General features: G+C 41.4%; 64 protein-coding genes and 1 riboswitch. Of the genes, 6 read left to right on the top strand and 58 right to left on the bottom strand.

The genetic code is table 11. The features are described from left to right. Positions 1–114 precede the first annotated feature (114 nt). The 5 genes from rluB to ABEV15_RS12570 form a co-directional block, all read right to left on the bottom strand. On the bottom strand, positions 115–852 hold the full coding sequence (rluB, locus tag ABEV15_RS12590; RefSeq protein ID WP_498853407.1) for a 23S rRNA pseudouridine(2605) synthase RluB: 738 nt from the start codon (positions 850–852) through the stop codon (positions 115–117). A 571-nt stretch (positions 853–1423) separates the two neighbouring features. Further along, entirely contained in the window at positions 1424–1957 is a 534-nt protein-coding gene (locus tag ABEV15_RS12585) for a spore maturation protein (RefSeq protein ID WP_088223242.1), read from the bottom strand. Further along, positions 1957–2550: a nucleoside recognition domain-containing protein gene (locus ABEV15_RS12580; RefSeq protein WP_498853406.1), complete on the bottom strand. Its 594-nt coding sequence runs from the start codon at positions 2548–2550 to the stop codon at positions 1957–1959. Before ABEV15_RS12580 ends, ABEV15_RS12585 begins: the two co-directional genes overlap by 1 nt. After that, complete coding sequence (locus tag ABEV15_RS12575; RefSeq protein WP_498853405.1) at positions 2543–3655, bottom strand: D-alanyl-D-alanine carboxypeptidase family protein; 1113 nt, start codon at positions 3653–3655, stop codon at positions 2543–2545. Before ABEV15_RS12575 ends, ABEV15_RS12580 begins: the two co-directional genes overlap by 8 nt. Positions 3656–3724: 69 nt before the next feature. After that, positions 3725–3871: a hypothetical protein gene (locus ABEV15_RS12570; protein ID WP_004889746.1), complete on the bottom strand. Its 147-nt coding sequence runs from the start codon at positions 3869–3871 to the stop codon at positions 3725–3727. Positions 3872–3966: 95 nt separating this feature from the next. Between ABEV15_RS12570 and ABEV15_RS12565 the strand changes: the two genes are divergently transcribed. Both ABEV15_RS12565 and ABEV15_RS12560 read left to right on the top strand, forming a co-directional pair. Then, complete coding sequence (locus ABEV15_RS12565; protein WP_498853404.1) at positions 3967–4314, top strand: hypothetical protein; 348 nt, start codon at positions 3967–3969, stop codon at positions 4312–4314. Between the two features lie 141 nt (positions 4315–4455). After that, the gene (locus ABEV15_RS12560) at positions 4456–4728 is read left to right on the top strand and encodes a hypothetical protein (RefSeq protein ID WP_035018403.1); all 273 of its coding nucleotides are present in this window, start codon (positions 4456–4458) and stop codon (positions 4726–4728) included. Between the two features lie 50 nt (positions 4729–4778). On the opposite strand, the gene ABEV15_RS12555 is transcribed toward ABEV15_RS12560, so the two are convergent. The 5 genes from ABEV15_RS12555 to ABEV15_RS12535 all read right to left on the bottom strand — a co-directional run bounded on the left by ABEV15_RS12555 (position 4779) and on the right by ABEV15_RS12535 (position 8568). After that, entirely contained in the window at positions 4779–5489 is a 711-nt protein-coding gene (locus ABEV15_RS12555; RefSeq protein ID WP_498853403.1) for a hypothetical protein, read from the bottom strand. A 716-nt stretch (positions 5490–6205) separates the two neighbouring features. Beyond that, on the bottom strand, positions 6206–6694 hold the full coding sequence (locus tag ABEV15_RS12550) for a YpuI family protein (protein ID WP_035047266.1): 489 nt from the start codon (positions 6692–6694) through the stop codon (positions 6206–6208). Positions 6695–6706: 12 nt separating this feature from the next. Continuing rightward, positions 6707–7126 carry a hypothetical protein gene (locus ABEV15_RS12545; protein WP_498853402.1) on the bottom strand — a complete coding sequence of 140 codons (420 nt, stop codon included), beginning with the start codon at positions 7124–7126 and terminating at the stop codon, positions 6707–6709. Between the two features lie 115 nt (positions 7127–7241). Continuing rightward, complete coding sequence (gene scpB, locus ABEV15_RS12540) at positions 7242–7829, bottom strand: SMC-Scp complex subunit ScpB (RefSeq protein ID WP_498853401.1); 588 nt, start codon at positions 7827–7829, stop codon at positions 7242–7244. Next, positions 7822–8568 carry a segregation/condensation protein A gene (locus tag ABEV15_RS12535; RefSeq protein ID WP_498853400.1) on the bottom strand — a complete coding sequence of 249 codons (747 nt, stop codon included), beginning with the start codon at positions 8566–8568 and terminating at the stop codon, positions 7822–7824. The genes scpB and ABEV15_RS12535 overlap by 8 nt, the downstream gene beginning before the upstream one ends. A gap of 63 nt (positions 8569–8631) precedes the next feature. Here ABEV15_RS12535 and ABEV15_RS12530 point away from each other — a divergent pair, with 63 nt between their 5' ends. Further along, positions 8632–9138, top strand: coding sequence for a DUF309 domain-containing protein (locus ABEV15_RS12530; RefSeq protein WP_240468780.1), 507 nt, complete (start codon positions 8632–8634; stop codon positions 9136–9138). A 6-nt stretch (positions 9139–9144) separates the two neighbouring features. Here ABEV15_RS12530 and ABEV15_RS12525 read toward each other — a convergent pair whose 3' ends face one another. The 6 genes from ABEV15_RS12525 to ABEV15_RS12500 all read right to left on the bottom strand — a co-directional run bounded on the left by ABEV15_RS12525 (position 9145) and on the right by ABEV15_RS12500 (position 13837). Next, the gene (locus ABEV15_RS12525; protein ID WP_429630949.1) at positions 9145–9489 is read right to left on the bottom strand and encodes a GNAT family N-acetyltransferase; all 345 of its coding nucleotides are present in this window, start codon (positions 9487–9489) and stop codon (positions 9145–9147) included. A gap of 82 nt (positions 9490–9571) precedes the next feature. Further along, a complete protein-coding gene (gene ribH, locus ABEV15_RS12520; RefSeq protein WP_498853399.1) occupies positions 9572–10036 on the bottom strand; it encodes a 6,7-dimethyl-8-ribityllumazine synthase in 465 nt (154 codons plus the stop codon). 13 nt (positions 10037–10049) lie between these two features. Further along, a complete protein-coding gene (locus ABEV15_RS12515) occupies positions 10050–11243 on the bottom strand; it encodes a bifunctional 3,4-dihydroxy-2-butanone-4-phosphate synthase/GTP cyclohydrolase II (RefSeq protein ID WP_055440705.1) in 1194 nt (397 codons plus the stop codon). Positions 11244–11248: 5 nt separating this feature from the next. Then, a complete protein-coding gene (ribE, locus tag ABEV15_RS12510; RefSeq protein WP_163149800.1) occupies positions 11249–11887 on the bottom strand; it encodes a riboflavin synthase in 639 nt (212 codons plus the stop codon). A 5-nt stretch (positions 11888–11892) separates the two neighbouring features. Then, positions 11893–12969, bottom strand: a complete 1077-nt coding sequence (gene ribD / locus ABEV15_RS12505; RefSeq protein WP_498853398.1) for a bifunctional diaminohydroxyphosphoribosylaminopyrimidine deaminase/5-amino-6-(5-phosphoribosylamino)uracil reductase RibD — start codon at positions 12967–12969, stop codon at positions 11893–11895. A gap of 145 nt (positions 12970–13114) precedes the next feature. After that, a riboswitch (FMN riboswitch) is annotated at positions 13115–13247 on the bottom strand. Between the two features lie 149 nt (positions 13248–13396). Next, a complete protein-coding gene (locus ABEV15_RS12500) occupies positions 13397–13837 on the bottom strand; it encodes a peptidylprolyl isomerase (protein ID WP_009373790.1) in 441 nt (146 codons plus the stop codon). Positions 13838–13955: 118 nt separating this feature from the next. Between ABEV15_RS12500 and ABEV15_RS12495 the strand changes: the two genes are divergently transcribed. Next, complete coding sequence (locus ABEV15_RS12495; protein ID WP_498853397.1) at positions 13956–14819, top strand: DUF1002 domain-containing protein; 864 nt, start codon at positions 13956–13958, stop codon at positions 14817–14819. A 24-nt stretch (positions 14820–14843) separates the two neighbouring features. Here ABEV15_RS12495 and lysA read toward each other — a convergent pair whose 3' ends face one another. From lysA to ABEV15_RS12395, 20 genes are all read right to left on the bottom strand, one after another. Continuing rightward, on the bottom strand, positions 14844–16157 hold the full coding sequence (gene lysA, locus ABEV15_RS12490; protein WP_498853396.1) for a diaminopimelate decarboxylase: 1314 nt from the start codon (positions 16155–16157) through the stop codon (positions 14844–14846). 75 nt (positions 16158–16232) lie between these two features. After that, positions 16233–17702 carry a spore germination protein gene (locus ABEV15_RS12485; protein WP_498853395.1) on the bottom strand — a complete coding sequence of 490 codons (1470 nt, stop codon included), beginning with the start codon at positions 17700–17702 and terminating at the stop codon, positions 16233–16235. Then, entirely contained in the window at positions 17659–18261 is a 603-nt protein-coding gene (spoVAEA, locus tag ABEV15_RS12480; protein WP_498853394.1) for a stage V sporulation protein SpoVABEA, read from the bottom strand. Before spoVAEA ends, ABEV15_RS12485 begins: the two co-directional genes overlap by 44 nt. Beyond that, a complete protein-coding gene (locus ABEV15_RS12475) occupies positions 18258–18578 on the bottom strand; it encodes a SpoVA/SpoVAEb family sporulation membrane protein (protein WP_429630967.1) in 321 nt (106 codons plus the stop codon). The genes spoVAEA and ABEV15_RS12475 overlap by 4 nt, the downstream gene beginning before the upstream one ends. Positions 18579–18580: 2 nt before the next feature. Then, positions 18581–19588 (bottom strand): stage V sporulation protein AD, encoded by a 1008-nt coding sequence (gene spoVAD, locus ABEV15_RS12470; protein WP_429630969.1) that lies wholly within the window; start codon positions 19586–19588, stop codon positions 18581–18583. A gap of 12 nt (positions 19589–19600) precedes the next feature. Then, positions 19601–19945, bottom strand: a complete 345-nt coding sequence (locus tag ABEV15_RS12465) for a SpoVA/SpoVAEb family sporulation membrane protein (RefSeq protein ID WP_429630971.1) — start codon at positions 19943–19945, stop codon at positions 19601–19603. A gap of 10 nt (positions 19946–19955) precedes the next feature. After that, complete coding sequence (locus tag ABEV15_RS12460) at positions 19956–20375, bottom strand: stage V sporulation protein AB (RefSeq protein WP_498853393.1); 420 nt, start codon at positions 20373–20375, stop codon at positions 19956–19958. Next, on the bottom strand, positions 20365–20985 hold the full coding sequence (locus ABEV15_RS12455) for a stage V sporulation protein AA (protein WP_498853392.1): 621 nt from the start codon (positions 20983–20985) through the stop codon (positions 20365–20367). The genes ABEV15_RS12460 and ABEV15_RS12455 overlap by 11 nt, the downstream gene beginning before the upstream one ends. A gap of 80 nt (positions 20986–21065) precedes the next feature. Next, a complete protein-coding gene (sigF, locus tag ABEV15_RS12450; RefSeq protein WP_429630975.1) occupies positions 21066–21803 on the bottom strand; it encodes an RNA polymerase sporulation sigma factor SigF in 738 nt (245 codons plus the stop codon). Between the two features lie 13 nt (positions 21804–21816). Beyond that, on the bottom strand, positions 21817–22257 hold the full coding sequence (spoIIAB, locus tag ABEV15_RS12445) for an anti-sigma F factor (RefSeq protein WP_004889709.1): 441 nt from the start codon (positions 22255–22257) through the stop codon (positions 21817–21819). Beyond that, a complete protein-coding gene (gene spoIIAA, locus ABEV15_RS12440) occupies positions 22258–22608 on the bottom strand; it encodes an anti-sigma F factor antagonist (RefSeq protein WP_429630978.1) in 351 nt (116 codons plus the stop codon). Between the two features lie 100 nt (positions 22609–22708). After that, positions 22709–23866, bottom strand: a complete 1158-nt coding sequence (locus ABEV15_RS12435) for a D-alanyl-D-alanine carboxypeptidase family protein (RefSeq protein ID WP_498853391.1) — start codon at positions 23864–23866, stop codon at positions 22709–22711. 89 nt (positions 23867–23955) lie between these two features. Next, entirely contained in the window at positions 23956–25257 is a 1302-nt protein-coding gene (locus ABEV15_RS12430; protein ID WP_429630982.1) for a pyrimidine-nucleoside phosphorylase, read from the bottom strand. An 18-nt stretch (positions 25258–25275) separates the two neighbouring features. Continuing rightward, the gene (locus ABEV15_RS12425) at positions 25276–26100 is read right to left on the bottom strand and encodes a purine-nucleoside phosphorylase (protein WP_498853390.1); all 825 of its coding nucleotides are present in this window, start codon (positions 26098–26100) and stop codon (positions 25276–25278) included. A 13-nt stretch (positions 26101–26113) separates the two neighbouring features. Beyond that, positions 26114–27295 (bottom strand): phosphopentomutase, encoded by a 1182-nt coding sequence (deoB, locus tag ABEV15_RS12420; protein WP_498853389.1) that lies wholly within the window; start codon positions 27293–27295, stop codon positions 26114–26116. A 155-nt stretch (positions 27296–27450) separates the two neighbouring features. Next, positions 27451–28347, bottom strand: a complete 897-nt coding sequence (gene xerD / locus ABEV15_RS12415; protein ID WP_429630988.1) for a site-specific tyrosine recombinase XerD — start codon at positions 28345–28347, stop codon at positions 27451–27453. Between the two features lie 7 nt (positions 28348–28354). Beyond that, the gene (locus ABEV15_RS12410; RefSeq protein ID WP_429630990.1) at positions 28355–28567 is read right to left on the bottom strand and encodes a YqzK family protein; all 213 of its coding nucleotides are present in this window, start codon (positions 28565–28567) and stop codon (positions 28355–28357) included. 95 nt (positions 28568–28662) lie between these two features. Further along, a complete protein-coding gene (gene fur, locus ABEV15_RS12405; protein WP_429630992.1) occupies positions 28663–29115 on the bottom strand; it encodes a ferric iron uptake transcriptional regulator in 453 nt (150 codons plus the stop codon). A gap of 105 nt (positions 29116–29220) precedes the next feature. Then, on the bottom strand, positions 29221–29865 hold the full coding sequence (gene spoIIM / locus ABEV15_RS12400; protein ID WP_429630994.1) for a stage II sporulation protein M: 645 nt from the start codon (positions 29863–29865) through the stop codon (positions 29221–29223). A gap of 84 nt (positions 29866–29949) precedes the next feature. After that, positions 29950–30489 carry an NUDIX hydrolase gene (locus tag ABEV15_RS12395; protein WP_429630996.1) on the bottom strand — a complete coding sequence of 180 codons (540 nt, stop codon included), beginning with the start codon at positions 30487–30489 and terminating at the stop codon, positions 29950–29952. Between the two features lie 203 nt (positions 30490–30692). Between ABEV15_RS12395 and ABEV15_RS12390 the strand changes: the two genes are divergently transcribed. Next, complete coding sequence (locus ABEV15_RS12390; protein ID WP_498853388.1) at positions 30693–31577, top strand: sulfite exporter TauE/SafE family protein; 885 nt, start codon at positions 30693–30695, stop codon at positions 31575–31577. Positions 31578–31711: 134 nt separating this feature from the next. Next, positions 31712–32626: an aldo/keto reductase gene (locus ABEV15_RS12385; protein ID WP_297989983.1), complete on the top strand. Its 915-nt coding sequence runs from the start codon at positions 31712–31714 to the stop codon at positions 32624–32626. A gap of 18 nt (positions 32627–32644) precedes the next feature. On the opposite strand, the gene ABEV15_RS12380 is transcribed toward ABEV15_RS12385, so the two are convergent. The 22 genes from ABEV15_RS12380 to ABEV15_RS12275 all read right to left on the bottom strand — a co-directional run. Further along, positions 32645–32845, bottom strand: coding sequence for a DUF3886 domain-containing protein (locus tag ABEV15_RS12380; protein ID WP_006318172.1), 201 nt, complete (start codon positions 32843–32845; stop codon positions 32645–32647). A 193-nt stretch (positions 32846–33038) separates the two neighbouring features. Next, positions 33039–33278: a DUF2552 family protein gene (locus ABEV15_RS12375; protein ID WP_498853387.1), complete on the bottom strand. Its 240-nt coding sequence runs from the start codon at positions 33276–33278 to the stop codon at positions 33039–33041. 94 nt (positions 33279–33372) lie between these two features. After that, positions 33373–34056, bottom strand: a complete 684-nt coding sequence (gene narI, locus ABEV15_RS12370; RefSeq protein ID WP_498853386.1) for a respiratory nitrate reductase subunit gamma — start codon at positions 34054–34056, stop codon at positions 33373–33375. Further along, positions 34057–34608: a nitrate reductase molybdenum cofactor assembly chaperone gene (narJ, locus tag ABEV15_RS12365; RefSeq protein ID WP_498853385.1), complete on the bottom strand. Its 552-nt coding sequence runs from the start codon at positions 34606–34608 to the stop codon at positions 34057–34059. Between the two features lie 14 nt (positions 34609–34622). Further along, positions 34623–36098 carry a nitrate reductase subunit beta gene (gene narH / locus ABEV15_RS12360; RefSeq protein ID WP_498853384.1) on the bottom strand — a complete coding sequence of 492 codons (1476 nt, stop codon included), beginning with the start codon at positions 36096–36098 and terminating at the stop codon, positions 34623–34625. After that, positions 36088–39771 carry a nitrate reductase subunit alpha gene (locus ABEV15_RS12355; RefSeq protein ID WP_498853383.1) on the bottom strand — a complete coding sequence of 1228 codons (3684 nt, stop codon included), beginning with the start codon at positions 39769–39771 and terminating at the stop codon, positions 36088–36090. The genes narH and ABEV15_RS12355 overlap by 11 nt, the downstream gene beginning before the upstream one ends. A gap of 143 nt (positions 39772–39914) precedes the next feature. Further along, the gene (locus ABEV15_RS12350) at positions 39915–40442 is read right to left on the bottom strand and encodes a hemerythrin domain-containing protein (protein ID WP_498853382.1); all 528 of its coding nucleotides are present in this window, start codon (positions 40440–40442) and stop codon (positions 39915–39917) included. Positions 40443–40550: 108 nt separating this feature from the next. Next, complete coding sequence (locus tag ABEV15_RS12345) at positions 40551–41240, bottom strand: Crp/Fnr family transcriptional regulator (protein ID WP_498853381.1); 690 nt, start codon at positions 41238–41240, stop codon at positions 40551–40553. 15 nt (positions 41241–41255) lie between these two features. After that, complete coding sequence (locus tag ABEV15_RS12340) at positions 41256–42269, bottom strand: ThiF family adenylyltransferase (protein ID WP_498853409.1); 1014 nt, start codon at positions 42267–42269, stop codon at positions 41256–41258. Continuing rightward, a complete protein-coding gene (gene moaC / locus ABEV15_RS12335) occupies positions 42269–42757 on the bottom strand; it encodes a cyclic pyranopterin monophosphate synthase MoaC (protein ID WP_429631015.1) in 489 nt (162 codons plus the stop codon). The genes ABEV15_RS12340 and moaC overlap by 1 nt, the downstream gene beginning before the upstream one ends. A 4-nt stretch (positions 42758–42761) precedes the next feature. After that, complete coding sequence (moaD, locus tag ABEV15_RS12330) at positions 42762–42995, bottom strand: molybdopterin converting factor subunit 1 (RefSeq protein ID WP_429631017.1); 234 nt, start codon at positions 42993–42995, stop codon at positions 42762–42764. Next, positions 42992–43447 (bottom strand): molybdenum cofactor biosynthesis protein MoaE, encoded by a 456-nt coding sequence (locus ABEV15_RS12325; protein ID WP_429631019.1) that lies wholly within the window; start codon positions 43445–43447, stop codon positions 42992–42994. The genes moaD and ABEV15_RS12325 overlap by 4 nt, the downstream gene beginning before the upstream one ends. Continuing rightward, positions 43428–43934 carry a molybdopterin-guanine dinucleotide biosynthesis protein B gene (gene mobB, locus ABEV15_RS12320; RefSeq protein WP_498853380.1) on the bottom strand — a complete coding sequence of 169 codons (507 nt, stop codon included), beginning with the start codon at positions 43932–43934 and terminating at the stop codon, positions 43428–43430. The genes ABEV15_RS12325 and mobB overlap by 20 nt, the downstream gene beginning before the upstream one ends. Beyond that, positions 43925–45178, bottom strand: coding sequence for a molybdopterin molybdotransferase MoeA (locus ABEV15_RS12315; protein WP_498853379.1), 1254 nt, complete (start codon positions 45176–45178; stop codon positions 43925–43927). The genes mobB and ABEV15_RS12315 overlap by 10 nt, the downstream gene beginning before the upstream one ends. A gap of 152 nt (positions 45179–45330) precedes the next feature. Further along, positions 45331–45900 carry a molybdenum cofactor guanylyltransferase gene (locus ABEV15_RS12310; protein ID WP_498853378.1) on the bottom strand — a complete coding sequence of 190 codons (570 nt, stop codon included), beginning with the start codon at positions 45898–45900 and terminating at the stop codon, positions 45331–45333. Further along, positions 45897–46394: a MogA/MoaB family molybdenum cofactor biosynthesis protein gene (locus ABEV15_RS12305; protein WP_498853377.1), complete on the bottom strand. Its 498-nt coding sequence runs from the start codon at positions 46392–46394 to the stop codon at positions 45897–45899. Before ABEV15_RS12305 ends, ABEV15_RS12310 begins: the two co-directional genes overlap by 4 nt. Positions 46395–46398: 4 nt before the next feature. Further along, positions 46399–47400, bottom strand: a complete 1002-nt coding sequence (gene moaA / locus ABEV15_RS12300; RefSeq protein WP_498853376.1) for a GTP 3',8-cyclase MoaA — start codon at positions 47398–47400, stop codon at positions 46399–46401. 100 nt (positions 47401–47500) lie between these two features. Continuing rightward, positions 47501–48538, bottom strand: coding sequence for a sulfate/molybdate ABC transporter ATP-binding protein (locus tag ABEV15_RS12295; protein ID WP_498853375.1), 1038 nt, complete (start codon positions 48536–48538; stop codon positions 47501–47503). Next, complete coding sequence (gene modB / locus ABEV15_RS12290; protein WP_429631033.1) at positions 48519–49214, bottom strand: molybdate ABC transporter permease subunit; 696 nt, start codon at positions 49212–49214, stop codon at positions 48519–48521. The genes ABEV15_RS12295 and modB overlap by 20 nt, the downstream gene beginning before the upstream one ends. Positions 49215–49216: 2 nt before the next feature. Continuing rightward, entirely contained in the window at positions 49217–49969 is a 753-nt protein-coding gene (gene modA / locus ABEV15_RS12285; protein WP_498853408.1) for a molybdate ABC transporter substrate-binding protein, read from the bottom strand. 71 nt (positions 49970–50040) lie between these two features. Beyond that, the gene (locus ABEV15_RS12280; RefSeq protein WP_498853374.1) at positions 50041–51372 is read right to left on the bottom strand and encodes a NarK family nitrate/nitrite MFS transporter; all 1332 of its coding nucleotides are present in this window, start codon (positions 51370–51372) and stop codon (positions 50041–50043) included. Positions 51373–51642: 270 nt separating this feature from the next. Next, on the bottom strand, positions 51643–52135 hold a 493-nt coding region (locus ABEV15_RS12275), incomplete at its 5' end, for a transposase (protein ID WP_498853373.1).

Genomic DNA, 52135 nt, shown 5'->3' with positions numbered 1-52135 from the left:
AGCTAAGTGGGGGTAGTTGACCGCCAACTCTCCTATAAACCGTTTTCATCAATCTCATTATACAAGTTACTACTATACAAATAATGAAAATGATTTGAACAAATTGTGACAAAATTATAATGGAAAAGGCGAACCAGCTAGCGCTAACGTGCGCAATCGTTTCACTTCATGTGGCGATAGCTCGCGATAGTCTCCAGGATTGAGCCCTTTTAAATCTAAAAAAGCGTAGCGTTCTCGTTTTAATTTCAATACAGGATGACCGATGGCTTCAAACATGCGACGCACTTGGCGATTTCGTCCTTCATGAATGTGCAGTTCAACAATCGCTGTTTGTTTTCGTTTATCGATCGATAACACTTTCGCTTTCGCCGGTGCCGTCATACCGTCTTGTAACGCTACTCCTTTTTCCAGCTGTTTTATTTTTTCACGCGCTGGAATACCTTTTACTTTTGCGATGTACACTTTTTCAATTTCATAACGCGGATGCATTAATAAATTTGCAAACTCCCCATCATTTGTTAACAGCAGCAATCCTGACGTATCGTAATCTAACCGTCCAATCGGATAAATACGTTTGTTTACATGTTTAAAAAAGTCAGTCACTACTTTTCTTCCTTTTTCATCTTTTACGCTCGAAATAACACCGCGCGGCTTGTACAACAAATAATATACCGGCTCTTCGCGCTCAAGCGGAATACCGTCTACTTCAATGCGATCTTGCGGGCTTACTTTCACCCCAAGTTCAGTCACTACTTTTCCATTCACTTTTACTTTTCCTTCGACGATCAATTGCTCTGCTTTTCTTCGCGATGCAACACCTGCACGAGCAATCACCTTTTGTAATCGTTCCATTTCATTCACCTCACTATATAGTTTTACCACATTCGGTAAAGGAGTTCAAAAATAAGAAAGGAGAAAATCGCATAGAACGCGACTTTCTCCTAGCAACGCTTGTATGAAGGAAAAGAAACAATAACAAAAGAAATAAGCAGTAACCAAACGATTTTCACTTGAAAAAACATATATAAAAAGAACAATAAAACAAGACCAACCAAATAGAAAGCAATAGCTTTCCTTCTCATCGAACCCACTGTTTTGTTTACAAACATGTAATGTAGCCATGAAATAAACAGATGAAACATATATAAAATCAAAAATATAGCTGTAAAAACAACAATACTTCCCGGACTACTCATCTCGTTAGAAAAAAGAGGGTGTTCAATCATCAGAAGTACCAAGCTATATACAAAACTTAAAATAAAGGATAAAACAGTAATATTTAGAATCAATCTCTTGTTTTCAGTCATTCCCCACACTCACACCAATCTAAACATCGTATTTTATTATTCAAACCAGTCGATCCCGTATACTCTGATCATGTTACCAATATATCTGTCATCGGGCAACAAGCATATCGACCGCTTCATTTCCCAAACATCCATAATACAATAATAAATGATACGATAAAGCTAATGAGATCTGCAAGTAAGCCGACTTTTAGGGCATCGCCCATTTTGCGAATGCCGACGGCACCAAAATAAACGGTGAGCACGTATAACGTCGTTTCTGTACTTCCTTGAATCGTGGAGGCTAACCGCCCGATAAATGAATCTGGTCCGTATGTTGCGATTAAGTCCGTCACAATGCCGAGCGATGCCGTTCCTGAAATCGGACGGATGATCGCAAGCGGAACGACTTCAGACGGCAGTCCGAGCGGGACGATGAACGGTTTTATATATGAAATAAAAAAATCAAGCGCACCGGAAGCGCGAAAAACGGAGACAGCAACGAGCATACCAACTAAATACGGAATGAGAGAAAAAGCGATTTGAATTCCCTCTTTTCCCCCTTCAACAAACGCCTCATACGTCGGCACACGCTTGTACGTTCCATGCAACAAAATGCAAGCGATTAAAATAGGAATGAGCCAAAGCGATAAAAATTGAATAACCTGCATCACAGTCCTCCTTTTTTCCGCCTCCGTATGTAAAACGCGCGGTCAATCATAATCGCTGATATTGTCGAAATAAGGGAAGCGACAAATGTCGTGCCAATAATTTCTCCAGGTGAAGCTGATTGATATGTCATGCGAATCGATATGACCGTCGCGGGAATAAGCGTAACGCTTGCGGTATTTAAAGCGACAAACGTAACCATCGAACGGCTCGGTTCGTCTGTTTGACCGTTTAATTGCTTCAATTGCTCCATCGCTTTAATGCCAAGGGGAGTCGCAGCATTGCCGAGCCCAAACATATTTGCAATCATGTTCGATAATATATACCCGAGCGCAGGGTGGTCAGGCGGCACTTCCGGAAAAATTTTTTTCGCAATTGGTCGAAACAAATGAGCAAAAAACGAAAGTAGCCCAGACTGTTCGGCAATTTTCATTAAACCGAGCCAAAAAACGAGCACGCTAATAAGCCCAATGCTAATTGTCACCGCTTCTTTCGCCCCTTGAAACATCGCCTCATTGACGTCTTTCATCGTTCCGTTTATCGCAGCAAACACAAGCCCAATAAGTAAAAGCGCAACCCAAATGAGATTAACCATCGCTGCCCACCCCTAACAGCCGATCAAAAAAAGAACGCTTTTTCTTTTTCTGCTTATAAAAAATAGGGGTGTCGTCAACTTTTTCGTTTCCGATGTATAGCTCAGCCCTTCCAACGACAGACGGCACGCCTGTCTCTTTCCAGCGCTCTTGTGGACGAAGCAATTTTCGCTCTAAACGAATTAACGACTCTTCTTTTTTTGTGACCGGATATATAAAATCGCGTGCAACAAACAAATGATGATCATAAAAAGGATCGTCTATATCTTTCACAATCGTATCTGCTTTAATCTTTACAAGTTCATAATTCGCAAATCCATGCTCATACATCGCGATATGATCGTTCCAATCGTCCCCTGCGTTAATGGTGACCGCAATCAGTTCAAGACCATCTTTTGAAGCGGTTGTCACTAATGTACGCTTCGCTCGCTTTGTATACCCTGTTTTTCCACCTGTACAATATTCATACAAATGCGTCAACAGTTTATTTTTATTGGGCCAAACACGGTCCCAATCTTCTGTCGGATTTGGGGCACGATACAATTTCGTTCCTGACACTTCGCGAAATTGTTCATTTTGCATCGCATACCGCATAAGTAGCGCCATATCATACGCAGTGGAATAATGGTTTTCGGCATCATCTAACCCGTGCGGATTCGCAAATTGTGTATTTGTCATCCCGATTTCCGCTGCTTTTTCATTCATTAAAAAGACAAACCCTTCAACGCTGCCACCCACGTGCTCAGCGATCGCCACCGCTGCATCATTTCCAGAACGAAGCATAAGCCCATACACTAAATGCTTTAATGCAATTTTTTCTCCTGGCTTCAAGTAAATCGAAGATCCTTCTGTGCGAACTGCCCGTTCACTTACCGTCACAAGCTCTTCCCATTTTCCCGATTCGATTGCTAAAATGGCTGTCATAATTTTTGTAATGCTCGCAATGCGTCGTTTCGTATGGGCATCTTTTTCAAATAGCACTCGTCCTGTCGTTTGTTCCATTAAAATCGCGCTTTTCGCACTAACCGACATCGCTTTTGCTTCATTCGGAAAAAGCGAACCAAAAAAACAAAGCACGATCATCCATATGAACCATTGCCGTCGCATACACTCTCATCCCTTTGTCCGTTTTGTACAAGTGTATGCGCCAGTCAATGATGTATGACAAAAAGACCGCTACATGACGCGGTCTTTTGCTTTTACAAATCGTCGCGCGACATCTCCACGTTCAAGCTCCATCTTTAATCGCTCAAGCGCCTCTTCATCTACAAATGGCTTTACACGCTCAAGCCACGTTTGCACGTGATGAATATATTGTCGCATACAAACACACCTCCTTCGGCATCATATGCAATAAAGACACACGCAGCTTCTTAGAGCTTGGTGAAATAAATTATACTCAACAGGACTTAATACAATTGCTGGTGAATGATTTTATACGAAATGTGCGTCGAATTTCGGACCCAAATCATATTTATCATAAATTATTGTTGCGCGATCGCAGGCCAGTTAAGGTTAATTCCAAACGTATAAAACCGAATACTGGGGAAATGTCAATAGTTGAAATTGAGTTTAGAATTAAGAGAAGTTTAGTGCTACGTTTAGAAGTTTTGTTGGCCGATATAGCTGAACTGTATCCTGATAGTAAATTTTCGATTGAGAATGTTTTAGAGATCATTTATTGTGACTTTATTGAGGCGTATAAAAATGGAAATTTGAAAAATGTTGTTGAGAAAATTATTGAAAACGCTCAAAGGTCAATATGAATAAAATTTGACACTTCAGTTATTTAGTTCTTCTCTTAGGGTTTTATGATAAGAAAAACTCTTTAAAACTTTTCTCTTTTTTATTAAAATTATACAAAAGAGTTTGTTTAATCTAGTTTCCAGAAAAAGGTGGGAATGTAAATGAAGAAAATAATTCTTCCTGTAATTTTATTTGTCAATCTTGTTTTTATAGTGGGTTACCTCATAGATACTGGGTTCCCCTTCGGTTCTTTATGGCTGGTATGGCTACCCTTTTTCGTTGCTGGTATCATCCTGTCCATTATGTTTCTGGTTCGTTATAGAAAGGAATCCAATGCTAGCCTGTTTTTATCGCTTGCTGTCTTGTTAAGTAGCCTTAGTTCTTTAGGTCTTTGGAGTTTTTATTATTATTTAGCTCGTGTTATGGGAGGATAAGAGCACGAAAAGAGAAGGTTGGAATAGACCTTCTCTTTTCATAAAAACATTTAGCAAATGCTTCCTAGTTTTCCTTGAGAGCACAATAATCCAAACTCGGCAACCATCCACCAGCCCGGATCATAAGTAGCGTTTGCACAGAGATATAATTCGTAATCGCAACCATCGTCTCCTTTACCAAAATTAGCCCAACAACGATCGTGAGCTTGGCAGCATCGGTCTAATGCGTTAATTGGTGTTCCACTTCCACACTTGGCTCCACAGTACTTGTAGTAATAATATTTTCCACTACCAGAATCATAGAAAACTAAGCATCCCTCATACCAGGCTTCAGGTGCGATTTCACCTTCAGTTATTTTGTCAGCCCCCATTGGGTTTTTAAGTTCTTCTACAAACAAGAAGTAAGAAGCTTCAAAAGGAATTTCAAATTCAATTTCAACTGAATTATCTTTGACAATGGTTTTTCTGATTACTTTTTTTCTGTTTTTTAGAGCAGAGAAATGAGCTTTAATTCTAAACTCGTCCTCATCCTTCAAAGCCTGAATAATCGCCTCATCATTTAACTTTACAAATATAGCATCTATTGTTTTTCCGGTACCAAAAGTAAGTTTTAAAGCATCTGTTTCCTTTACATCTTCTACTGTATGGTGTCTTGAAATTTCGGAAACTAATAAAGCAAATTCATCACTGTTATTAAGCTCTTCAAGTAAAGCATTCTTACTTTCAGTTTCTAATTCCTGGCTTTTAATTAGTACGGCCATTCTAATATCCTCCTTTTTCATTTTTATGGACAATCACAATATTGAAAAGCTAGAGCTCCACTAGGTAGCACTTTAAAAGTTGCAGGACAGCTCTCCCCATAATGGCAGCAACTACGATGTGGCGCACAAATCAATGGGGCAGAAGGAAGAATTATTTTTTTTCATCCTGCCTTTTCATTATTCGTGTTCACCTCTCTTTCTCTCTATTAATAAAGGTGTATTTTCTTTTGAAAAACTCTAAAAAAGACAAAAAATTTTTTTGAGTTTTTTCTAGTTGTTTTCACCTATAAAGATAGAGAAAAAATGAGGGAGGTAATAAAAATGAGCTACTCAATTACGGTTTATACCAACCCGTTTTGTGGGGATTGATGAGAAAATTAAAAAATATAATCAAATCAAAATTGATCTTCTTAAAATAGTTAAGTGTATTGATTGTTGTGCGGAAGATGAAAAAGAACTTTACCAGAATATTGCCATAGAATACTCAAAGGAACTAAAACGTTTGAAGAAATCCATTGAGTCTGCATATGATGTAAAGATATGTGGTTGCTGTTTCTATTTAGACGAAAAGGAATAATACCAACAAAAAGTAGAGGACATACTATAAGACAATTTTGGGATGAAAAAAGCCGATTTTTCCTACGCTAAGGAATCATCGGCTTTTTTATTTATTGGCAATAACTAAAAAGAGAGCTGCTAAGCTTGTTAGCAGCTTCTTATTGTGATTGAATCATTTTTGTTCGGTAGTCTGTTTCGTAAAACTCGAGCTCTTCACGCATCGTTTGAAAATCAGCCTCAATCGCATGGAGCAATTGTTGTAACGATGGAGGAGCAGGTTGTCTCAATTTAATTGAATGTCTTCCTGTATACGCTGAACGGCTATCTTCATACCATAAATCGCGTTTTGGCGTAAAAAATTCTGCCACACATGAATGATAAATTTTGTATAACGCTTGTTCCGCGGCAGCTTTTCGAAACGGCTCTTCTTGAAGGACGATGCGACATGCGTCAATTCCCTCTTCACCATATACGGCTAAACGGCGTAAATCCGCAAGCACCCCTTCATAATAATGGCGGTCGCCCGCACATTCCGCCTGCATTTGTTCAATCGTCGTTTCGTTTAAATAACGAGTAATTTGTTCTACAATGCCACTTAGCAACTGCTCGACTTGCTTCGTTTGGTTAAAAACAACAGTATTACCCATCTCCATCCTCCTTTACGGTTGCGCAATAAATAAAAGCGGTGATTTCACATCGTACGCTCGTTGTTTTGCAAGCGACTCAAATACTTCAGGCAATTTCGCAAAGTCGATCGATGAAAAATAGCGACGAAGCTCTTCTTCCTCACTTACATATACACGTTTTCGCGTCCGAAGTGATGGATCGGCGAGCAAACAAACGAGCGCGACAATATCTTTAAAATATACGTCTTTCCCACCTGCTTGAAATACAGGATCTTGTTCATACGGCGTCCATTGTGAAAAACGCTCATCGAAATATCGAACATATAACACACGCAACGTTCGCTCTGTTCCATCGTCGTCAACAAACGTTACTTCCGAACGGTTAAAAAAATCTTCCGACGTATTCGGCTGTGCTTTTTGTAATTCGTATCCATAACAAGAAATAATTTTCACAAACGATACACCCCTTTTTCCAACAACGAAGCTACATTTATTTTACCATAAATTATGAATCATGCGAAAAATTTTATCATTCCCATAAAAAGAAGCCCAAAGAAAAAACGAAAACTCATTGTTGCTCGCTCGCTTCTTGCAGTTGTTCGTTTAGACGTTCGAAAAATAAGTCGGCTTCGCGTTCTTCTTCTTGTTCGTCCCATTCTGGAAGAGGCGGAAGTTCGTCTAACGTCTTTAAGCCAAAGTAGTCTAAAAACTCTTTCGTCGTTCCATATAAAATCGGGCGACCTGTTCCTTCTGCGCGACCTACTTCTTTAATTAACGCTTTTCCTAATAGAGTTTGAAGCGGTTTATCGCTTTTCACGCCACGAATATGTTCAATTTCCGCGCGCGTAATTGGTTGGCGGTATGCGATGATCGCTAACGTTTCTAGCGCAGCTTGTGACAACGATGACGTCGCTGGTGACTCAACAAGTTTTTGCAAATATGGAGCACATTGTTTTTTCGTCACAAGCTGAAGTGTTCCTGCCATCTCGACGACCATAATGCCGCGCTCCGCTGTTTCATACATATGCTTCAATTGTTGCACAAGTTCATATACACGTTCTTCTTGTATATCAAGCACATCAGCCAGTTGCTTGTATGTTAATCCTTCTTCTCCGGCAGCAAACAATAGCGCTTCCATTATCGCTAGTTCATTCATATCGATCACCTTTTCGTCGAATATATAAATCAGCAAAATTATTTTCTTGCTCGACAACGATTTCGTTTCGTTTCATCAGTTCAAGCAAGGCTAAAAACGTCACGACAATTTGCTCGCGATCGTCATACGGAAATAAATCGTAAAAGTTCATTCGTTCTCCGTGTTTTAATATGTGTAAAATTTCTTCCATCCGTCGTCCGATCGGAATTTCTTGACGTGCTACTTTCGTATGAAGTGGCTTTTGTAATTTTTTCCGCCGCAACAATTTCGCAAGCGCCCCGAGCATATCGTACAAATCGACATCAAGTGCAAGCGGTGCACCGTTTGCCGCATAAGCGGTCAAATCGCTCGGCGGCTTCGTAAATAAAAGCGCTCGCTCTTCTTCTCGCTCACGCAACTGTTTCGCTGCTTCTTTAAACTTTTTATACTCGATTAACTGTTGCATTAATTGCTCACGCGGGTCTTCTTCGATAAATAATTCTTGATCCTCCAGCGTTTCTTCATGTTTTGGCAACAACATTTTACTTTTCATTTCAATAAGCGTTGCCGCCATTACTAAATATTCGCTCGCTACATCGAGCTGCAATTCTTTCATCGCGTGAATGTAAGCCATATATTGCTCCGTAATTTGTGCGACGGGAATATCGTAAATATCAATTTCATAGCGATGAATTAAATGCAGTAATAAATCAAGCGGCCCTTCAAATTGATCTAATTTTACATGACAATGCACATTCATCCCACCTTTATTCATAAGTAATAGTATAATATACGTAAGCATATGAAAAAAGGGGGCCTTCGTTTGTATCCAAAAGCATATATCGAATATTTACTTCATTTTCACGCTACGCGCGATTATTTTGAATGCCATGAAGTGCTGGAAGAACATTGGAAACAAACAGGCGAACATGTATGGGTCGGCTTCATTCAGCTCGCGGTTGGGATGTATCATTATCGCCGGGGAAATATTGCGGGAGCAAAACGAATGTTTACAAAAGCAATGAACGTATGCCAAAGAGAAAAACAAGCATACGAAGCGCTAGGGATACATGCAGAGCAACTTCTATCTCTCATTCATACATATATGAATCGAATCGATCATGGACAACCGTATGAAAGCACTTGCTTGCCGATCATTGATGCTTCCTTGTTACATATATGTCAACAGCAATGTGGGCAAAAAGGGCTCGTATGGGGAGAAAAAAGTGATATGACAAATGAATATCTCATTCATAAACATAAGTTGCGCGACCGAAGTGATGTCATCGCTGAACGCGAACGACAAAAACAAAAAAGACAGGGACGCTGATCCCTGTCATTGTTCACATCTATCCAAAAACGGAGCGGTCGTGTCATTGGCACATAACGACTTATTTGGATACAATTCTTTTAATGCTTTCACCATTTGTTTTCCAATTCCTTGATGGCGATGGGACGGATTAACGCTAATATGCTGCACTTCAACCGCATGTTCGCGCACAATCACACCGATAATGCCAATAAAATCTTCGTCTTGCTTCCATAAAAACAGCTGCCAATCATCGTTTGTCTCGTAGTTTTTCATCGTTTGTTGAAGCTGTTTTAAGTCTTTTTCATTTGGCATAAACGACAAAAGACCCATCGCAATTTTCTCATAGTTTTTTCGATAGCGAACTAGCATACGAATCCCTCATTATCGACAAGACTTATTGTTTACTCGCTATTGCTATTATAAACGGTCTTGTCGCTTTTTTAAACATTTTTTAAGAAAATGCGCGCGTGACATTCGCCATTTCAATCGCGCTGAGCGCTGCTTCCCAACCTTTATTTCCGGCTTTTGTCCCAGCGCGTTCAATCGCTTGTTCAATCGTATCTGTCGTCAGCACGCCAAAAATAACAGGGATTCCTGATGAAAGCGCCGCATGAGACGTTCCTTTCGCTACTTCATTACATACATAATCGTAATGGCTCGTTGCTCCGCGAATCACAGCACCAAGCGTAATGACAGCATCATATTTTTTCGACTCCGCCATTTTTTTCGCGACAAGCGGAATTTCAAATGCCCCCGGCACCCAAGCAACATCAATATGTTGTTCCTCTACTCCGTGGCGCTTTAATCCATCAAGTGCACCGCTTAGCAATTTACTTGTAATAAATTCGTTAAATCGCGCAACAACGATGCCTACTTTTAACCCTGTTCCAACTAAATTTCCTTCATATACGTTCATCTCATTCTCCTCCTTAAAAGTGCAACATATGTCCTAGCTTTTCGTATTTTGTTCGCAAATAGCGCTCGTTATGGCGTTTTGCTGGCATTTGCAACGGAACGCGCTCAACGACTTCTAAGCCGTATCCTTTCAATCCAGTAATTTTGCGCGGATTGTTCGTCAATAAACGCATTTTTGTGACACCTAAATCTTTTAAAATTTGCGCACCGATTCCATAGTCGCGCAAATCTGGCGCAAAGCCTAATTTTTCGTTGGCTTCCACCGTATCATATCCTTGTTCTTGCAACTTATAGGCGCGCAATTTGTTTAATAAACCGATGCCGCGACCTTCTTGGCGCATATATAACAATACCCCGCGACCTTCTTCTTCGATTTGCGCTAATGCGGCATGAAGTTGTGGGCCACAATCGCAACGATGCGAGCCGAATACGTCACCTGTTAAACATTCAGAATGAACGCGCACGAGCACAGGTTCATCTGGGATGATTTCTCCTTTGACGATGGCGATATGTTCTTTTCCGTCTAACGTATTTGAATATCCAATGACTTTAAATTCGCCAAAATCGGTTGGTAGCGTAATTTCGACTTCGCGTTTGACGAGCTTTTCTTTCCGGTTGCGATAGGCGATTAAATCTTTAATCGTAATCATTTTCATATCAAATTTTTCGGCGATTTGTTTCAAATCAGGTACGCGCGCCATCGTTCCATCATCTTTTATAATTTCGCAAATGACGCCTGCCGGTTTCGCCCCACAAAGACGTGCTAAATCGACAGCTGCTTCCGTATGTCCAGCGCGGCGTAATACCCCACCTTTTTTCGCGACAAGCGGAAAAATATGACCTGGTCGTTTAAAATCGCTTGCTTTTGCTTCTGGATTGAGCATTTCTTGAATCGTCAACGAGCGCTCAAATGCGCTAATGCCTGTCGTTGTCGCTTTATGGTCAATACTGACGGTAAAAGCGGTCCCGTGCGCATCTGTATTATGGTTGACCATTGGCGTTAAATCAAGCCGATCGGCTAGTTCTTCTGTAATCGGCACACACACGAGGCCGCGGCCATGCGTAATCATAAAATTAATGACTTCCGGTGTCGCCTTTTCGGCAAGCGCTACAAAATCGCCTTCGTTTTCACGGTCTTCGTCATCGCAAACGATAATAATTTTTCCTTGCATTAAATCGTAAATGGCTTCTTCAATGGTATGAAACATCGCGCTCACTCCTTATATCCGTGCTCTTGCAAAAATTGCATCGTCAATCCTTCACGTTTACCGCTGACAAACTGTTCAACATATTTCCCAATGATGTCACATTCAATATTGACAACATCACCAACTTTTTTTGCCCCTAAAATCGTCGCTTCACGCGTATGCGGAATGAGCGAAATCGTAAACGTTCGGTCGGTTAAACCGAAAATCGTCAAGCTTGTGCCATCGACAGCAACAGAACCTTTTAAAATCATATATTTACGCAAATGACTTGGCACTTCAATGTCATAATAAACAGCGTTTGCGACAGGCTGTTTACGAACGATGCGTCCGACACCATCGACATGCCCCGAAACGAAGTGCCCACCAAAACGACCGTTTGCTGCCATCGCTCGTTCTAAATTTACTTTCGCTCCTACTGTAAGCGTGCGAAGCGATGTTGCCCGCACCGTCTCAGGCATGACATCGACAGTAAAAAAGCGATCTGTAAATGACGTCACTGTTAAACAAACGCCATTTACCGCAATGCTGTCACCGAGCTGTACGTCTTGTAACACTTTTTGTGCCCCGATCGTAAAGACGATCGCTTCCCCTGTTTGTTTCATTTGTTGAATCGTGCCGATTTCTTCAATAATTCCTGTAAACATGGCGATCATCCTTTAGCAACGATTTTTATATCTGGTCCGATCATTTGAACATGTTTCACTTGCAAGCGAAGCGCATCAATCATTCGTCCAAAACCTTCTCCGCCGATTGCTGAAGGTGCTTCATTCCCACCGATTAGCATCGGTGCCATATATGCTAGCACTTGTTGAACGGAACGCGAAGATAAAAAGCTGCCGTGCACATGGGCTCCACCTTCAACAAAGATGGACATGATGTTACGCTTACCAAGTTCACGTAAAAAAGATGGTATATCAATTTTATTCTCATTCATGCGAATCATTTGTACACCTGCACGTTCATATGGCTTCATTTGTTCTTCTGTGACGTGATGGCCGACGACGATCCATGTTGGCGCCATCTGATCTGTGACAACATTCGCATGAAGCGGTGTGCGCAAATGCGTATCAAGCACAATACGAATCGGTTGCTTCCCTTCATGACCGAAACGAACAGTTAAACTCGGATCATCCGCCAAAATCGTGCCAACGCCGACAACGATCGCATCGTGCATACGTCGCTCGCGATGCACGTCACGCCGCGCATCTTCCGACGTAATCCATTTGCTTTCGCCCGTTTTTGTTGCAATTTTCCCATCTAAGCTCATTGCATACTTTAACGTCACATACGGCGTTTTCGTTGAAATATAATGAAAAAACATTTCGTTTAACGCATCCGCCTCTTCTTTCAACACTCCGACGGTAACATCAATTCCTGCTCGCCTTAATTTTTCAACGCCTTTTCCTGCAACGAGTGGATTCGGGTCCGTCGTCGCCACAACGACACGTTTCACCTTTTTTTCAATTAACAAATCGGCACAAGGAGGCGTCCTTCCATAATGACTGCACGGTTCAAGCGTCACATAAACGGTTGCTCCTTCCGCTTTCTCGCCTGCCATGCGCAACGCATGGACTTCTGCATGTGGCTCTCCTGCTTTTAAGTGCGCCCCAAAGCCGACAATTTCACCATTTTTCACAACAACTGCGCCAACGAGCGGATTGGGCGATGTTTGTCCACGTGCTGATTCAGCTAACTGTAATGCGAAACGCATATATTGTTCGTCCATCTCGCACCACCTTTCTTTCTTTATAAAAGATAAAAACCCTAGGAACGATGTCCTAGGGCAAGATGTATGTGAAGATCGCCTTTTTTGCATAGCAAAAATAACTCATCGCCAGACTTATTTTTCTAATAAGTGGCGTGAGTTTTCGGCAATCCTTCTCCCATCCAGACTATACTGTCGGCTCCGGAATCGCACCGGATCATGCCTTAACGGCTCGCGGGCTGAGAAACATACGTTTCATTACCGCCGGTCGGGAATTTCACCCTGCCCCGAAGGATGCGTTTATTCCATTTTTATTCATTATAGCACAATAAAACGAAATGTCTATTACTTTGCAATAAACAGCCAATACATTGCTCCCCAAACGAAACTAACGAGTAAAAGGATGAAAAATAATACCCAGTTTTTTTTCATCGCTTCATCGTCCCTTTTATTGTTCGTCCCACACCTTTACTTCTTTCATGACATCACCATTTTTCATCGCCTTTACAACATCCATTCCAGCGGTGACTTGACCGAATACGGTATGCACACCATCTAAATGCGGCTGCGGCTCATGGCAAATGAAAAACTGGCAACTTCCTGTATCACGTCCGCGATGCGCCATCGATATCGCACCTTCGATATGTTTATGCGGATTGTTATCTGTTTCACACGGAATCGTATAACCTGCATCGCCTGTTCCGTTTCCAATCGGACAGCCACCTTGACTTACAAATCGCTTAATGACACGATGAAACGTCAACCCGTTATAAAATCCTTCATTCGCTAGTTTTTCAAAATTCGCAACCGTTGTTGGCGCTTCATTCGGGAATAGTTCAAACTCCACCTTTCCACCGTTCTCCATTAAAATGTATCCTTTTTTCTTCATGAAACTTTTCCACCTTTCTATCGTAAAAACAAACGTAACTTCATTTTACTATATTTCTCTTCTATGTTCACGCAAATGTTTGTACAATAGTATGGAAGATGTTGAAGGAGGTTATGAAATGAAGAAGTGGTTTACGATATTTATTTTATTGCTGTTTATGATCCCATCGGTTAGTTTAGCAGATGCGATTGAAGGGGACGTCATTATTACGCTCGGCGAAAATTTAACAGAACAGCAAAAACAACAAATATTAAAAGAAATGAATGCGCCAGACAACGCTGAAATCATTACGGTTACAAATGAAGAAGAGCATAAATATCTCGGCGGCATTATTCCGAAAGGACAAATTGGAACAAAAGCGATTTCGTCATCAAAAATTACAATTGGTGCACCTGGTTCGGGGTTGCAAGTCGAAACAAACAACATTAACTGGGTAACAAAAGAAATGTATATGAACGCCCTAATTACGGCAGGAGTCAAAGATGCGGTCATTTACATTACTGCACCGTTTCCTGTATCAGGAACTGCCGCACTAACAGGGTTAATGAAAGCGTACGAGCTTTCATCGAATGAAGTCATTCCTGATGAAGTGAAAAAAGTAGCAAATGAGGAAATGGTAAAAACGGCACAACTTGGCGAATCAATCGGAAATGACAAAGCGGTCGCACTGCTGGCGAAAATTAAAGAAGAAATAGCGAAAAATCCACCGCAAACAGATGCAGATATGCGCGCGCTTATTGAGCGCGTCGCCCAAGAGCTTGGCATTACGTTGACAGAAGACGAAATCAATAGCTTGCTTTCTTTATTGAATAAAATGAAAAACGTCAACATTGATTGGAATCAAGTGAACGAGCAGCTTGCCCAAGCGAAAGACAAGCTATCGGCCTTTTTACAAACAGAAGAAGGTCGAACGTTTATTCAACGCATCGTTGACATTTTACGCGAAATATGGAACGCCCTTCGCGGAGCGTTTGGATCATAAAAATAACCGAGGTGACAACCTCGGTTATTTTTTCACTCTCGGTCTTAACGGCAAATCTAGCCGAATTAAATCTTCATACGTTTCACGTTTTACAACAAGCGTGGCCTCACCATCTTCAACAAATACAACTGCTGGCCGCGGGATGCGATTATAGTTGTTCGCCATTGCATAGCCGTAAGCACCTGTGCAAAACACAGCTAAGTAATCGCCCGGTTCCGCTTTTGGAAGTGGTAAATCCCAAATGAGCATATCCCCGGATTCACAACATTTGCCTGCGATCGCTACCACTTCTTCACAACGATCAAGCATGCGGTTGGCAAGCACTGCTTCATATTTGGCTTCATAAAGCGCCGGACGAATGTTGTCACTCATTCCCCCGTCTACCGCGATATACTGCCGAACGTTTGGCACCTCTTTACGGGAACCAACTGTATAAATCGTTGTCCCTGCATCCCCGACAAGCGAGCGACCTGGCTCAATCCAAATTTCTGGAAATGACAAGTGAAATAAGGCGACGTTTCGCTTCACTTCTTCAATAATTTGTTCTACATACTGTTCTGGTGCGAGTGGATCATCTTCTTTCGTATAACGAATACCAAAACCGCCACCAAGATTGACAACTTGCGCAGTAAAATCATACATATCACGCCATGTAGCAAGTTTTTCAAATAGCTTTTTCGCTGCCAGCACAAAACCTGTCGCATCAAAAATTTGCGAGCCAATATGACAATGAATACCGAGTACATGGACATGTGAGGAAGCGAGAGCACGTTGCAACGCTTCATCCGCTTGTCCGTTATGCAAGTCAAACCCGAACTTCGAATCTTCTTGACCTGTTAAAATATAGTCGTGCGTATGCGCTTCAATACCTGGTGTCACACGTAATAAAATAGGCATCGTATATTCATGCATGCGACAAAGCTGTTGCAGTAGCTCTAGCTCATAAAAATTATCGACAACGACGCAACCGATTTTTGCTTCAATTGCCATTTTCAATTCTTCTTTACTTTTATTGTTGCCGTGAAAATGAATGCGTTCTACCGGGAAACGAGCGGTTAATGCGGTATACAACTCCCCGCCAGAAACGACATCGAGCGACAAACCTTCTTGTTCCATTAATTGTACGATTGCCATCGTCGAGAAAGCTTTGCTTGCATACGCGACTTGCGCACGTACGCCATGTTGCTCAAACATTCGTTTGAACGCTCGCGCGCGCTCCCGAATAAGAGCAACATCATAAATATAAAGCGGTGTTCCATATGTACGAGCAAGTTCAATCGTATCAACGCCTCCGATTTCTAAATGCCCACGGTCGTTAATTCGCATCGTTCCATGCATAATTACACAGTCCCCCTGATGATTCCGAAATAATTAAAGAAAACGTACCATAAATTTTGGTACGTTTCAACCTTTTTATGTTGGCTGCTTTTGCTTATTTTGTGGATGTACGATGCTCGGGCGAACCGATGAACCAGCCACAGATCGCCGAACGATAATTTGCATAAATGCCTCGGGATCAAATGGAATAAACGGCCATAAATATGGGGTATTTAATGAGCGAATGTTAGCCAGGAAAAGTAAAAACACTGTAACACCAATCATAAACCCAGGTACACCAAACAACGCAATGACAATTAACAATAAAAGACGGGAAATTTTATTGGCCATGCCCAATTCATAGCTCGGCGTAGCAAAGGAACCGATCGCAGCAACAGACACGTATAAAATGACTTCTGGCACAAACAATCCGACATCAATGGCGATTTGTCCAATTAATGCTGCTGCAATGAGGCCCATCGCAGTTGACAATGGTGTTGGAGTATGAATGGACGCCATGCGTAAAAACTCAATACCGATATCTGCTATAAGGAGCTGCGCAAAAATAGGAATGTTTGTTTTTTTGTTTGGACCGATGAACGCTAATTTTTCTGGCAATAACGTCGGATCAAGAACGAACACAAACCAAAGTGGCAGTAAAAAAAGCGAAGCTAAAATGCCTAAAAACCGCACCCATCGCACGAACGTTCCTACCGCCGAAGATTGCCGATATTCTTCCGCATGTTGAACGTGATGAAAATACGTTGTTGGCGTAATAATGACACTTGGTGACGTGTCAACCATGATGATGACATGCCCTTCTAATAAATGCGTAGCAGCGACATCGGGACGCTCCGTATAACGAACAAGCGGATACGGATTGTATCCTTGTTTCACTAAAAATTCTTCGATCGTTTTATCGGCCATCGTTAACCCATCAATTTTAATTTCACTTAATTCTTTTTTTATTAATTCAACAAGCCCTGGATCAGCCACATCTTGAATATAGGCGATACAAATGTCCGTTTTTGAACGCTCACCCACTTGCATCATCTCAAAGCGAAGCCGCTCATCACGAATGCGTCGGCGAGTGAGTGCTGTATTGATGATAATATTTTCAACATATCCGTCACGTGCCCCACGCACAACCTTTTCTGTATCCGGTTCTTCCGGTAGACGTCCTGGATAGCTCCGCACATCGACAGCAAACGCTTGCGTTTCACCGTCAATAAATAGTAAAATAAGCCCGGTTAACAAAAAGTCAACCGCTTCATCTAGACTTTTTACAGGATTCACTTGTTGGTGGACAATGCGATTTTCGATAATTTCAAGTAACTTAGCCGATTGTCGCTCGCGATCGTTTATTTGTACGAGCATTTCAAGCAATTCGATAATATATTTTGTATCACAAAGCCCATTACAATAATATAAATGAACGTCTGTTTTTAAAATGTGTAGCTTGCGAACACCTAAATCGAAGCTCGTTCCAACTCCTATGGCGTCTTTAAAAAACTGTTCGTTTTCACTCAACTTCGAAGAAATCGGTGTGCGATTTTCTGTTTTCATCGCGTCCGCTCCTTTCAAGAATATATTCAATGGCTTTTCGCGTAATCGGACAACCGTTGCGAATATCGTCACGACGCCTCATTTTTCCGATGTCACCGATTCCAACGATGATAGGAATCGGCAAATCATCTAAACAATAGACGGTATCGCCATTGATCCGACCGAATTCCCACTCGCGAATACCTTCTTTATCGACACCGTACGTTGTGAAATTCCCATCATAATCGATGCAAATATTTACTTTTGTCCACTCTTGGTTGTTCGTATTAGACGCAACCGCAATGGCTCCTAGCACATCAATTTGTTCGTGTGTCGCAACATCTCGAAGCGCTTGTTCGCCCGCACCTTCACCGATAATCCCGCTATCGTCAAACATGACGAAAACAGGGTCATACGGTGTTTGCAAAATGAGATCGACAAGCTGCTTGCCTGTTAAGCGTGATGGATTGCCTTGCGATTGGCTAATACAGCGACCGCCAAGTTGTTTCGCTAACGACTCAAGCGCACGTTGCACATGATGGTCTCCATCTGTCACTAAAATGACTTTTCTTTTTTTCATCCAATCCTTCCTCTCGGCTTACAAACAATAGCGGTCATCCATGCAACAAATATCGGAAATGAAACAAAAAAGACGACATTTGTAAAGTCCCCCGTTTTTATCGCTTGTATGCAAGAAGCACCAACATGAACAAGCGTTGTTTCGATCCCTGCATGCGATAATGATTGAAAACGCTCGTACAATCCACTTGTCTCCACGATCATGCCGACGAGTACAAATATCGTCATCATACGAATAAATGACCATTTCATAAGCAATAATTGCCCGATAAGCGATAACACGCCACCGATAACAAATGCGTATACGTACGTGTCCATGTTTACATCACCGCTTCAATCGCAATCGCATGAGCAATTGCAGGAATCGTTTGGCTTTGTTTGACCATTGTCGCATTAAATAACGCCCCCGTTGCTACAACAAGCATCGTGTTTATTTTTTTCTCTTTCATTCGCTCAAGAAAATAGCTATATGTGACAACTGCACAACATGCGCAGCCGCTTCCACCAGCAAACGCTTGTTGTTCTGCATCATAAATGAGCACACCACAATCATCATATCGCTCGCTAATGTTCATGTTTGCATCATGACACAACGACTTTAGTTCGCTGCTCCCTACTTTTCCTAAATCTCCCGTAATAATGACGTCGTATGCGTTCGGTGAAAGCCGACAGTCCTGAAGATGTTGGCTAATCGTTGCAAATGCAGCCGGCGCCATGGCCCGCCCCATATCAAGCGGGTCGGTTACACCGCTATCAATGACCCGACCAATCGTTGCTGCACGAATGCGAAACGGTGAACGCATCGTGCTTAATAGCGCAGCTGCTCCGCCAGTGACAGTCCACGATGCACTCTCCCCTTTTTGAACACCGATCGTCGTCGGAAAACGAAATTGGCGCTCAGCTGCTCCATAATGGCTGCTCGTCGCAACTAACACGCGGCGAGCAAACGCACCATCAATAAACGTTGCAGCAACGAGCATCGCTTCCGTAATCGTTGAACAAGCGCTAAATACGCCTAAAAACGGGATGTCTAGTTCACTTGCAACATAATTTGCAGTAACTGTTTGATTAAGTAAATCTCCCGCAATAAATAAATCCACATCTTGAGTTAATACTTGTCCTTTTGTCAAACAAATCGTAATTGCTTCTTTCATAAGTCGCCGTTCCGCTAACTCCCAACTTTGTTCATGGCAATATAAATCGTCGTATGCGCGATCAAACGATGAACCGAGTGGACCTTGACGCTCTTTCGGTCCAACGACCGTGCCGACCGATTCGATATAAATGTCATTGTCAAACACCATCGTTTGTTCCCCTATTTTCCTCATCTTCGTCCCCCTTTATAAAAATAGTGCCGCAACATAAGACGCCACCACTAATGTAACAATGATGCTTCCACCAACAGAAAGCATATGTTCTGCCGCCCCTTCGTTTCGATGCTCCAATGCGGTGGCGCTCCATACATTTGCTAAACTCATCATCGGCACAATCATTCCTGCTCCTGCAAATTGCGTCAACTTCCGATAAAATCGGGTCGGCGTTAATATCGCAGCACATACCATGAGCGTTCCATTCATCCATCGCACCGCTTCTCCTTCATTCATATGGAACCATAGACTGTACATATCACGGAATACTTGTCCCACTACCGCAATCAATCCACCTGCTAAAAAAGCTTTGAACATATACTTCCTCCTATCGATCGACAAAATATATCCAATGAAAAAGAGAACCTACTACTTTGCCAAATACCATCGCCATTAATAAAATGACAATTTGTCCATCAATGCCGAGCCGCTTGGCTAAAATTGGGAACACGTTTAATACTTCTGTTAAGGCCGCGGCAAGCATGCCGACAAATACGCCGCTAAATAATCCGATGACACTTGCTAAAATAGGTGGACAAGAAAAAAGGGGTTCTCGCAAGCTCATCCAGCTGCTTACAACCGCACCAAGTACAACACCCCGTTCATACGTCGCAATCCATTTCATCGTTTTAGTTAATTGCGTTAAGCGTGGGATGACGCCAAGAACAGTTAAAAACGCGACAAAACCAGAACCGACAGCTAGCCCTCCTGCCAATCCGACAAACGCTACAACAAACTCACGAATCATCATCCATTCGCCTCATCGTCTCTTTATTTTCATGCATAATGACATATTGATCGAGCGATTGTTGGTATTGAAACATCTCAACTTCAAGTGGGCTCGGTTCTTCGTTAATTCGCTTTTTAAAAAAGTGATTAAAAAATAAAATCATACCAAGTCCAAGCCCGAGTGAATACGGAATTTGAAACCATAACGGTTTTTCTACTTCTTTCCCTGTAATTACCCGATACAGCCGTTGTTGTACTTGCTGCATGCTCACATCTTCGTGAAAGTTCATAATCGCAAGACCGGAGCCAATGAATAGAAGAAGCCATACGATTGGGACGTACAAATACCCCCATCGCTTTTCCTCATAAACGACTTCAACGATCGTTTGCGACGGTCCAAGTGATTGAATATCGTCTTGAGGAACAACGTTCATTAACGCTTTCATCACATGCATCACATCAATAATGACAATGTTGCGATCTTTTTTCTGCACCGTATAAATAGGAGTTTGTACAACATCATCGATTCGTTTTGTTGCGACAACTTGTGCCACATCCCCTACCCGAATCGTTGCATTCGGCTTCACTTGAATACGATGACGCATTTTAAAAAAAATGGTTTCTTTCATGATCGACACCTTGCTTCCATCATTGTATCTATAGTATGAGATATGACTCGCATCCATATGCATAAAAAACCCGAACGGACTTATTCATCCATTCGGGCTTTCATTTGTTGTAATATTTTTTTCTCCAAACGAGACACTTGCACTTGAGAGATGCCTAATCTAGCTGCCACTTCTGATTGGGTTTGATCTTTATAATAACGCAAGTAAACGATAAGCCGCTCACGTTCGTCAAGCTCTTCCATCGCTTTTTTTAACGCAATTTTGTCAAACCAAACGTCTTGCTCATCTGCAATTTGATCGAGCAACGTAATCGGATCCCCGTCGTTTTCATACACCGTTTCATGAATCGATGCTGGCGAACGAATGGCTTCTTGCGCTAATACGACGTCCTCTGGTGAAATATGCAAAAACTGTGCAATTTCATTCACTGTCGGGACGCGTCCATTCCGCTTTGATAATTCGTCTTTTGCTTTTCTAATTTTATTGCCAATTTCTTTTAATGAACGGCTCACTTTTACCGACCCGTCATCGCGAATAAAACGTTGAATTTCTCCAAGAATCATCGGCACTGCGTATGTTGAAAACTTGACGTCATACGATAAATCAAATTTATCGACCGATTTCATTAAACCGATACAGCCAATTTGAAACAAATCTTCTGGCTCATATCCGCGGTTTAAAAACCGTTGCACAACCGACCAGACAAGCCGCATATTTTTTTCAATAATCTCATCGCGCGCCTGTTGGTCCCCTTGTTGACTCCTCCGAATAAGCTCTTTGATCTCATGATCTTTGACAGCTTGTACCTCGACATCCATAGGCACGTCTCCCTTAATTGCATAGCGCTTTGCTTTTCGTTAAATGCTTAATCAACTCCACAGTCGTTCCTTCGTTAACTTTCGAATAAATATTTACTTCATCCATAAAGTTTTCCATAATCGTAAATCCCATACCAGAACGCTCAAGCTCTGGCTTTGTCGTAAATAACGGCTGCCGCGCTTCTTCGACGTTTTCAATTCCTTTCCCGTGATCGCGAATCGTTAAATGGACGGTATGTCCTTCAATAATCACAGAAATATATACGACGCCGCTTGGATCATTTTCGTAGCCATGAATAATCGCATTTGTCACCGCTTCAGATACGACCGTTTTAATTTCCGTTAACTCGTCAAGCGTCGGATCGAGTTGCGCAACAAACGCAGCAACCGTCACACGAGCAAACGATTCGTTTTGGCTGAGGGCGGAAAACTGAAGATGCATTTCATTTCTCATTTACGCCACCCCCAACGTTTGTAATGCATACTGTTCGTTCACTTCTAGACGAATAATTTTAAACAGCCCTGACATATCAAACAAACGCTTAATTGATGGAGAAACAGAGCAGACGACCATCTCTCCACCCATGCGCTGTATTTGCTTATATCTCCCTAAAATAACACCTAACCCTGAACTATCCATAAATGTTAACTCGTTTAAATTTAAAACGATTGCTTTTATTCGCTCACGCTCTAACACATCAGTTACAGCGGCTCGCAACTGTTCCGCTGTATGATGATCTAACTCGCCAGCTAGTCGAATAAGCAATACGTGTTGTTTTACTTCTAATTGAATGGATAAACTCACCATCGTTTCCTCCTTATCCGTTTAGGTTAAGGAAGAATTCGATTTGTTTATGCTTCAATCCTTCTTCCCGACAAAACTAGTCGCCATTCGTCTCGTTTCGTCAAGATGTGCGTGAGAAGGAACTAAACATGCGTTTAAAAAATTCCCACATGTTTGCTTCTTCCACTTGTTCTTTCGCCACTAGAGGACTTTTGGCGATAACTGCTCCGTCTTTTTTCACAACGAGCATGCCAAGCACATCTCCTTTTTTCACTGGCGCTTTCACTTTTTTATTTAATTTCCATGTTGTTTTGACCGCTTCAGATTTTTCCCCTTTTTGCAATAGGACAGAAATCGGTTCAGATGTCACGGCAGCGACCGCCTTTTTCTTTCCTTTGCTGACAGGGAGCATCGCAATCGTCTCGCCTTTTTTATAAAGCGGCTTCGTTTCATAATGGCTAAATGCGTAATCTAACATTTTTGTAATTTGCGCATTTCGTGCTTTTGGCGTTGGTGCTCCAAAAACGACGGCAATGACACGCATATTGCCTTTTTTCGCTGTGGCTGTTAAACAATATTTCGCTTCGCTCGTGTAACCCGTTTTTAAACCATCGACACCTGGATAAAATTTCACAAGTCGATTTGTATTCACGAGCCAAAACTTTTTATCTGTATGTTCTCGTAAATAGTCTTCATATGTGCCTGTATATTTTGTAATTAAATCGTATTTTAATAGCTCTTTCGCCATCATCGCCATATCGTACGCGGTGCTATAATGATTTTTTGCCGGCAAACCTGTCGTGTTTTCAAATGTTGTATGTTTTATACCTAGTTGCTTCGCTTTTTCGTTCATCATATGGACGAACGCTTCTTCTGAACCAGCAATTCGTTCTGCTAACGCAACCGCTGCGTCATTGCCTGATCCGATCGCAACACCTTTTAATAAATCGTCAACCGTCATTTCTTCACCAGGTTCAAGAAAAATTTGCGATCCACCCATCGATGCGGCATATTCACTAGCTCGCACTCGTTCATCTAGCTTTAACTTTCCTTGATCAATTGCTTCCATAATGAGAAGCATCGTCATAATTTTTGTCATGCTCGCTGGTGGAAGCGGCTCATGGGCATTTTTTTCATACAAAATAGCCCCTGTATCCCGCTCGATCAAAATGGCTGATCGCACCTCGGTTGCCAATTCGACTTTCGGTTGTTCCGCATGCGCGGATACGATCGGAATAAATAATAACGCAATGGCAAGCACATAAAAAAATCGCTTCATCTCCAACCCTCCATTTCTTTATACTTGCCATCTTTTCCATTTTTTATTTTTTATATACATAAAAAACCTGAAGGAACGAATCCTTCAGGTTACGAAATTTTATCGTAAATTAATGTTGGCGCCTGAACTGGCGTTGCTGAAATACGAATGTTTTCATATAGTTTTTGTTTTACATCATCAATTTGTTCGCGGTTGCTGTAAATGGCGACAAGCGATTCGCCTTTTTTCACCGCATCGCCAACTTTTTTACGAAGCACTAAACCGACGGCTAAATCAATTGTCGATTCTTTCGTCGCACGCCCTGCCCCGAGCCACATCGCTGCTGTTCCGACCGCATCCGCGACAATTTCTGATACGTATCCATCTTCTTTCGCTTCAAGTTCAATGACATATTTCGCTTGTGGCAATTTGCTTGGATCATCGACAACAGATGCATCGCCACCTTGCGCAGCTAAAAACGTTTTAAACGTCTCAAGCGCAGAGCCGTCTTTCATGGCTTTCTCTAACATATGACGGGCTTCTTCGAGCGAAGATGCTTTTTCAGCTAAATATACCATATGACTTCCTAGCACTAAGCAAAGCTCTTGTAAGTCTTCTGGACCTTCGCCTTTTAACGTATCGATCGCTTCTTTGACTTCAAGTGCGTTTCCAATGGCATAACCAAGCGGTTGACTCATATCGGAAATAATCGCCATCGTTTTCCGTCCAACACGGTTTCCGATATCGACCATCGCTTTCGCTAATGCTTTGGCATCGTTTAAATCTTTCATAAATGCACCCGCACCTGTTTTTACGTCAAGTACGATCGCATCTGCCCCTGCGGCAATTTTTTTGCTCATAATCGATGAGGCAATTAACGGAATGCTATTGACTGTTGCCGTCACATCGCGAAGCGCATACAATTTTTTATCAGCTGGCGTTAAGTTTCCAGACTGACCGACAACGGCAATTTTATTTTTGTTTACAAGTTTAATAAATTCGTCGTTGCTAATTTCAACGTGAAATCCTGGCACAGATTCTAACTTATCAATCGTTCCACCGGTATGACCAAGCCCGCGCCCTGACATTTTCGCAACCGGAACGCCAACGGAAGCAACAAGTGGACCTAAAACGAGAGTCGTCGTATCACCTACCCCACCTGTTGAATGTTTATCGACTTTAACACCTTCGATTTTTGAAAGATCAATCGTATCGCCCGAATGCACCATCGCCATCGTTAATTCAGCTGTTTCTTCTTCGTTCATGCCGCGGAAGAAAATCGCCATCGCCAATGCGCTCATTTGATAGTCTGGAATGTCGCCTCTTGTATAACCTTCAATAATAAAATGAATTTCCTCTTTCGTTAACGCGTGGCCATCTCGTTTTTTCTCAATTAAATCGACCATTCTCATCGTCGTACACCTTCTCGCTTATTTTTTCGCCATGTTGCGTACGATCGCTTTCACAAATCGTAAAAAGTCCGCTTTTACTTTTTCTGTCGTTTCGATCACTTCATGATGTGTCAGCGGCTGATCTAAAATGCCTGCAGCCATATTCGAAATGCACGAAATACCGAGCACTTCCATTCCGGCATGGCGGGCAGTGATCACTTCAGGTACGGTAGACATGCCGACTGCATCGCCGCCCATCACGCGAATCATACGAATTTCTGCCGGCGTTTCGTACGCAGGACCGGTATTAGCAACATACACGCCTTCGCGCACACGTAAACCAATTTCGTTGGCAACATCTTTCGCGAGTTGACGAAGTCGTTTACTATATGCTTCCGTCATATCTGGGAAGCGCACACCAAGCATCGGATCGTTCGGACCGATAAGCGGGTTGCCACCCATGTTATTAATATGGTCTGAAATAATCATTAAATCTCCTGGTTCAAACGATTCATTCACACCGCCTGCCGCATTTGTGACAATTAACTGCTCGACACCGAGAGCTTTCATCACGCGCACAGGGAACGTTACTTTATCGAAGCTGTATCCTTCGTAATAATGAAACCGCCCTTGCATGACGACTACTGTCGCCCCTTCTAACTGGCCGTATACAAGCTGACCCGCATGCCCTTCAACTGTCGATACAGGGAAATTTGGAATGTCACTATACGGAATTTTAATTGCTTGCTCGATTTCATCCGCCAACACACCTAAACCGGAACCGAGAATAAGACCGATTTGTGGTGGTGTTGGAAACTTTTCTTTTAAAAATTGTGCCGCTTGTTCAATGGCTGCTCGATTCATTTCGTCACTCTCCTTATTTTAAGTTATGTAAAAAGCTTGTTCCGTATTTTGGCATCGTCACACCGAAGTTTTCCGCAATCGTCGCCCCGACGTCTGCGAACGTTTCACGCAATGGAAGTTGTTTACCTCCATTCATGCTTGGACTATAAACGAGAAGCGGAACAAATTCGCGCGTATGATCTGTTCCGTGATGAACAGGGTCATTTCCGTGATCGGCTGTAATAATTAATAAATCGTCATCTTTTAGACGATCAAATACTTCTGGCAAACGGGCATCAAACTGTTCTAACGCATCCCCATATCCTTTTGGATCGCGACGATGTCCGTATAATGCGTCAAAATCAACAAGGTTTACGAAACTTAACCCTGTAAAGTCCATTTGCAACGTATCGATTAGTTTGTCCATGCCGTCCATATTTGACTTTGTGCGCAACGTTTTTGTTACACCTTCGTTATCGTAAATGTCAGCAATTTTTCCGATTGCAATGACGTCATAGCCCGCATCTTGCAACTCGTTCATTACCGTACGTCCAAACGGTTTTAGAGCGTAGTCATGACGGTTCGCTGTCCGTTGGAAGTTGCCCGGTGTACCGATGAATGGCCGAGCGATAACGCGACCAACCATATATTTTTCATCAAGCGTTAGCTCACGAGCAATTTTACAAATGCGATATAGTTCTTCTAATGGGATTACTTCCTCATGCGCAGCAATTTGTAAAACGGAATCGGCTGATGTATACACAATAAGTGCGCCTGTTTCCATATGCTCTGGGCCAAGTTCATCAATAATGGCTGTGCCGCTTGCTGGTTTATTCCCGATCACTTTTCTTCCTGTTCGTTTTTCTAATTCATCAATCAGCTCTTTTGGAAATCCGTCAGGAAATACTTGAAACGGCGTATCAATGCGAAGACCCATTAACTCCCAATGTCCCGTCATCGTATCTTTCCCAGCGGACGCCTCTTGCATTTTCGTATAATAAGCAAGCGGCTGATCAGCTTTTGGAACACCTTTAATTTCACGAATGTTGCTTAACCCTAGCTTCGCCATGTTCGGCATGTACAAGCCACCGCGATGTTCAGCAATATGCCCAAGCGTATCTGCGCCTTTATCGTTATATTTTTCGGCATCTGGCGCTTCACCAATTCCAACAGAGTCCATCACAATTAAAAATACACGTTTATATGTAGGCTTCACTACTTTACCTCCCCAATCGCTTCATTTTCCTCATAGCGTACCCACTACAAAACAAAATCACGCGTTGTTCGAATTTGTCAGAAGTCTGACAACTAAATTATAAAACGTTTTCATAATGAATTGCAATAAAAAACTGTGACAAATCATCGTCACAGTTATGCTCGCGGGTGAAACTGCTTGTACACATCTTTTAATCTCGTTTTCGTTACATGCGTATAAATTTGCGTCGTCGAAATATCAGCATGTCCGAGCATTTCTTGCACGGCCCGTAAATCTGCTCCGTTTTCTAATAAATGCGTCGCAAATGAATGGCGCAACGTATGCGGAGTTAATTGTTTTTGAATGTTCGCTTCTTGAGCGAGTCGTTTTAAAATTTTCCAGCATCCTTGTCTTGTTAACCGTTCACCGTGATGGTTTAAAAACAACGCTTCTGTCGTTCCTTTTTTTCTTCGTAACAGCTCTGACCGTCCTTGCTCTATATACCGCTTTAACGCATCAGTCGCCATTTTTCCGATCGGCACAATTCGCTCTTTCCGCCCTTTTCCATAACAACGAATGAATCCCATTGTTAAATGAACATCAGATACGTTTAATTGAATGAGCTCGCTGACACGAATACCTGTCGCATATAACAATTCTAACATCGCCTTATCGCGAATGCTAAACGGTGTATTTTCCTTTGGCGCTTCTAATAATGCCTCGACTTCTGCCATCGACAACACGTTTGGTAATTTCCGCGGCAGTTGCGGTGTTTCAATATGAACAGTCGGATCTTGATCGACTGTTTTTTCACGTAATAAAAATTGATGAAACGACCGAACAGACGCGAGATGGCGCGCAATCGTTTTTGGTGAGCTTCCTTTTTCTTTCAAAAACTTTAAAAATTGCATAATATGAAAACGGGTTACATCGTTCCAACTACACAGTTGTTCGACTTTTTGCAAATATTGAACATATTTTTTTAAGTCGCGCTCATATGACACAATCGTGTTATGAGCTAAATTTCGTTCTACAATTAAATAGTGAATAAAATCTTTTACTTGATCTTCCACACCCACTCTACTCCCCGTTTTGATAGAAAAACAGTAGTCGATCGAGCCAATATGTTTCTTGTTGCTCCGTCGTTGACACTTTCACAGCTGATCCCATCGGCTCATCGTAGCGACGGTAATAGTTGTATTCTTCACTCATCCATACAATACTATAATAAAATAAAATCGTACATCCCGTAAACAAAAGAAATACTTTTAATACGTCCACAATTCTTTTCATGGCACACCTCCGGCAACTGTCATATAGTAAGAGGATATGCCCGTTTGACTGCATTTTATACACAAATAAAAAAACCTTTTCATAGACGAAAAGGTTTACTGTTGTTCATGTTTATCTTGACAACGATGACAAATGCCATGAAACGTTAAGCGATGATCTTTAATTTTAAAATTCCAATCCCGTTCTACAATCGCTTCAACATCTTCTAATAAATCTTCTTGAATTTCATCGACCGCTCCACATTCAATACACACTAAATGATGATGAAAATGCGCCGCACCTTCCTTGCGAAGATCATAGCGGGAAACGCCATCCCCGAAGTTAATTTTATCGACAATTTTTAATTCTGTTAATAACTCCAACGTGCGATATACTGTGGCTAAACCGATTTCAGGTGCTTTTTCTTTCACGAGGAGGTAGACATCTTCCGCACTTAAATGATCTTCTTCATGTTCAAGCAACACACGTACTGTCGCTTCCCGTTGCGGCGTTAATTTATAACTTGCTGCATGCAATTGTTTTTTTATTCGTTCAAGCCGACTTTCCATTTTACATTCCCTCCCTCGTTACTCATTCTCATTATAGCAAAAGAAAGGAACGTGTCAAAATAAAATGATTATAAACTGATAAATAAAATGATTATTAAATAATAATTATTTTTGTATTAGTTCGACAACTTCTTTCATGAGCAACGGGGATACGTATGCTTCAAGCGAAGAGGCAAATGCTAAAGCGATACTAAACGATAACATGACAAACGTATAGCGAAGCATCGCTCGAAAAATCGGTTCGTGCGTTCGTTTCACAAATTGATGCCGAATCATTTTTAACGAAAACGAAATGGATACAGCCGCCATCATAATAAAAATCGGGACGAGAATAATATTTTGCGGGACGACAGATACGAAAGCTAATAAAAACCCGTTCCAGCCCATTTGATTGACTAAAAATCCGACCGTAAAACCGACAACAAGCCCTTTTAAAAACAATAAAATTAAAATGAGCGGCAATCCCACGAGCGACATCGCTAAAATCCACATCAGTCCAATGTATTTTAAATTTTGTAAAAAGCTTTCTTTCCATACATCATGCGTGCTTGCGATATTTCCTAAAGAAACTTGTCCAAAAAAATTCGTTAAATAATAATATAAGTCTTCTTTTTGATTAAAGCTTAAGCTATTGACGACAATAGCACCAAAAATAATTCCCATCACAAAAAGAACGACGGTAAATACATATGTCGTATAATGTTCTTGCACATGTTGTCCCCACGCTGTCATCCATGATCGCTTTCTCATCGCTCCATCCCCCTACACATTCTGTTACTACATTGTATGGGAAAAGGACCGCAATATGACAAAAAGCGGTCACACAGACCGCTTTTACGCATGTAATTGCCAATATAAAAGGGCGTAAATCGTTTTTGCATCGTAAATTTGCTTTTCTTTGACCATGTTGAGCGCTTCTTCTAACGTCACTTCGAGCACATCCACAAACTCGTCATCATCGAGCATTTGCTTTTCGCTTTTTTTCGTTAGTCCTTTAGCAAGAAATATATGTACTAATTCATCCGCAAATCCTGGGGAAGTGTAGAAAGAGTGAAGCGGCTCCATGTCCTCGCATACATATCCTGTTTCTTCCTCGAGTTCACGTTTCGCTGTTTGAAGCGGTTCTTCCCCTTTTTCTAGCTTTCCTGCTGGAATTTCAACGAGCATTCGCTCCAATGCTTTCCGATATTGACGAACAAGCACGATTTTATTTTCTTCTGTGATCGCAAGTACCGCAACTGCTCCAGGATGTTTTACAACTTCTCGCTTGCTCATTTCTCCGTTCGGCAACAACACATCTTCAACATATACGTCAATCACTTTTCCTGAAAAAATACGTTGCTTACTGATCGTTTTTTCATATAAATGATCCATTGTTTCACCACCATCTTATCGTTTCATAATTGATTGTACTACATACTTAAAGACAAATGGGAAAAATATACCCTACGTTCATTTATAAAAACTAAATTAACAAATAGTAACAAAATTCATACTTGACATATATGAATACTTAAATTAAGATGTTAAACAGTTAAGAATATTTCGTTTTTATAAGGGGGATAGAGGATAGGATAATGAAAAAGTTAATTATATTTACTATTGTTGGATTCATTGCTCAATTGATTGATGGTTCGCTTGGTATGGCGTACGGAGTAACCTCGACAACACTATTACTTGCATTCGGCATTACTCCCGCTGTTGCTTCCGCATCAATACACTTAGCTGAAGTCGTTACAACTGCTGCTTCTGGTGTTTCGCATTTTAAATTTGGAAATGTGGACAAAGACATGGTCATCAAATTAATTATTCCTGGATCGCTAGGTGCTTTTATCGGTGCTTGCTTCCTAAGCAATCTCCCCAGCGATCTGATTAAACCGTTTGTATCACTTTTTTTATTGTCACTCGGCTTTTATATCATGTATCGCTTTTTATTTCTTTCGAATAAACATGTGCTACAAAAACAAAAAAAGTTATCTAACAAACAACTCGTTCCCCTCGGTTTGATAGCTGGCTTTTTTGATGCAACAGGCGGAGGAGGCTGGGGACCAATTGCAACACCGGTTCTTCTCGCAAACAACAGCATGGAAACAAGAAAAGTGGTAGGAACTGTTGACACATCTGAATTTGCTATCGCGTTGTCAGCAACAATTGGTTTTTTCATTTCACTAGGTTGGGAACAAGTTAATTGGTATTGGGTTGGAACACTTATGGTTGGAGGGATTATTGCTGCTCCAATTGCAGCTTGGTTTGTTCGAAAAATACCGGCTCACTTACTAGGGGTACTTGTTGGTGGACTCATCATTCTCACAAATACTCGGACTATACTTCATACATGGAGCATACCTGAAAATTGGGATATATTCATTTATACAACAATCATACTCGGTTGGTTTATTGCCGTCTTAAAAACAGTTTATGACTATAAAAAAATATCCTTATCTACAACGCACGTGGATTAATAAATGGGGTTTGCAAAAAATGTGTTAAAATAGTATTATGTAATAATTTTCTAGGGATCACACACATCTTTCAGAGTTTTTCATTCGTAAATGCATACTTAAGTTAAAAATCAAAATAAAAAAAGGGGTTTTACATGAAAAAACGAAAGCTCGGACATTCAAACTTATACGTGAGTGAAATTGGGTTTGGTTGTATGTCGCTTGGTACATCGGAAAGTGATGCGATTCGCATCATTCATGAAGCGATAGACAAAGGAGTGAACTACTTCGATACAGCCGATTTATATGATCGTGGGCTAAATGAAGAAATCGTTGGTAAAGCATTAAAAGGCAAGCGCCACGATGTCATCGTTGCAACGAAAGTAGGGAATCGTTGGACAGAACAAGGAGACGGTTGGACGTGGGATCCGTCAAAAGCATACATCAAAGAGGCTGTTAAACACAGCTTACGACGGTTACAAACCGATTATATTGATGTATATCAATTACACGGCGGAACGATCGATGATCCGATCGATGAGACAATTGAGGCGTTTGAAGAGTTGCAACAAGAAGGCGTTATTCGTTATTACGGTATCTCTTCTATGCGCCCAAATGTCATTCGCGAATATGTAAAACGATCGCGCATCGTTTCTGTTATGATGCCGTATAGTTTGCTCGATCGCCGCGCTGAAGAATGGTTTCCGCTTTTGAAGCAACATCACATTAGCGTCATTGCACGCGGACCGCTTGCTAAAGGATTATTAACTGAACGTCCCATTGAGCGAGCAAGCGATGGAACGAAACAAAACGGCTATGTCGATTATTCGTTTGCTGAATTAGTTACACTTATTCCAAAACTAAAAGCCGTTGCACCAAATGAAACGCTAACGGCGATTGCCCTTCGCTTTTGTTTAGCTCATGATGCGGTTGCAACAGTCATTCCAGGTGCAAGCCGATTAACACAGCTCATCGAAAACGTCGCTGCCCAATCGGTGACGTTAAGCGATGAACAAATAGCTATATTGAAAACACTAACAAAACAAACGATTTTTACTGCTCATCGATAACCGAGGTTCGAACCTCGGTTATTTAAATTTTCGCCAATCTAAATCACTTTCTTCTAACCACTCCGCAAACGTTTTGTTTTTTTCACGCTTGCGAGCTTCTTCTTTTCGTTTGGCTTCCTCTTCTTCTTTTCGTTTTTGTTCTTTTTCTTGCAGCTGCTTTTGTTTTTGCTTTAACTGTTCGATCAGCTGCTCATTTAATCGATCTTTTAGCATAAACATCCCTTTCTTTCTCCAAACTAATAAGGAACAAACGTAAAGGAGTGAACTGTCATGACAAAAAATAAAAGCCAAAAAGGAAAACCGACAGCTGATACCGTCCGTCCTATCATAGCAAAAGAGGAGTTGGAAAAAGCCATTCACCCGACAAAACGGCAAAACTCCCCGCAATAAGCAGGAGGGCATCTCGCCCTCTTTATAAAATATCAGTAATATTTGGCATATGTTGTTCAATCCAAGCAAGCGCCTCATCTAACTGAACGAACGATTGTGTTTCAAATGTCATTTCATCTTGCAGTAACCAAACGTCGTGTTCATCATTTGAAAATCCTGCAACAGACCAATGAAGCAAGCTATACGGATGGTTATTGTACAAAAACGACACCCACGTTTTTTCCTTTGCTATTTTTCGAAGACGGTTTACTTGATCACTCACAACAATCACTCTTTCCATATCATTTACATATCCATTCTTATTTTAACTCAATATCGTAAAATAAGAAAAGAGATCTCGAAAAAGAGACCTCTTTTCATTGTTGTTTTGGCACGCGACGACGATACACAACGTAGCTGCGCCCCAAATAACGGAACGGCATGCTGAATATGTGAACTAACCGTGTAAACGGCCAGACGATGAAAATACATAAAGCTGAGATGATATGAATTTTAAACCAAATCGGTACGCTTTCCATGTATGTTGGATCTGCACGAAACGTTAAAACGGTGCGAAACCAAGGACTGATCGTTGTTCGATAGTCAAATCCGCCGGCATTCACATTCAATGATGTAGAAGCAAGACCGGTCAACATGACAATCGCTAATAAAATTAAAACGAGCCAATCTGCTTTACTAGTTATCAAACGAATGCGCTTCACTGTTAAACGACGTTGAATAAGAATCGCTAAACCAACGATAGAAACAATCCCTGCTGGAAGCCCGAACGCGATCGCCATCGTATGATACGTGTGCTCAGAAATACCAACCGCATCGTAGACCGATTTCGGAATAAGAATGCCCATCACATGACCGATAAAAACGATGATGATCCCCCAGTGAAATAACGTGCTTCCGAGCCGCAACGATTTTTTTTCAAGAAACTCGCTCGATTTTGTCGTCCATCCAAACTGATCGTGCTGATAGCGATAAATATGTCCGCCAATAAAAATCGTTAAAACGATGTAAGGGAAGTATCCCCAAAGAAATTGTTCGAGCAATTACGACACGCTCCCTTCTGCAAGTTTACGCACCCCGATCTCTTCAAGTGCCATGAGCAACACATCGAATAAAATGGCGTAATAACTTTCAGCTGCAATGAGCTGTTCACGAATGTGGGATATATGATTGAAATATTTTTGCATGAGCGGTTGAACATACACACGCTCTGCTTGTGATGAAAATTCAAGCATAAGCGGTAAGTAGTCCGGCAATTCCTGCTCTGTTACGTCAAACCCTGCTGATTTGTATAATTGCTTCAATTGTAACAGCTCAATTCCTCGCTCTCTCTGTTCCCCTGTACTCATATATGTGATATATAAATTTGTTTTTTTGCCAAAATCAAACGTATACACATATGTTTCAATCCATGGCGTTTCATCCGTTTGTTTTACATAATCAATAAATTTTTGTATGTTTTGAACGATTGGACGATGCGGAATTTGTTGACTAAACGTTGCACAATCATCTAGCTGTTCGCGCCATTGTCGATCTGGGTACGATAACAAATACGAAACGATTTCAAACACCGTTTGTACGTGAGCATAATCCATTTACATCCTCTCCCTTATGACGAAATCGTGCCACACGAACCTGGTCCGCCCATGAAAGATAATCCACATGTACCTTGCTCCGCATATAATTCAGCAACTTGTTCGCGATGCGATGCTGGAATGACGAAACGATCATTGTATTTTGCAATTGCCAATAAGCGATACATTTCTTCAATATCTTCTCTGGTTAGTCCTAGTGACTGGACCATTTGTTCATTTGGTTGTCTGTTCGTTTGAAGCGCGCGCATATATAAACGCATCGCTGCCATTTTTTTCAGTACGGTACGAATGTGCCCTTGATCACCAGCCGTTAATAAATGAGCTAAATACTCAATTGGAATGCGCATATCATCAATTGCTGGGAAAATGTCATATTCACTTGCTCGACTTCCTTTTCCTTCAATCATATTTGTAATTGGACTTAATGGAGGAATGTACCATACCATCGGCAATGTTCGATATTCAGGATGTAGTGGTAAAGCAATTTTCCAATCCACGATCATTTTATAAATAGGTGATTGCTGCGCCGCTTCAATCCACGCTTGCGGAATGCCTTCTTCTTTTGCCTTTGCAATCACTTCTGGATCATGCGGATCTAAGAAAATCGATAACTGCGCCTCGTATAAGTCTTTTTCGTTCGTGACGCTTGCCGCTTCTTTTACGCGATCTGCGTCATATAACATAACGCCGAGATAGCGTATGCGACCAACACACGTTTCTGAACAAATCGTTGGTAATCCCGCCTCCAAACGTGGAAAACATAGTGTACATTTCTCTGCTTTGCTTGTTTGCCAGTTAAAATATACTTTTTTGTACGGACAGCTTGATACACAATACCGCCAAGCACGGCAAGCGTTTTGGTCAACGAGAACGACACCATCCTCTTCGCGTTTATACATCGCCCCAGATGGACAGCTTGATACGCAAGGAGGATTCACACAATGCTCACAAATACGCGGCAAATACATCATAAACACTTGTTCAAATTCTGCTTGAATCGATTGTTCCATTTTTACTACGTTTGGATCTTCGAGCGCTGTAATGTGCGCTCCAGCTAAATCATCTTCCCAGTTTGGACCCCATTTTAACTCCATAAACTCGCCGGTTAATGCGGATTTTGGTCGAGCGACTGGCTGATGTTTCTTTTCAGGGCTATTTGTTAGCGTTTCATAATCGTAATTCCACGGTTCATAATAATCATCAATCGTTGGCAAGTTCGGATTGTAAAATAAGTTGAGTAATCGGTTTACTTTCGAGCCAGATTTCAATTGTAGTTCACCGTTTTTCAACTCCCAACCACCTTTATATTTTTCTTGATCTTCCCATTTCTTTGGATATCCGATGCCAGGTTTTGTTTCTACGTTGTTAAAATACATATATTCGGCACCTGGACGATTCGTCCAGGTGTTTTTGCATGTGACGCTGCACGTATGGCAGCCAATACATTTGTCTAAATTCATTACCATGCCAATTTGCGCTTTAATCTTCAAGCCAATCAACCTCCTTCAACTTGCGAATAATGACGTTCAAGTCGCGTTGATTTCCTGTCGGTCCGTAATAGTTAAATCCGTAACTTAATTGTGCATAGCCACCAATCATATGCGTCGGTTTGACATGAATACGCGTCGGGCTGTTGTGCGTACCGCCCCGGTTGTTCGTTAACTTCGACCCTGGCACGTTAATGTGGCGATCTTGTGCATGATGCATAAATGCAATTCCTCTTGGAAGACGGTGCGAAACGACTGCACGCGCAACAACAACACCATTTCGGTTAAAACATTCGATCCAGTCATTGTCTTTGATTCCTGCTTCTTCTGCATCTTCTTTACTTAACCAAATCGTTGGACCGCCTCGGAATAGTGTTAACATCGGTTGTGAATCGAAATACATGCTATGGATGGACCATTTATTATGCGGTGTTAAATAATTGAGCGTAATTTCTTTTCCCTCAACATCTGGGCGATTTTTTTGGAACGGTTTATGTTGCAAAATTGGCTTAAACGTTGCCATCGTTTCACCAAACTCTTGCATTAACTCATGATCAACATAAAACGATTGACGCCCTGTTAACGTCCGCCAAGGAATGAGTCGCTCAACATTTGTCGTAAATGGCGAGTAACGACGTCCACCTTTTTCCGATCCGCTAAATGCTGGCGACGTAATAACTGTTTTTGGTTGTGCTGTAATTTGTTCAAATGTAAAACATTCTTCTTCCCGCTCTGCCGCTAAATCTTTTAGCTGTAAACTCGTTTTCTTTTCAAGGGATTCCCAAGCTTTCACCGCAACATGACCATTTGTTGTCGATGAAAGTGTTAAGATGGCTTCAGCTACTTTTTTTGCATCACTTATATCTGGACAACCTTTCGCGACCGAGGAATGTTGCACCGTTCCTAACACGCGTTTTAACTTTTCGTATTCTTCTTCTACTGACCATGTCATCCCTTTTACACCGAAAGGCGCTTTTACGACATTCGGACCGAGCGCTGTCATTTTTTCAAATATTTTTGTATAATCGCGCTCAACGACATGAATTTGTGGCATCGTTTTTCCTGGAATTGGTTCACATTCCCCTTTACTCCAGTCTTTAATTTTTCCGAACGGTTGTGCTAACTCTTGTGGCGTATCGTGAAGAATCGGCGTTGCCACAACCTCTTTTACCGGTGTCATCCCTATTTCTTCCGCTACTTGTGACACCGCCTTCGCAAGCGATTTGAAAATTTCCCAGTCTGAACGTGCTTCCCATGGTACAGCAATTGCTGGATTAAACGGATGTACAAATGGATGCATATCTGTACTGCTCAAATCATGTTTTTCGTACCAAGTAGCCGCCGGCAATACGATATCCGAATATAATGCCGTTCCAGCCATCCGGAAATCTAAGTTAATTAATAAATCTAATTTTCCTTCCGGAGCTTCATCGCGCCATTGAATTTCTTGCGGACGGAGGCTATCTTTGTCGTCGTTCATTAAACCGTGGGTTGTTCCAAGCAAGTGCTTTAAGAAATATTCATGTCCTTTTCCGGAACTTGAAATTAAGTTCGCACGCCATACAATTAAGTTTCTCGGGAAGTTTTTCTCGTTATCTGGATCTTCAATCGCAAAGCGCAACTTCTTCTCTTTCAATTGCTGAGCGATGTATTTTCCGATTTCCTCCGGCGTTTTCGCTCCAGAAGCAACCGCTTCGTTGTAAAGATCGATTCCGTTTTTCTCAAATGTCGGATAAGACGGAAGCCAACCCAATCGTGCCGCAAGGACGTTATAATCAGCATAATGTTGGTAACGCGCCCCTTTAACAAGCGGTGAGACGAGTTGCCCAACCGGTGTATCCTCATACCGCCATTGATCCGTTGCAAAATAATAAAATGATGTGCCGTTTTGCAGTTTTGGTGGCGCCTGCCAGTCACGCGCCATGGCAATCGTTTGCCAACCTTCTACTGGACGCAATTTTTCTTGGCCAACGTAATGCGCCCAACCTCCACCGTTTACCCCTTGCGCCCCAACGAATAAAACAAGGTTTAAAACAGCTCGATAAATTGTATCAGAGTTAAACCAATGGTTAATTCCTGCACCGACAATAATCATGGAACGACCTTTTGTATCGATCGCATTTTGCGCAAACTCACGCGCAATTTGAATGACAAGATCCCGCTTTACACCTGTGATGTTTTCTTGCCATGCTGGCGTAAACGGAATAAGGTCATCGTATGTTTTCGCTACTTCACCACCGATCCCACGATCAACCCCATAGTTAGCAAGCACTAAATCATATACGGTCGTAACGTATAATTCTTCATGCTCCATTTGTACGCGTTTTACAGGCACAGCACGTTTTAAAATTTTGTTTCCATCATGAGAAAAATACGGAATTTGTATAGTTACAACCTCATCTTCTATACCTAACATCGTCAAACGTGGTTCAATCGCTTCTTCTGTTTCTTCATCCACCATTTTCAAGTTCCATTTCCCTTTATTTTCCCAACGCGAACCAATCGTTCCATTTGGAATCGCAAAATCGTTTGTTCGTTCATTCCAAAGCGCTGGCTTCCATTCCCCATTTGTCGTATTTCGTCCAATATCAGATGCATGTAAGAAACGATCAGCAACAAATTGCCCGTTTTCTTTCTTTTTGAGCGTAACTAAAAACGGAAAATCCGTATATTGTTTCGCATAATTCGTAAAGTATGGAACTTGACGGTCGACATAAAACTCTTTTAAAATAACGTGCCCCATCGCCATCGCTAAGGCACCGTCTGTTCCTTGTTTAACGCTTAACCATTCATCTGCTAGCTTTGTCGATTCAGCAAAATCTGGGCTAATTGAAACGACCTTCGTTCCTTTATATCGCACTTCTGCTAAAAAGTGAGCATCCGGTGTGCGAGTCATTGGAACGTTTGATCCCCACGTCATAATGTAACCTGCGTTGTACCAGTCGCTACTTTCCGGCACGTCCGTTTGATCCCCCCAAATTTGTGGCGAAGCAGGCGGTAAGTCAGCATACCAATCATAAAAACTTAAAATCGGTCCACCCACAAGTGACATAAAGCGTGCGCCAGCCGCATGACTTACCATCGACATCGCTGGAATTGGAGAGAAACCGACATTACGATCCGGTCCATACTTGATTACTGTGTAAAGTAAAGAAGTAGCGACAAGCTTTAATACTTCATCCCACTCCGCACGAACGAATCCACCTTTTCCGCGTGCTTGTTTATAACGCTTTGCTTTTTCTGGATTTTCAACAATGCTTTTCCAAGCATCAAGCGGATTTTTATGTTGTTGCAACGCTTCGCGCCACATATTTAACAACACACCGCGAACGTATGGGTATTTGACACGAAGCGGACTATAAATATACCATGAAAAGCTTGCCCCACGCGGACAGCCTCGCGGTTCAAAATCGGGCATATCCGGTCCTGTTGTTGGATAGTCGAGTTTTTGACCTTCCCATGTGACGATGCCATCTTTCACGTAAATATTCCAACTACACGAACCTGTACAGTTTACACCGTGCGTTGAACGCACCACTTTGTCATGTTGCCATCTTCTGCGATATATTTGCTCCCAATCGCGATCTTGATATGTGACTTCACTGTGTCCATCCGCTTGACGTTCAATCGGTTTCACGTAGTTCAATCGTTTGAACAACGGTGACTTCTTTTTCACATCGCTCACTCCTCTTCGTATGAAATCCTTCTATCTCCACTATAAACGGGAACATCACAAATAAATGTGAGGTAAGTCACATTTATTTTAATTGTCACAAATATGTCGAAATATTATATAAAAAAAGACTAACCCACAATGGATTAGCCTGTGATTTCATTCATTCTTTTTGCTAATTGTCCTTTTTCTTCGAGAGATAACAACTTCTCAGCCATCGGAAAAAGCACTTGTTCTTCTTTCGCAAAATGATCGGTTAAAATCATATAAGCGTTCATTACATAAGAAGCTAATGGTTTTGCTTCTTCTGCACGAATTGTTTCTGTCTTTTGTAAAAATGTTGCGATATTTTGTTTTGCTTCATGATGCTCGTATTCCATGACCGCAATCGGACCAAACTGTTTGCCAATATAGCGTTCCATCATTGGGAATAATACTTCCTCTTCCCGTCGTGAGTGCGGATCTAAATGTTGTGAAAATTGCTGCACATGTTCGCGCAAACGAATAAGCGCTTGAACAACATCTTGTTCTTTGCCATCGTAAATGTTTTTTGCAGCAACAAAAAGGGCATACTTTTCTTCATTTAATGGGCCGTGTTCTTCTTTTAGTCGTTGTAATGGTGGACATAATGAAACGGGTTCATTTCCAATGAGACTGCAAGGTGAAAACTCCATCGTCATCCTCCTTTTCTTTATGCGCTTGCATGTTTATTGTATAAAAGGAAAACGATTTTTCGTGTGATGCACGTCACACATCTTTCGAAAAAATTGAACGTTTATTGACTATTCAATGTTGCAATATGGCAATGGACAACCTTCACAGTTAATTTGCCTTTTTAAATAGTCTAAGCTATGAATAATAATTTTTCTTCCTTTGAAAGAAATGATACCTTTACTTTTTAATGTATTTAATTCGCGATTTACACTTTCACGAGATGTACAACTAAAATTCGCTAAATCTTGATGTGTAACAGGAACATCTAATAAAATGCCATCTTTCGTCTGAATACCATAACTATTAGCCATACGAATTAGTGTAGAATATAACGCCCCCTTTTTGCCGTATAAAACGAGATCACGAAATTTCGTATGTTGTTTACGAAAATGATCGGTCATCATTTTCAAAAATTCGACAGCAAACTCTGGATTGGCAAGCAGCTCTTTTTCAATATCTTTATTTTTAATCGCAAGTACTTCGCTATCTTCTAACGCCCGCCCGTTAAATAAATATCTTCCATTCTCGGAAAAAATCATAAGCTCGCCGATAACAGCATTCGTCCCACATAACCGCAAACATAACTCTTTTCCATCACCAGAAAATTTACTAATTTGAAATTTGCCAGATAAGACGACAAAAAAGTTTTCACCAATTTGCCCTTCTTGAAATAAAAACATTCCCCTTTTCACTTTAATTGTTTTATACGCCAACTTTTTTAGTTGTTCAAAATTTTTCTCGCTAATAAACTGAGACATACGTATGCCTCCTTTTTAGGAAAAATATTTTTGGTATAACGAACGAGCAACTGTGACATCTTTTGTCCCGTGTACAAGCATGCGGCCGTCAGCAAATAAAACGACACGATGTCCTTCAAGTTGCGTCATCAACAAATATTCGTTTCCGTGTACTTGTTGACCGCTCGCTTTCATTTGCTCCATCATTTTAGTTATATGAAATGGATGGACATGGCGAATCTGAACCGTATCTCGTCCACATAAGACGGACATTTTCGCTTTTTCGCTTTGCAAAGCCGGATATGTGCGATTGCTCCCACAAGACGGACAATGTTCGTTTTTTAATTTATCAACTCGTAAAAATCGATGTTCATTTTGCCAAACGTCAAACATAACGAGCGAACGTCGGATCGCCGCAACATCTCCAACTAATATTTTTAACGCTTCCGCTGTTTGATAAGAGGCTACCATTTGTACAGTGGGAGAAACGATACCAACGTTATCGCAAGTCAAATGATAGGAAGGCAAATGATTGACGAAACAGCGAAAACATGGCGTTTCTTCGGGAATGATCGTAACAGAAAGACCATAACTTCCTACACAAGCACCGTATATCCATGGAATTCGATATTTTTGTGATAAATCATTTAGTAAAAAACGCGTTTCGAAATTATCTGTTCCATCAATCATGATGTCAATTTGTTGCTCAAAAAGGGAAGCGAACGATTCATCTTGCACATCCATGACAAGCGCTTCAACATGAACGTCACGATTCACAGCAGTAAGACGGCGTTTGGCAGCAACAGCTTTTGGCCACCCTTTTTCAGCATCCTCTTCACTATATAACGTTTGACGCTGTAAATTCGTCCAATCAACATAATCGCGATCCACGATTGTCAGTCGACCGACGCCTGCGCGCGCTAACATATCTGCATTCGCTGAACCGAGCGCTCCTGCACCTACGATGAGAGCATGTTTATATTGAAGAGTTCGTTGTCCTTTTTCGCCAATCGGTGAAAATAATATTTGCCGTGAATATCGCTCCATGATTATCCCTCTTGTCTTTTAAAAATTCCGCTCTTTCCACCCGTTTTTTCCACTAAATACGTTGGACCAATGATGATTCCTTTATCCATTGCTTTACACATGTCATAAATTGTTAAGGCGCAAACAGAAGCAGCTGTTAATGCCTCCATTTCTACTCCCGTACTTCCTTTTGTTTTGACAAACGCTTCAATTTTCAACTCATAATTTGTTTCTTTCGTTTGCCACGTAAACGAAATGTCGACTCCCGTTAACGAAAGAGGGTGACACATCGGAATCAAATCGGCTGTGCGTTTCGCTGCCATAATGCCAGCCACTTGGGCGACAGCTAATACGTCTCCTTTTTTCACTTCTGAGCGCACGATTCTTTCATATACGTCTTTTGAAACGATGACACGAGATACAGCACGGGCGGTACGCACCGTTTCTCCTTTTTCAGAAATATCAACCATTTTCGCACGACCTTGTTCATTAAAATGTGTAAACGTTCCCATGTGATCACCCTCCACTTACCGGTGGAATGAGTGCAACAACATCACCGGCATATATGATATCATCGTCTGTTGCAAATTCTTCGTTAATCGCAATCATGAGCGACGGAGCTGTTTGTAAATCATATTCATGTTGCAGGCGCTCGCGAAGTTGCCGAACAGTCATTTGTTGCTCATGAAGCACCACTTCCTCTGTACCGAGCCGCTCCTTTATATATGCAAACAATAATACACGAATCATTCCTCTTCCTCCCTCGGCGCGCCCCCATCGTAGCGAACGGTTTCCTTTTGGTTACCAATCCACATTTCCCCATCTTCCCAATATTCTTTTTTCCAAATTGGGACTATCTCTTTTATTCGTTCAATTGCATAGCGATTTGCTTCATATGCATCTGCGCGATGAGGGGTTGAAACAGCAATCGCTACTGCAATATCGGTAATATCAAGCCGTCCAATGCGATGTACAATCGCTACTTTTGCTTGTGGGAAGCGCGTGACAATTTCTTGCCCAATTTGTTGTAATTTTTTTTGCGCCATCGACTCATACGCTTCATATTGCAAATATACAGTTTTTTTTCCATTCGTCAATTCCCTCACTGTGCCAAGAAACGTCACAATAGCACCCGCATTACGATCAACGACCGCCTCAATTACACTTCCTACATGAATGGGCTCACGAACGATGGCAAACATGTTTTCCCCCTCCTTTTACATAAGCAATAATGTGCTCCATATACGCTTGTTCATCTTCAATAAAAAATGAGCCGTCCTTGCGTTGCCAACTAATTGAAATAAGCACATTTTTTAAATGTAATAAATGCTCATCTTCTTGACTGCGCAAACAAACAATTTTCGGATAAGGTGCATGTTTAAATCCTTCAATAAGCAGTACATCAAGTGAAAATCGTTCATATATGGGGAGTAGCTCGTCAAGTTCCCAACTCCCTTTCGCATGGAGCAGAAACGTGCCATCCCCCTCAACCGCACATACAATAGCGCCAGCCTCCGCATGACGTGTCGTATCTTTTTCTTTCGGTAACGCCACTTTCCCGCTATGTCCATGGTGTTTTAACGTTCCGACACGATATCCATTTGTATATAACCGTTTAATAATTTTTTCAATAAGTGTCGTTTTTCCGCTATTTTGATAACCTACGACTTGCAAAATGATCATAACCAAACACAATCTCCTTCATCATTAAGTAAAAGCACATCGACGCGATCACCTGCTTGAAATCCACGCGTTCCTCCAGGTAAAACGAGAAGAGCGTTCGCCTGCGCAAGAGACGAAACAATATTCGATTTATCTTTTCCAACAGGTTCCACGTGTAACATTCCATCTCGATACGATACGCTTGCACGAACAAAACGAGTAAACGGATTTGGTTTTAAAAAATCTTTTTGTAAAACCGCTTGCACCCTTTTTAAATAGCGTTTCGACTCCCCTAACATCGCCTTTATAAACGGGCGTGCAAATAGCTCAAAACCAACATAACAAGCAGATGGATTTCCTGATAGTCCAAACAACATTTTCTTTTCAAATACAGCTGCCGACGTTACACTTCCTGGACGCATCGCTACTTTATTAAATAACAATTGGGCGCCAAGATGTTCATATACGCGAGGCATGTAATCGAAATCCCCAACAGATACCCCGCCCGTTGTGATGACAACATCCGCTTCCCGCAACGCTTTTTGTACGACGTATAACGTATGTTCAAATGTATCGGCCACTTTTCCAAATAAAATCGGCTCCCCACCTGCGCGTCGAATTTGCGCTTGAAGCATGTAAGCGTTGCTGTTTCGGATTTTCCCTTTTTCAAGTGGCTCATAAACATGAAGAAGCTCGCTTCCCGTTGAAATAATAGCGACTTTCGGCTTTTTCATAACAGGTACTCGATCATATCCAAATGTCGCTAAAACAGCGACAACGCCTGGATGAATCATCGTCCCTTTTTCAACAACAACATCACCTTGTTTCATATCCTCGCCAACACGCGAGATATTTTCACCTTCATGCACTTTTCTTTTTATTTCTACAAAACGCTTCCCATCTTTTTCAATTTCCTTCGTCAATTCAACCATGATGACAGCATTTGCACCATCTGGAATGGCTGCACCGGTCATAATTTTTACCGCTTGCTTTGGCGTCAATGAGCCATCCCAAACCGTCCCAGCACCAACTGTGGCAACGACTTCTAATAGTACAGGCTGATCAGATGATGCTTCTGCTGTCGCTTCAGCTGAGAGAGCATAACCATCATATGGTGAGCGATCAAACCAAGGAATTGGCATCGTTGCTTCAATATGCTCTGCTAAAATGCGCCCGTCGCATTGTTCTAACGAAACATATTCTTTTTCCCCTTCTTGACACCGTGTCATCACTCGTTCAATCGCTTCTTCAACTGGAATGGGCTTGCGCATATAGTTCATCCCTTCTTAAACAATCTATTCCTACTTTTACTATATCGCTTTTTAATTATAAAATCGTGTGATGTATGTCACAAAAATGCGATATGTTGTGACAAAGTTCACATTTTTTTCATAAATGTTGATAAAAAAGAGGCGTATTGCCTCTAACCAATCCATTTGTGAAATTGTTCTTTTGTATTAATATTCATAAATGGTTGCTCTTCTTTCATTTCTATCTGCTTCACTCGGCAAGAAGAAAGAAACGTGTACATGCGATACTCTCCTTGCCGAAGGCAATCGTACATGAGCGATTTTACACGATAGTGATACATAGCAATGAGCGGTTGCAGCCTTCCGTTCACATATGGAACAATAGCATCAAATGCGTCGTCTGCTTGTTGTTTTAGCGTCTTTACAATTGTTTCATGAATAAACGGAGTATCGCACGGTAATACGATATACCACGTTGCTTCATGATGCACCATAGCAGAATAAATACCTGCTAGAGGCCCTTTTCCTTTATAGTTTGGATCGTCTTCTCCCCATAACACCTCTTTGCACAATAGCTGTTTTTGAATGTATGGGGTAGCAACAACGACGATCTCATCAACAATTGAACGTAACGCCTCTACACTATAGAAAAGAAAAGGCTTCCCCTGTCGCAACGCAAGCGCTTTTGGCTCCCCAAAACGTTTCGACTGTCCCCCTGCTAAAACGATGCCAACCGTTTTCATTGGCGACGAAGCTCCCAAACAAGATGACGGATTTCCGGCAAAATTAACTTCTCCATCGCTAAGCGCACCGCTTTTGTCGATCCGGGCATACAAAAAATCATCATGTTGTTCATCGAGCCAGCAAGCGCACGACTTAACATCGCTGCGCTACCGATTTGTTCATAACTTAAAAAGCGGAACAGCTCACCGAACCCAACCATTTCTTTCTCAAGCAACGGTTGAATCGCTTCAATCGTCACATCGCGTTTTGTAAATCCCGTTCCTCCATTAATTAAAATGACATCTACTTGTTCAGATGTTTGTACAGCTTGTCGAATGGCGAATACGTCATCTTTGACAATTTCATATGCAACGACGATGATGTCCGCTTGTTTTAATTGTTCGCGAATGATTTGTCCGCTCGTATCTGTTTCATATGTGCGCGTGTCGGAAACAGTAACAATTTTACAGTGAACAGGAAGCGTAGCTTGCTTTTTATGATCATGAACGCCCATGCTGTTAACCTCCAATATATGACATTTCAATTCGTTTTCCGTTCCACGTTGTTTGTTTTCCACGTTCTTCTGAATAGCGGTCGAGCCGTTTGCGCCAAACATGTTCAATACATGAAATCAGTTGTTCATCGCTTGCGCCAGCGCGCATCATGCTTAATAAATCCGTTCCATTTGTCGCAAATAAACATGTATATAGCTTTCCATCAGCAGATAATCGGCTTCGTGTGCAGTCTGAACAAAATGCACCAGAAACAGAAGAAATAAATCCTACTTCTACATTCGTTCCTACGTAACGATAACGTTTAGCTACTTCACCAACATGGCTAGGAGCAACAGGCTCAAGCGGCATATGTTCAGAAATGATGTCATAAATTTGTTTGCTCGTCACAACATCATCTAACTTCCAGCCATTTAAAGAGCCAACATCCATAAATTCAATAAAGCGAAGCGTTACCCCTTTCTTTTTAAAAAAGTAAGCCATCGGTAAAATTTCGCTATCGTTTAGTCCTTTTTTTACAACCATATTTACTTTTACTGAAAGTCCTTCAGCTAGCGCTACATCAATTCCTTCTAAAATGTGTGCAGAACGTACACCGACTCCGTTCATTTTCATAAAAATATGATCATCGAGCGCATCTAAGCTGACGTTCACTCGTTTCATACCAGCATCTTTCAATTTTTTCGCATACTTTTTTAAAAAAAAGCCATTTGTCGTTAGCGATACATCTTGAACACCTTCAATGTTTGTCAACATCGCCACAAGCACATCAATATCTTTTCGCAACAACGGCTCTCCGCCTGTTAAACGAATTTTCCTTACTCCAAGTTTTATAAATAGTCGCGCAAAACGCTCCATTTCTTCAAATGTCATCAGTTGTTCCCGATTCATGAAACAATAAGTTTTTCCCTCTATATCGGGCATACAATACGTGCAGCGAAAATTACATCGATCCGTTACCGACATACGTAAGTCTAATAATGGACGTTCATATACATCATATACCATCGTCAATCCCTCATTTCATTTACCGAGTTTCTATGTCCATGTTACTAATCTACTCGCAAACAAATGTGACGCACGTCACACAAACATACATGTTCATGATTTATTCAAATAAAAGAAATACATGCTCTGGGGGCAAATATACTTTTTTATTTTGTATGTGTTGCCACTCTCCTTCACTAACGCTTGCCTGCAATATAAAATGTTCTGTTTGCAGCGTTACATCATACGTGTATACATTTGGAACGGTCCGAATGATCTGAAAAGAAAAAGTGTTGTATGTCGCTTCGTCTACAAAACGAATATGGTGTGAATGAATGCCAATATATGTCGCCTTGCTCTTTTTTTTATAGGCAGGAACAATAAGTGATGCTCCATTGACGGAACAAATAAGTTGTTCTCCTCTATCATCGATCGTACAAGGAAATATATTTTTACATCCAACAATTTTTGCTGCTTGTACATTTTCTGGTTCATAAAATACACGTTCTTTTTTTCCTTGTTGTATGATGCGACCACGATCATACAACATAAGCTCGTCGCATAACCGATAGGCTTCTTCTAAATGGTGTGTAACAAAAAGAACGATGCCGGAAAAGTGTTGTTGTAAATAAGAGAAAAATTGCTGTTCCATCGCTTGTTTTGTATGGTGATCGAGCGCCGAGAACGGCTCATCAAGCAATAATATACTCGGTTTTGTAACAAGCGTTCGTGCAAGTGCCACTCGTTGTTGCTGTCCTCCGGATAATTGGTGAGGGTAATAGTTTTCGTATCCTTCTAATCCGATGTTTTCAATCATATTTGTAACTGTATGTTGCACTTGTTTTTTTGGCCATTTTTTTAAACCGAACGCAATATTTTCATAAACCGTTAAATGCGGAAAAAGGGCATAATGTTGAAACATATAGCCAACGTTTCGATGACGAGCAGGGATGTAAATCCGTTTGTCTGAATGAAAAAATAAACGGTCATGTAATTGAATAACGCCTTCATCTGGCCGTTGCAGCCCCGCAATACTTTGTAACGTTAAACTTTTTCCACATCCTGATGGTCCTAATATGCCAACAATGCCTTTTTCAATTGTAAAATGAACATCTAACTGAAAGTGCGGAAACACCTTCTTAATGGCGACGTAAAGCATCGTTTTCCCCTCGCATCATTCGCTTCTCTAATCGTTTCATCGTATACAATAAAACAACAGATACAACTGTCATCATAAGGACGAGTATATTTGCCATTTTTTTATCCCCAGCAAGCAACGCATCATAAATGGCAATCGGCATTGTCATCGTTTCGTTCGGAATACTTCCTGCAACCATTAACGTTGTGCCAAAATCGCCAAGCGCACGCGCAAAAACGAGCGTAGTCGCAGATGCAATGCTACGCCAAGAAAGAGGAATGACGACGGTGAAAAAAATATCCCATTCCGATCGTCCAAGCACGCGAGCTGCGTTCAACAATTGTCCATCAATACTTGCAAACGCTGCCCGCGCCGTTTTCACAAAAAACGGCCAAGCGACAACAAAAGCAGCGATAACCGCTCCTGTCGGCGTAAATACAATCAATATTCCGAACTCATCTTCTAAAAAACGGCCAAGTGGGCTCGAGCGACCGAGCAAAACAAGTAAATAGTAACCGAGAACCGTTGGCGGTAATACAATCGGCAACGTGAATAATGAATCAAGCATATCACTTATTTTACCGTTGGAGTGGCTTAAATAGTAAGAAATGGGCAAACCGACAACAAGCGCACAAATTGTTGCTATCGTTGCTACTTTCAACGATAAAAAGAGCGGAAAAAGATTGACCGCCTGCACGATTATTCCTCCTCAGGAATGATAAAACCATACTTTTTCATGATGCTTGTACCGATTGGTCCTTTTAAAAATGTGAGAAATTCGCGCGCTTCTTCTTCATGTTTCGTTTGTTTTACGACGACGATAGCTTGGCGAATCGGTTCGTGCATGTGTTCATCAATTAGATAGAATGGAAGAGGATGCCCCTTCATTAGTGCAAGTGCGACAATCGCTGCTTCAACATTGCCTGATTCCACATAAGCAAGCGTATCAGCAATGTTTTTCCCATAAACAAGCTTCGGCTCTACTTGTTCCCATAAACCCGCTTTCTGTAACGCTTGCTTTGCTGCTAGTCCATACGGTGCATGATCCGGGTTAGCAATCGCCACTTTTTTCACTTCTTTTTTCAGTAAATCTTGTAATGACGTTACAGCTACTCCTTCTTTTACGGCAAGTCCAATGCGCCCAAAGGCGTATATGTTTTTTGTTTGTTCAAGAGCGATATGCTCGCGAACGAGTTCATCGACATATTCTACATTCGCTGAAGCAAATATATCAAACGGCGCCCCTTGTTTAATTTGTTCTGCTAGCTGACCACTCGAACCGAAAATAAATGTAACTTCTATCCCTGTTTCTTTTTTAAATTGTTCCTCCATTTCTTTGAAAGCATTTGTTAAATCTGCCGCTGCGGCAACTTTAATGGATGGTGGCGACGTTGGCTGTACAGAGTAAGAATGACATGCCACTAACAAAAAAAACATAACTAAAAACCACATCTTTTTCACACCAAATTCCTCCACATATCAATAAAAGGGAATATCCGTTACAGATATTCCCTTTTATTTTCTTAACATTTCACTTCCGCATTTTTTCTAACATAATAATACCAGTTTAATGCAATCGATACAACATAAAATGCGATAAAGAAGTAAAACGCTGTAATTGGTGTGCCTGTATTTTGAGATGCCCAACCGAATAATTTTGGAATGAAAAATGAACCGTATGCTGCAAACGCTGCCGTAAAACCGAGAACAGGTGCTGCTTCTTTTGGTGGGAAGATGATCGGGATCATTTGGAATGTTGACCCTGATCCCATTCCAGCAGCAATAAATAAGATCATGAAAGATACAATAAATCCGATAAATTGTTTTTCAGTTGTAAAATACATAACCGCAGCAGCACCAAGCCCCATAACAATTAAAACGTAGTTTGTTACACGCGCTCCTCCTAATTTATCGGCCAACCATCCACCGACCGGACGGAATGCAGCTGCTAAAAACGCTCCTAAAAAGGCGAGCGATGCATGTTCTGGAAATTGTGATGTTAATAAAAGCGGAAACGCTGCCGCATATCCAATAAACGAACCGAACGTTGCGATATACAACCATGTCATAATCCACGTATGTTTTCTTTTTACGATGACAAACTGCTCTGATACAGATTGTTTTGCATTTGGTAAGTTATCCATACCGAAATATGCTAAAATCGTAAAGAACACAATCGGAATGACCCAAATAAACGCAGCGTTTTGTAACCAAACTTTTGAGCCGTCTGCTAGTACTTGTGGTTCGCCACCGATCGCTCCAAACACACCAACTGTTACGATCAACGGTGTAACAAACTGAACGACCGATACACCCATGTTTCCAAGGCCACCGTTAATGCCAAGTGCTGTTCCTTTTTCTTTTTTCGGAAAGAAAAAGCTAATGTTAGCTAATGCAGATGCAAAGTTTCCTCCACCAAGTCCACAGAGAGCAGCTAATAGTAACATTACCCAATACGGTGTATCAGGATTTTGAACTGCCAATCCAAGTCCAATGGCAGGAATAAGTAACACCCCTGTCGAAAAAACAACCCAGTTTCTTCCTCCGAATTTCCCGACTGCAAACGTATAAACGAAGCGTAACGTTGCCCCAACTAATCCCGGCACAGCAGCTAACGTAAACAATTGACTTTGCGTAAACTGAAAACCAATGTCATTTAATCGGGCGGCAATGATAGACCAAATTTGCCAGACGATAAATGCAAGCATTAACGTTGGAACGGAGATCCAAAGATTTCGGCGAGCATGTTTTTTCCCTTCTTTTTCCCAAAACACAGGATCCTCTGGGTTCCAATACGAACCGATACGACTTTTCCGTTCAACATATTGTGACACCGTTTTCAATGTTTGACTCATAACAATCGTCTCTCCTTTTTGAAGTATGATTGTAGAAATGGTTTCTGTACTTTCATCATAAAGAAAGCACATAAATAAAAATGTGATGTGTATCACATTTTCTGAAACGTTCATACAATGTTAAAAAATGATATTTAAGCGATCGTTTTACGTAACTGTCTCATGATGAGCATCGCAACCAGCATCGTCGCTGCAACCTACCAAAAACCGTATGAATACGAATTTGTCCATTGTTTAAACATACCTAAAATATTAGGTCACGGCTGTTGATTATCCAAAATTATGAATACTTCTCCCGTAAAAATGGGCATGCTCAAATAAGACAGCTACCATCTCTGATTTCCAATCGAGAGGAAGTTGCCCAAATAAAACCCGACGAACGAAAGAAATGAACGTGAGGGTGGTTTGCGTTCGTTTCTCTGTTCGGTCATATAGCCATCTCAATAACACATAGGCAATGAACGCCGCAAACAGCTGATTGTAGACGGCGTTTTTTGTTGTCCCAAATAAGGTAGGTACATTCAAGTATTGCTTGATCCATCGAAAAAAGACCTCGACTGCCCAACGCCCTTGATACATGTCGGTAATCTTTTCTGCCGATACGTCAAAGACATTAGTTACGACGCGAATCTCCTTTCCATGGGCATCACGAAAGATGACCACTCGATGACGTTTCTTCGAACGGCATTGCTTCGTTCCTAGCTGACAAGTAAAATCAGCGATGACATTGGAATCGGAAGAAACAAGACGCTGTAAACGGTGA

It is taken from the genome of Bhargavaea massiliensis (assembly GCF_050480245.1).
Classification (GTDB): Bacteria; Bacillota; Bacilli; order Bacillales; family Anoxybacillaceae; genus Anoxybacillus.
This window is presented reverse-complemented; position numbering and strand designations above follow the sequence as displayed.

Bases quoted from the DNA above. Each gene is read 5' to 3' on its own strand.
- rluB (WP_498853407.1), bottom strand. From the start codon at position 852: ATGGAACGATTACAAAAGGTGATTGCTCGTGCAGGTGTTGCATCGCGA.
- ABEV15_RS12585 (WP_088223242.1), bottom strand. From the start codon at position 1,957: ATGCAGGTTATTCAATTTTTATCGCTTTGGCTCATTCCTATTTTAATC.
- ABEV15_RS12580 (WP_498853406.1), bottom strand. From the start codon at position 2,550: ATGGTTAATCTCATTTGGGTTGCGCTTTTACTTATTGGGCTTGTGTTT.
- ABEV15_RS12575 (WP_498853405.1), bottom strand. From the start codon at position 3,655: ATGCGACGGCAATGGTTCATATGGATGATCGTGCTTTGTTTTTTTGGT.
- ABEV15_RS12570 (WP_004889746.1), bottom strand. From the start codon at position 3,871: ATGCGACAATATATTCATCACGTGCAAACGTGGCTTGAGCGTGTAAAG.
- ABEV15_RS12560 (WP_035018403.1), top strand. From the start codon at position 4,456: ATGAAGAAAATAATTCTTCCTGTAATTTTATTTGTCAATCTTGTTTTT.
- ABEV15_RS12555 (WP_498853403.1), bottom strand. From the start codon at position 5,489: ATGGCCGTACTAATTAAAAGCCAGGAATTAGAAACTGAAAGTAAGAAT.
- ABEV15_RS12550 (WP_035047266.1), bottom strand. From the start codon at position 6,694: ATGGGTAATACTGTTGTTTTTAACCAAACGAAGCAAGTCGAGCAGTTG.
- scpB (WP_498853401.1), bottom strand. From the start codon at position 7,829: ATGAATGAACTAGCGATAATGGAAGCGCTATTGTTTGCTGCCGGAGAA.
- ABEV15_RS12535 (WP_498853400.1), bottom strand. From the start codon at position 8,568: ATGAATGTGCATTGTCATGTAAAATTAGATCAATTTGAAGGGCCGCTT.
- ABEV15_RS12525 (WP_429630949.1), bottom strand. From the start codon at position 9,489: ATGCTAGTTCGCTATCGAAAAAACTATGAGAAAATTGCGATGGGTCTT.
- ribH (WP_498853399.1), bottom strand. From the start codon at position 10,036: ATGAACGTATATGAAGGAAATTTAGTTGGAACAGGGTTAAAAGTAGGC.
- ABEV15_RS12515 (WP_055440705.1), bottom strand. From the start codon at position 11,243: ATGTTTCATACCATTGAAGAAGCCATTTACGATTTAATGCAAGGAAAA.
- ribE (WP_163149800.1), bottom strand. From the start codon at position 11,887: ATGTTTACAGGAATTATTGAAGAAATCGGCACGATTCAACAAATGAAA.
- ribD (WP_498853398.1), bottom strand. From the start codon at position 12,969: ATGGACGAACAATATATGCGTTTCGCATTACAGTTAGCTGAATCAGCA.
- ABEV15_RS12500 (WP_009373790.1), bottom strand. From the start codon at position 13,837: ATGAAGAAAAAAGGATACATTTTAATGGAGAACGGTGGAAAGGTGGAG.
- ABEV15_RS12495 (WP_498853397.1), top strand. From the start codon at position 13,956: ATGAAGAAGTGGTTTACGATATTTATTTTATTGCTGTTTATGATCCCA.
- lysA (WP_498853396.1), bottom strand. From the start codon at position 16,157: ATGCATGGAACGATGCGAATTAACGACCGTGGGCATTTAGAAATCGGA.
- ABEV15_RS12485 (WP_498853395.1), bottom strand. From the start codon at position 17,702: ATGAAAACAGAAAATCGCACACCGATTTCTTCGAAGTTGAGTGAAAAC.
- spoVAEA (WP_498853394.1), bottom strand. From the start codon at position 18,261: ATGAAAAAAAGAAAAGTCATTTTAGTGACAGATGGAGACCATCATGTG.
- ABEV15_RS12475 (WP_429630967.1), bottom strand. From the start codon at position 18,578: ATGGACACGTACGTATACGCATTTGTTATCGGTGGCGTGTTATCGCTT.
- spoVAD (WP_429630969.1), bottom strand. From the start codon at position 19,588: ATGAGGAAAATAGGGGAACAAACGATGGTGTTTGACAATGACATTTAT.
- ABEV15_RS12465 (WP_429630971.1), bottom strand. From the start codon at position 19,945: ATGTTCAAAGCTTTTTTAGCAGGTGGATTGATTGCGGTAGTGGGACAA.
- ABEV15_RS12460 (WP_498853393.1), bottom strand. From the start codon at position 20,375: ATGATTCGTGAGTTTGTTGTAGCGTTTGTCGGATTGGCAGGAGGGCTA.
- ABEV15_RS12455 (WP_498853392.1), bottom strand. From the start codon at position 20,985: ATGAAAGAAACCATTTTTTTTAAAATGCGTCATCGTATTCAAGTGAAG.
- sigF (WP_429630975.1), bottom strand. From the start codon at position 21,803: ATGGATGTCGAGGTACAAGCTGTCAAAGATCATGAGATCAAAGAGCTT.
- spoIIAB (WP_004889709.1), bottom strand. From the start codon at position 22,257: ATGAGAAATGAAATGCATCTTCAGTTTTCCGCCCTCAGCCAAAACGAA.
- ABEV15_RS12435 (WP_498853391.1), bottom strand. From the start codon at position 23,866: ATGAAGCGATTTTTTTATGTGCTTGCCATTGCGTTATTATTTATTCCG.
- ABEV15_RS12430 (WP_429630982.1), bottom strand. From the start codon at position 25,257: ATGAGAATGGTCGATTTAATTGAGAAAAAACGAGATGGCCACGCGTTA.
- ABEV15_RS12425 (WP_498853390.1), bottom strand. From the start codon at position 26,100: ATGAATCGAGCAGCCATTGAACAAGCGGCACAATTTTTAAAAGAAAAG.
- ABEV15_RS12410 (WP_429630990.1), bottom strand. From the start codon at position 28,567: ATGAAAAGAATTGTGGACGTATTAAAAGTATTTCTTTTGTTTACGGGA.
- fur (WP_429630992.1), bottom strand. From the start codon at position 29,115: ATGGAAAGTCGGCTTGAACGAATAAAAAAACAATTGCATGCAGCAAGT.
- spoIIM (WP_429630994.1), bottom strand. From the start codon at position 29,865: ATGAGAAAGCGATCATGGATGACAGCGTGGGGACAACATGTGCAAGAA.
- ABEV15_RS12395 (WP_429630996.1), bottom strand. From the start codon at position 30,489: ATGGATCATTTATATGAAAAAACGATCAGTAAGCAACGTATTTTTTCA.
- ABEV15_RS12390 (WP_498853388.1), top strand. From the start codon at position 30,693: ATGAAAAAGTTAATTATATTTACTATTGTTGGATTCATTGCTCAATTG.
- ABEV15_RS12385 (WP_297989983.1), top strand. From the start codon at position 31,712: ATGAAAAAACGAAAGCTCGGACATTCAAACTTATACGTGAGTGAAATT.
- ABEV15_RS12380 (WP_006318172.1), bottom strand. From the start codon at position 32,845: ATGTTTATGCTAAAAGATCGATTAAATGAGCAGCTGATCGAACAGTTA.
- narJ (WP_498853385.1), bottom strand. From the start codon at position 34,608: ATGGATTATGCTCACGTACAAACGGTGTTTGAAATCGTTTCGTATTTG.
- ABEV15_RS12350 (WP_498853382.1), bottom strand. From the start codon at position 40,442: ATGGAGTTTTCACCTTGCAGTCTCATTGGAAATGAACCCGTTTCATTA.
- ABEV15_RS12345 (WP_498853381.1), bottom strand. From the start codon at position 41,240: ATGTCTCAGTTTATTAGCGAGAAAAATTTTGAACAACTAAAAAAGTTG.
- moaC (WP_429631015.1), bottom strand. From the start codon at position 42,757: ATGGGAACGTTTACACATTTTAATGAACAAGGTCGTGCGAAAATGGTT.
- moaD (WP_429631017.1), bottom strand. From the start codon at position 42,995: ATGATTCGTGTATTATTGTTTGCATATATAAAGGAGCGGCTCGGTACA.
- ABEV15_RS12325 (WP_429631019.1), bottom strand. From the start codon at position 43,447: ATGTTTGCCATCGTTCGTGAGCCCATTCATGTAGGAAGTGTAATTGAG.
- ABEV15_RS12315 (WP_498853379.1), bottom strand. From the start codon at position 45,178: ATGCGCAAGCCCATTCCAGTTGAAGAAGCGATTGAACGAGTGATGACA.
- ABEV15_RS12310 (WP_498853378.1), bottom strand. From the start codon at position 45,900: ATGAAAACGGTTGGCATCGTTTTAGCAGGGGGACAGTCGAAACGTTTT.
- ABEV15_RS12305 (WP_498853377.1), bottom strand. From the start codon at position 46,394: ATGGGCGTTCATGATCATAAAAAGCAAGCTACGCTTCCTGTTCACTGT.
- moaA (WP_498853376.1), bottom strand. From the start codon at position 47,400: ATGGTATATGATGTATATGAACGTCCATTATTAGACTTACGTATGTCG.
- ABEV15_RS12295 (WP_498853375.1), bottom strand. From the start codon at position 48,538: ATGCTTTACGTCGCCATTAAGAAGGTGTTTCCGCACTTTCAGTTAGAT.
- modA (WP_498853408.1), bottom strand. From the start codon at position 49,969: ATGTGGTTTTTAGTTATGTTTTTTTTGTTAGTGGCATGTCATTCTTAC.
- ABEV15_RS12280 (WP_498853374.1), bottom strand. From the start codon at position 51,372: ATGAGTCAAACATTGAAAACGGTGTCACAATATGTTGAACGGAAAAGT.